Origin of the sequence: Tsukamurella soli (assembly GCF_039541155.1) — a bacterium.
Taxonomy (GTDB): domain Bacteria; phylum Actinomycetota; class Actinomycetes; order Mycobacteriales; family Mycobacteriaceae; genus Tsukamurella; species Tsukamurella soli.
Genome location: NZ_BAABFR010000041.1, coordinates 1 through 42,004, shown reverse-complemented (window position 1 = coordinate 42,004; position 42,004 = coordinate 1). Strand labels below are relative to the sequence as shown.

Annotated in this window: 35 protein-coding genes and 1 pseudogene; 19 read left to right on the top strand and 17 right to left on the bottom strand. The window is 70.1% G+C overall.

What is annotated here, in order from left to right:
• On the top strand, window positions 1-2,300 hold a 2,300-nt coding region (locus ABD908_RS14155), incomplete at its 5' end, for a DEAD/DEAH box helicase (protein ID WP_344996862.1).
• On the top strand, window positions 2,297-3,169 hold the full coding sequence (locus tag ABD908_RS14150) for an SWIM zinc finger family protein (protein ID WP_344996859.1): 873 nt from the start codon (window positions 2,297-2,299) through the stop codon (window positions 3,167-3,169). The genes ABD908_RS14155 and ABD908_RS14150, both read left to right, overlap by 4 nt.
• Here ABD908_RS14150 and ABD908_RS14145 read toward each other — a convergent pair.
• Window positions 3,155-4,735 carry a succinic semialdehyde dehydrogenase gene (locus ABD908_RS14145; RefSeq protein WP_344996856.1) on the bottom strand — a complete coding sequence of 527 codons (1,581 nt, stop codon included), beginning with the start codon at window positions 4,733-4,735 and terminating at the stop codon, window positions 3,155-3,157. The genes ABD908_RS14150 and ABD908_RS14145 overlap by 15 nt on opposite strands.
• Before the next feature lie 87 nt (window positions 4,736-4,822).
• Here ABD908_RS14145 and ABD908_RS14140 point away from each other — a divergent pair, with 87 nt between their 5' ends.
• Window positions 4,823-5,842: an LLM class F420-dependent oxidoreductase gene (locus ABD908_RS14140; RefSeq protein WP_344996852.1), complete on the top strand. Its 1,020-nt coding sequence runs from the start codon at window positions 4,823-4,825 to the stop codon at window positions 5,840-5,842.
• A 211-nt stretch (window positions 5,843-6,053) separates the two neighbouring features.
• Here the strand turns inward: ABD908_RS14140 and ABD908_RS14135 are convergent, their stop codons facing one another.
• Complete coding sequence (locus tag ABD908_RS14135; protein ID WP_344996849.1) at window positions 6,054-6,932, bottom strand: MurR/RpiR family transcriptional regulator; 879 nt, start codon at window positions 6,930-6,932, stop codon at window positions 6,054-6,056.
• A 5-nt stretch (window positions 6,933-6,937) separates the two neighbouring features.
• Entirely contained in the window at window positions 6,938-7,765 is an 828-nt protein-coding gene (locus ABD908_RS14130; RefSeq protein ID WP_344996846.1) for a class II glutamine amidotransferase, read from the bottom strand.
• A gap of 121 nt (window positions 7,766-7,886) precedes the next feature.
• Between ABD908_RS14130 and ABD908_RS14125 the strand changes: the two genes are divergently transcribed.
• From ABD908_RS14125 to ABD908_RS14110, 4 genes are read left to right on the top strand one after another with little or no spacing between them, the layout of a single operon-like run.
• Entirely contained in the window at window positions 7,887-9,230 is a 1,344-nt protein-coding gene (locus tag ABD908_RS14125) for a type I glutamate--ammonia ligase (RefSeq protein WP_344996843.1), read from the top strand.
• Between the two features lie 54 nt (window positions 9,231-9,284).
• Complete coding sequence (locus ABD908_RS14120; RefSeq protein WP_344996840.1) at window positions 9,285-10,826, top strand: APC family permease; 1,542 nt, start codon at window positions 9,285-9,287, stop codon at window positions 10,824-10,826.
• Window positions 10,823-12,160, top strand: a complete 1,338-nt coding sequence (locus tag ABD908_RS14115; RefSeq protein WP_344996837.1) for an aspartate aminotransferase family protein — start codon at window positions 10,823-10,825, stop codon at window positions 12,158-12,160. The genes ABD908_RS14120 and ABD908_RS14115 overlap by 4 nt, the downstream gene beginning before the upstream one ends.
• Entirely contained in the window at window positions 12,147-13,331 is a 1,185-nt protein-coding gene (locus ABD908_RS14110; protein WP_344996835.1) for an amidohydrolase family protein, read from the top strand. Before ABD908_RS14115 ends, ABD908_RS14110 begins: the two co-directional genes overlap by 14 nt.
• 74 nt (window positions 13,332-13,405) lie before the next feature.
• Here the strand turns inward: ABD908_RS14110 and ABD908_RS14105 are convergent, their stop codons facing one another.
• Genes ABD908_RS14105 through ABD908_RS14095 form a run of 3 tightly spaced genes read right to left on the bottom strand, consistent with a single transcriptional unit; the run spans window position 13,406 to window position 19,611 of the window.
• Window positions 13,406-15,232 (bottom strand): S9 family peptidase, encoded by a 1,827-nt coding sequence (locus tag ABD908_RS14105; RefSeq protein WP_344996832.1) that lies wholly within the window; start codon window positions 15,230-15,232, stop codon window positions 13,406-13,408.
• Window positions 15,233-15,236: 4 nt separating this feature from the next.
• On the bottom strand, window positions 15,237-17,018 hold the full coding sequence (locus ABD908_RS14100; RefSeq protein ID WP_344996829.1) for an N-acetylglutaminylglutamine amidotransferase: 1,782 nt from the start codon (window positions 17,016-17,018) through the stop codon (window positions 15,237-15,239).
• A 7-nt stretch (window positions 17,019-17,025) separates the two neighbouring features.
• Window positions 17,026-19,611: a glutamate--cysteine ligase gene (locus tag ABD908_RS14095; protein ID WP_344996826.1), complete on the bottom strand. Its 2,586-nt coding sequence runs from the start codon at window positions 19,609-19,611 to the stop codon at window positions 17,026-17,028.
• 127 nt (window positions 19,612-19,738) lie between these two features.
• Between ABD908_RS14095 and ABD908_RS14090 the strand changes: the two genes are divergently transcribed.
• Window positions 19,739-20,539 (top strand): GntR family transcriptional regulator, encoded by an 801-nt coding sequence (locus ABD908_RS14090; protein WP_344996823.1) that lies wholly within the window; start codon window positions 19,739-19,741, stop codon window positions 20,537-20,539.
• Window positions 20,536-21,297 carry a sulfite exporter TauE/SafE family protein gene (locus ABD908_RS14085; RefSeq protein ID WP_344996820.1) on the top strand — a complete coding sequence of 254 codons (762 nt, stop codon included), beginning with the start codon at window positions 20,536-20,538 and terminating at the stop codon, window positions 21,295-21,297. The genes ABD908_RS14090 and ABD908_RS14085 overlap by 4 nt, the downstream gene beginning before the upstream one ends.
• Here ABD908_RS14085 and ABD908_RS14080 read toward each other — a convergent pair.
• The 3 genes from ABD908_RS14080 to ABD908_RS14070 form a co-directional block, all read right to left on the bottom strand.
• Window positions 21,260-22,720 carry an FAD-dependent oxidoreductase gene (locus tag ABD908_RS14080; protein WP_344996817.1) on the bottom strand — a complete coding sequence of 487 codons (1,461 nt, stop codon included), beginning with the start codon at window positions 22,718-22,720 and terminating at the stop codon, window positions 21,260-21,262. The genes ABD908_RS14085 and ABD908_RS14080 overlap by 38 nt on opposite strands.
• Before the next feature lie 34 nt (window positions 22,721-22,754).
• The gene (gene arr, locus ABD908_RS14075) at window positions 22,755-23,183 is read right to left on the bottom strand and encodes an NAD(+)--rifampin ADP-ribosyltransferase (RefSeq protein WP_344996814.1); all 429 of its coding nucleotides are present in this window, start codon (window positions 23,181-23,183) and stop codon (window positions 22,755-22,757) included.
• A gap of 155 nt (window positions 23,184-23,338) precedes the next feature.
• Entirely contained in the window at window positions 23,339-24,361 is a 1,023-nt protein-coding gene (locus ABD908_RS14070; protein ID WP_344996811.1) for a carbon-nitrogen hydrolase family protein, read from the bottom strand.
• 200 nt (window positions 24,362-24,561) lie between these two features.
• On the opposite strand from ABD908_RS14070, the gene ABD908_RS14065 reads away from it, so the two are divergent.
• Window positions 24,562-25,491, top strand: coding sequence for a helix-turn-helix domain-containing protein (locus tag ABD908_RS14065; protein WP_344996808.1), 930 nt, complete (start codon window positions 24,562-24,564; stop codon window positions 25,489-25,491).
• Here the strand turns inward: ABD908_RS14065 and ABD908_RS14060 are convergent.
• The gene (locus tag ABD908_RS14060) at window positions 25,474-26,676 is read right to left on the bottom strand and encodes a cytochrome P450 (RefSeq protein ID WP_344996805.1); all 1,203 of its coding nucleotides are present in this window, start codon (window positions 26,674-26,676) and stop codon (window positions 25,474-25,476) included. The genes ABD908_RS14065 and ABD908_RS14060 overlap by 18 nt on opposite strands.
• 134 nt (window positions 26,677-26,810) lie before the next feature.
• Window positions 26,811-27,755: a LysR substrate-binding domain-containing protein gene (locus ABD908_RS14055; RefSeq protein WP_344996802.1), complete on the bottom strand. Its 945-nt coding sequence runs from the start codon at window positions 27,753-27,755 to the stop codon at window positions 26,811-26,813.
• 123 nt (window positions 27,756-27,878) lie between these two features.
• Here ABD908_RS14055 and ABD908_RS14050 point away from each other — a divergent pair, with 123 nt between their 5' ends.
• Both ABD908_RS14050 and ABD908_RS14045 read left to right on the top strand, forming a co-directional pair.
• Window positions 27,879-28,196 (top strand): 2Fe-2S iron-sulfur cluster-binding protein, encoded by a 318-nt coding sequence (locus tag ABD908_RS14050; protein WP_344996799.1) that lies wholly within the window; start codon window positions 27,879-27,881, stop codon window positions 28,194-28,196.
• 2 nt (window positions 28,197-28,198) lie between these two features.
• Window positions 28,199-29,422 carry an NAD(P)/FAD-dependent oxidoreductase gene (locus ABD908_RS14045; protein WP_344996796.1) on the top strand — a complete coding sequence of 408 codons (1,224 nt, stop codon included), beginning with the start codon at window positions 28,199-28,201 and terminating at the stop codon, window positions 29,420-29,422.
• 9 nt (window positions 29,423-29,431) lie between these two features.
• Here ABD908_RS14045 and ABD908_RS14040 read toward each other — a convergent pair whose 3' ends face one another.
• The 3 genes from ABD908_RS14040 to ABD908_RS14030 are packed head-to-tail and all read right to left on the bottom strand — an operon-like array spanning window position 29,432 to window position 32,734.
• The gene (locus tag ABD908_RS14040; protein ID WP_344996793.1) at window positions 29,432-29,935 is read right to left on the bottom strand and encodes a pyridoxamine 5'-phosphate oxidase family protein; all 504 of its coding nucleotides are present in this window, start codon (window positions 29,933-29,935) and stop codon (window positions 29,432-29,434) included.
• A gap of 2 nt (window positions 29,936-29,937) precedes the next feature.
• Window positions 29,938-31,059, bottom strand: a complete 1,122-nt coding sequence (locus tag ABD908_RS14035; protein ID WP_344996790.1) for an NAD(P)H-dependent flavin oxidoreductase — start codon at window positions 31,057-31,059, stop codon at window positions 29,938-29,940.
• A 1-nt stretch (window position 31,060) separates the two neighbouring features.
• Window positions 31,061-32,734, bottom strand: coding sequence for an acyl-CoA synthetase (locus ABD908_RS14030; protein ID WP_344996787.1), 1,674 nt, complete (start codon window positions 32,732-32,734; stop codon window positions 31,061-31,063).
• 114 nt (window positions 32,735-32,848) lie between these two features.
• Between ABD908_RS14030 and ABD908_RS14025 the strand changes: the two genes are divergently transcribed.
• Window positions 32,849-33,679, top strand: coding sequence for a crotonase/enoyl-CoA hydratase family protein (locus ABD908_RS14025; protein ID WP_344996784.1), 831 nt, complete (start codon window positions 32,849-32,851; stop codon window positions 33,677-33,679).
• Between the two features lie 117 nt (window positions 33,680-33,796).
• Here the strand turns inward: ABD908_RS14025 and ABD908_RS14020 are convergent, their stop codons facing one another.
• Window positions 33,797-35,410, bottom strand: coding sequence for an AMP-binding protein (locus ABD908_RS14020; protein ID WP_344996781.1), 1,614 nt, complete (start codon window positions 35,408-35,410; stop codon window positions 33,797-33,799).
• A 104-nt stretch (window positions 35,411-35,514) separates the two neighbouring features.
• Here ABD908_RS14020 and ABD908_RS14015 point away from each other — a divergent pair, with 104 nt between their 5' ends.
• The 6 genes from ABD908_RS14015 (at window position 35,515) to ABD908_RS13990 (ending at window position 40,928) form a co-directional block, all read left to right on the top strand.
• Window positions 35,515-36,480: a Zn-ribbon domain-containing OB-fold protein gene (locus tag ABD908_RS14015; RefSeq protein ID WP_344996778.1), complete on the top strand. Its 966-nt coding sequence runs from the start codon at window positions 35,515-35,517 to the stop codon at window positions 36,478-36,480.
• On the top strand, window positions 36,480-37,544 hold the full coding sequence (locus ABD908_RS14010) for a thiolase domain-containing protein (RefSeq protein ID WP_344996775.1): 1,065 nt from the start codon (window positions 36,480-36,482) through the stop codon (window positions 37,542-37,544). Before ABD908_RS14015 ends, ABD908_RS14010 begins: the two co-directional genes overlap by 1 nt.
• Window positions 37,541-38,704, top strand: coding sequence for a thiolase domain-containing protein (locus ABD908_RS14005; protein ID WP_344996772.1), 1,164 nt, complete (start codon window positions 37,541-37,543; stop codon window positions 38,702-38,704). Before ABD908_RS14010 ends, ABD908_RS14005 begins: the two co-directional genes overlap by 4 nt.
• Before the next feature lie 65 nt (window positions 38,705-38,769).
• Complete coding sequence (locus ABD908_RS14000) at window positions 38,770-39,342, top strand: hypothetical protein (RefSeq protein WP_344996769.1); 573 nt, start codon at window positions 38,770-38,772, stop codon at window positions 39,340-39,342.
• Between the two features lie 533 nt (window positions 39,343-39,875).
• Window positions 39,876-40,367: a hypothetical protein gene (locus ABD908_RS13995; protein ID WP_344996766.1), complete on the top strand. Its 492-nt coding sequence runs from the start codon at window positions 39,876-39,878 to the stop codon at window positions 40,365-40,367.
• Window positions 40,368-40,928 carry a DUF6036 family nucleotidyltransferase gene (locus tag ABD908_RS13990; RefSeq protein WP_344996763.1) on the top strand — a complete coding sequence of 187 codons (561 nt, stop codon included), beginning with the start codon at window positions 40,368-40,370 and terminating at the stop codon, window positions 40,926-40,928. It begins immediately after the preceding gene.
• Between the two features lie 481 nt (window positions 40,929-41,409).
• Here the strand turns inward: ABD908_RS13990 and ABD908_RS13985 are convergent, their stop codons facing one another.
• Together ABD908_RS13985 and ABD908_RS13980 are read right to left on the bottom strand one after the other, a co-directional pair.
• Complete coding sequence (locus ABD908_RS13985) at window positions 41,410-41,595, bottom strand: hypothetical protein (protein ID WP_344996760.1); 186 nt, start codon at window positions 41,593-41,595, stop codon at window positions 41,410-41,412.
• A gap of 164 nt (window positions 41,596-41,759) precedes the next feature.
• Window positions 41,760-42,004, bottom strand: a pseudogene (locus tag ABD908_RS13980) (IS630 family transposase); the annotation flags it as partial.

The window sequence follows — 42,004 nt, the reverse complement described above, 5'->3', positions numbered from 1 at the left end:
CGCTCGCCGCTGCCCTGCGAGCCGGGGACGACGTCGGTGCGGGGTTCGTCGGGCCCGCCCGCGCGGTGTTCCGGCTCTCCGCCGCGGAGGACGAGGCCCCCGACGAGGCGGCGCCGTGGCGGCTGGACTTCCTGCTGCAGTCGACGGCGGACCTGAGCCTGCAGGTCCCCGCCGAGCAGGTCTGGGACGCCGACGGCGGGCTGCGACGGTGGCTGGCGTCGCCGCAGGAGTTGCTGCTCGGCGAGCTGGGCCGGGCGAGCCGCATCTATCCCGAGCTGGCCGCCGGCCTGCGCACGGCCCGGCCGAGCGGCATCGACCTCGACCTGGACGGTGCGTACCGGTTCCTGATCGAGGTGGCGCCCCTGCTCGACGATGCCGGTTTCGCGGTGCAGCTGCCCTCCTGGTGGAACAGACGCAGCCGGATCGGGCTGGCCGCCAAGGCATCCGGCGGGACGTCCGTGGACGGGGTGGTGCAGAGCGAGAGCCGGTTCGGGCGTGATCACCTCGTCGACTTCCAGTGGGGCCTCGCCGTGGGCGACGACACGTTGACCGATGAGGAGGTCGCGGCGCTGGCCGAGACCAAGGCGCCGCTGATCCGGTTGCGCGGGCAGTGGGTGGCCGTGGATCGGGAGCAATTGCGTCGCGGGCTCGAGTTCCTCGCCCGCACCCCGCCCGGGCGGCGCACCGTCGGCGAGGTGGCGGCCCTGGCTGCGGCCGCCGGCACCGACGCCGGCCTCGATTCGGGGCTCGACGTCACGACCGTCCAGGCCGACGGGGCTCTCGGCGACCTGCTGTCCGGCGCCGCGCCGCAGACCCTGGCCCTGCTGGACCCGCCCGCCGGATTCACCGCCACCCTGCGGCCCTATCAGCGCCGGGGCCTGTCCTGGCTGGTGTTCCTGTCGCAGCTCGGGCTCGGCAGCTGCCTCGCCGACGACATGGGCCTGGGGAAGACGGTGCAGTTGCTGGCGCTCGAGGCCACCGAACGCGCTCGCGAGCCGGCGGCCGGACCCACGCTGCTCGTGTGCCCGATGTCCCTGGTCGGCAACTGGCAGCGGGAGGCGGCCAGGTTCGCCCCCGGCCTGCGCGTGTACGCCCACCACGGGCCGGCTCGGCCGCGCGGCGACGCCCTGCGGGCCGTGATCGCCGAGTCGGACGTCGTGGTCACCACCTATTCCACCGCCACCCGCGACATCGCCGAATTCAGCGAGATCGACTGGAAGCGAGTGGTACTCGACGAGGCGCAGGCCATCAAGAACAGCCTGTCGAAGGCCGCGACGGCGATGCGCCGGCTGCGCGCGCACCATCGCGTGGCGCTCACCGGCACCCCGGTCGAGAACCGGCTCGCCGAGCTGTGGTCGATCATGGACTTCCTCAACCCGGGGATCCTCGGCTCGCGGGAGTTGTTCAAGGCCCGGTACTCCGTACCCATCGAGCGGCACGGTGCGGCGGAACCGGCGCAGCGCCTGGTGCGCGTGACCCGCCCGTACATCCTGCGCCGCCTCAAGACCGACCCCACCATCATCGACGACCTCCCGGAGAAGATCGAGACGGTGCAGCGGTGCCGGCTCACCGTGGAGCAGGCGTCCCTGTACCAGGCGGTGGTCGACGAGATGATGGCGCGCATCGAGGATTCCGACGGGATCGAGCGGCGCGGCAACGTCCTGGCGGCGATGGCCAAGCTCAAGCAGGTGTGCAATCACCCCGCACAGGTGCTGCACGACCGCTCGACGGTGGCGGGCCGATCCGGCAAGGTGACGCGGCTCGAGGAGATCCTGGAGGAGGTCCTCGCCGAGGGCGACAGGGTCCTGTGCTTCACGCAGTTCACCGAGTTCGCCGAGATGCTGGTGCCGCACCTGTCCGCGCGGTTCGGCGTCGACGTCGCCTATCTGCACGGCGGTACCGCGAAGAAGGCGCGCGACGAGATGGTCGCGCGGTTCCAGAGCGGCGAGGGGCCGCCGATCTTCCTGCTGTCGCTCAAGGCCGGCGGCACCGGCCTCACCCTGACCGCGGCGAATCATGTGGTGCACCTGGATCGCTGGTGGAACCCCGCGGTCGAGAACCAGGCGACGGACCGGGCGTTCCGTATCGGCCAACGCAAGACGGTCCAGGTGCACAAGTTCGTGTGCACCGGCACGCTCGAGGAGCGGATCGACGAGATGATCCGGGACAAGCAGGCGCTCGCCGATCTCGTAGTGGGGGACGGCGAGGGCTGGCTCACCGAACTGTCCACCGCCGACCTGCGGTCCGTGTTCGCACTCTCGACGGAGGCCGTCGACGACGCGCAGGAGGTGGCCCTGTGAGCCCGAGTCGAGGCGGCGGTTGGTATCCGCCGGCGTCGAAGCCGCGCGCGGTGCAGGGCGGGCTGGCGGCGCGGAGCAGACGCGGCGCCATCTCGCAGACCTGGTGGTCGGAGCGGTTCATCGCCGTGCTCGAGGGCATGGGAATGGGGTCCCGGCTGCAGCGCGGCAAGGCCTACGCACGCAAGGGCCAGGTGGTCTCGCTCGACATCGCGCCGGGCGCCGTCGATGCCGCGGTGCAGGGCAGCCGCGCCCGCCCGTATCGCGTCCGGATCGGCATCGCCGCGTTCGGCAAGGAGCAGTGGCGGCGGGTGGAGCAGCACCTCGCCGAGAACGCCTGGTACGCGGCCAAGCTCCTGGCCGGGGAGATGCCCGACGACATCGAGGAGCTGTTCGCCGCCGTGGGGCTGTCGCTGTTCCCCGCGCGGGCGAACGACCTGACGCTGGACTGCTCATGCCCCGACTTCGCGGTGCCGTGCAAGCACCTGGCCGCGGTGTTCTACCTGCTCGCCGAGGCGTTCGACGACGACCCGTTCGCGATCCTCGCCTGGCGCGGCCGCGAGCGGGAGGACCTGCTGGACAACGTCCGTGCCGCACGAGGCGGCGTCGACGAGGCGGAGGCCGCCGACCGAGCCACACCGCTGGAGGATCTGCTCGACCGCTTCTACGAGCGCGTGGCCCCGGTGCACCTGCCCGCGGCGTCGGTCGCCGTGCCCACCGCCCTGCTCGATCAGCTCCCGGGCGTCGACGTCACCGTCCGCGGCGCCTCGCTGGTCGATGTGCTGCGTCCCCTGTACCTGGCGCTCGGGGCCGCCGACGACCCGGCGGAGGCAGCAGACCCGGACGAGCCGGCCCCGTCAGCGGATCCGTAGCCTGCGCATCCAGCGCAGCGTCTGCACCGTCTGCGCGACGTGCTGCTCGTACCGCACGCCCGGGCGCGGCAGCAGCAGCTGCTTGCGCAGCACCGCGACGTTGGCGGTGTCGGTGTACTTGAGCAGCCCGGCGTCGCCGTGCCGGACGCCCACGCCGGACGCCTTCCAGCCGCCCGACGGTGTCCCCTTGCTCGAGAACGACGCGGCGAAGCCGTCGCCGATGTTGATGTTGCCGGCCTCGAGCCGATCGCCGATCCGCCTGCAGCGCTTCAGGTCCGACCCGAGGATGCTGGCGTTGAGCCCGTAGCCCGTGTCGTTGGCTGCGCGCACGGCCTCGTCGTCACCGTCGAACCGCAGCAGCGAGACCACCGGTCCGAACGTCTCCGCGGTGGCGTGCAGCATGTCCGGGGTGACCCCCGTCAGGACCGTCGGCGCGTAGAACGCGGGCCCGATCTCCGGCAGCGACCGCCCGCCGCACAGCACCGTCGCTCCCTTGGCGACCGCGTCGTCGACGTGCGCGGCCACCCGCGCCAGCTGCTGCGGCGATGCGAGCGAGCCCATCTCCGACCGGTAGTCGTAGCCGGCCGCCACCCGCAGCGACTCGGCGGCGGCGACGAACCTACGGGTGAACTCGTCGAACACCCTGTCCTGCACGTACATCCGCTCGATGTGCATGCACGCCTGCCCCGCGTTGGCGAACACCGAGAACATCGCCGTGGGGATGGCCTCGTCGAGGTCGACGTCGTCGAGGACGATCATCGGGTTCTTGCCGCCCAACTCGAGGCTGCAGCCGATCAGGTTGCGGCCGGCCCGCTCCCCCACGGTCCGGCCGGTGGCGGACGAGCCGGTGAACATCACGAAGTCGCTCGCGTCGATCAACGCCGGACCCACGTCGGGCCCGTCGCCGCACACCACCTGGAACAACCCGTCCGGCAGGCCGGCCCGCCGCAGCAGCTCGACGCCGTACAGCGCCGCGAGCGCGGTCTTGTTGTCCGGCTTGAGCACGACGCCGTTGCCCGCGATCAGGGCGGGCGTCGCGTCCGACAGTGCCATCGCGAAAGGGAAGTTCCAGGGCGCGATCACGCCGATCACGCCCTTGGGGCGGTGTACCTCGGTCGCACTGCTGAGCACCGGTACGGGCCCGCCCCGACGGACCGGTCGCAGCAGTCGGCGCGCGGTCTTGAGGTAGTGGCTGATCACCATCGGCACATCGCACGACTCCTCGAACGCCATCCGCCGGTTCTTGCCGGAGCCCACCTGGATCAGGTCGGCGATGAGGTCGTGCTCGGCGAGGATCGATGCGTGTGCGCGCTCGAACACCGCGAGTCGACGGTCGAGCGGCCAGGCGGCCCACTCCCGCTGCGCCTCGCGGGCGGTCGTGAACGCGCGCGCGACGTCGGTGGGCGTCGACTGGGGCAGCTCCCCGATGTCCGCGCCGGTGAACACCTCGAGCAGCCGGTGGGGGGCACGCGTGCCGTCCGTGACGACGGTGCCGGTCAGGCGGGAGATCAGCTCCGGGGTGATCGTGGCGGGCATGGTGGAGCGCGCGACGCTGGGTGATGCCATGCCTGAACAGTAACGCGTTCTAGCTCTTGACGTGCTGGATCCGCCGATCCCGTCACCTGCTGATAGAACGTGTTCTACCATGGGGGCATGGTGGACCGCCCCGCGATCGGACTCAACCTCGGGTACTGGACCCGCGGTCCCGAGGACCACACCGAGACCGTGCTCGCCGCCGAGCGGCTGGGCTACGACATCGTGTTCACCGCGGAGGCGTACGGCTCCGATGCGTTCGGGGCGTTGGCCTGGTACGGCGCCCGCACCAGCCGGATCAAGCTCGGCACCGCCGTCGCCCAGATCCCGGCCAGGTCGCCCGCCGCGACCGCGATGCACGCGCTCACGATCGACGGCCTCTCGGGCGGCCGGTTCGTGTTGGGGCTCGGCGCATCCGGCCCGCAGGTCGCGGAGGGCTGGTACGGTGCGCCGTTCCCCAAACCCCTCGCGCGCACGCGTGAGTACGTCGACATCGTCCGGAAGGTGATCGCCCGCGAGGCGCCGGTCACCAGCGCCGGCCCACACTATCCGCTCCCGTACCCGGGCGGCACCCGCCTCGGCAAGCCGCTCAAGTCGATCGTCACACCGATCCGTGACCGCATCCCGATCCTGCTCGGGGCGGAGGGGCCGAGGAACGTGGCGCTGGCCGCCGAGATCGCGGACGGCTGGCTGCCGCTGTTCGTCGACCCGGAGCGGCTGGACGAGACGTTCGGTGCGTCGCTCGCGGGTCGCCCCGCCGGCTTCGACATCGCGGCGACGGTGTCGGTGGTGGTCCGGGACGATCTGGCCGAGGCGATGACGGTGGCGAAGGTCCCACTCGCCTTCTACATCGGCGGGATGGGGGCGCGGGAGAAGAACTTCCACCTCGACCTGATCGGCCGGCTCGGCTACGCCGCCGACGCCGCCCAGGTGCAGGAGCTGTTTCTGGCCGGGCGCCGCGCGGAGGCGATCGCGGCCGTGCCCGACGAACTCGTCGACGCCATCGCCCTGATCGGCCCGCTCGACCGGATCGTCGAGCGGCTCGACCGCTGGCGCGACAGCCCGGTCACCACGCTGCTGTTCTCCGGGGTGCGGGACGAGCCGACGCTGGGCCGACTGGCTGAACGGCTGCGCGGCTAGAGCCGGTCACCTGTCCGCGGCGGATCCCTCCTCCACCGGCGGGCAGCGCGGTTACCCGCACCGATCCACCTGACACACCCGCGTGTCCCCGAACTCAGCGCGAGCAACCGCGACACCGATCCCCCAGCGACATCGACCCCGCGACAGGAAGCACACAGCCGACCCTGGCCCTCGAACACCAGAACACACGCTTGACCGCGCGGCGTTGCGTCTAGGGCAGGAGCTCGTGTTCGCGCAGGCGGTCCCACAGGGCCAGGCGGGTGTAGGCGGGCTCTCCGAGTCGCTCGAGAACCACGTTGAGCAGTTGCTCGGTCAGCATGAACGCCGCGGTGTCGCTCTGGAACGGATGGTCGGTCGCACTGGTCACGTCGAGCACGACGTCGGCCCGGGGCGCGACCGGGCAGTCGAGACTGTCCGTGACGAGCAGCAGAGTCGCGCCACGCCGCGTCGCGGCGGCGGCGAGTTCCTGGGCGCTGCGCTGATACCGGTGGAAGTCGAACAGTACGAGGACGTCTCGATGGGACAGTTCGATGACCGCACCGAGGTCGCGCCCGCCCGGGTCGTTGAACATCCGCACCCCGGGCCGCAGCTGTTCGAGGTGTAGGCCCAGGTGATACGCACCGAGGTAGGTGAATCGACCACCGGTGAGCACGATCCGCCGCCCCAGGTCCGTGAGAAGGTCGATGGCAGCCTCATACGACGAATCGGGGATTCGGGCGAGGGATTCGAGCGCGCGTTCGGCCTGTGCGGTGCCGTCGCGGACGATCAGCTGGCGCGCGGTGCCGTCTCCGGCCGGTGCACCGAGCCGGATGAGCGGGCCTGACGAGTGCCGCGTCAGCTCCTCACGGAGAGCGCGTTGCAACTCGGTGAAGCCGGCGAATCCCAGACTCTGTGCGAATCGCAGCACGGTAGGCGGGCTCACGCCGGCCTGCTGTGCGAGTGCGGCCGTCGTCGACAAGCCGGCGCTCGGATAGTCGGCCAACAGCACGCGGCCGACCTGACGCTCGGCCCGACTCAACGCCGGCAGCGCATCGGCGACGCGCTCGGAGACCACGTGCACGCTCTCCTCGGTCGGGGCAGTGTCGTCCATGGACGTCAGTGTGTCAGTTGTTGCCCCGGCATCGGGTGATCCGCGTCGAGCTGTTCCGTGTGCCACGTCCGGTCGTCGAGGCCGACGGTGGTCACCGACTCGGCCGGTAGCGCCTCCCAATCGGCGCTGGCCACCCCCGTGGAGCCGACCAACACCGTGCCGTCCGGCTCGTGCCGCCACCGCATCGCGAAGTAGTCGTCGTTGTGCTCCTCGGGGAGGCCGTCGATCTCGGCGATCGTCTCGAGGTCGTCGGCTGCCAGCGAGCTGCGCGCGCTGGCGTGCACGACGACCAGCCGTTCCCGGTCGAGCAGGACGGCGTTCAGGCTCGAAAGCGGGAACGCGGAGCGCAGGCGGCGCACGACCCGGAGCGTCGCCTCCGGCAGCGTGAGCCCCGCGGCGAGTTGCTCCCGGATGAGCGCGAAGTACATCTCGCTGTCGGTGTCCCCGGTCATCGACGCGAGCGTCTCGGGCGACAGCATCGAGCGGATCCGCTCGATCGGCTTCAGCGACCCGTTGTGTTCGAAGGCGACCTCGCCGACCCGGAACGGGTGGGCGTTGCAGGGTTGGACCGGCAGGCCCATGGTCGCCCAGCGCAGATGCACCATCGCGGCTCGGCCCGGCACGGCGAGCATCGCGCGGAACTCGGGGTCGACGGCCGCCGACCGGGACGATTTGCGTACGTCCGGTGCGTCGCCGAAGCGGTCCACACCGGCCCAGCCCCAACCGTCGCCATGCAAGCGGGCGAGCGAGAGCAGACTTTCGATGCCCGCCTCGCCGAGTTCGCGATCCGCGGCTGAGACGTCCGGTGCGACGTAGGCGAACAGTCGACACATGGTGACCCCCTGGCGTGGATGAAATATCTATAACAATATCGAAGAATTTGATACTGATGAAACATTCATACCGGATGATGGGGTCACACCGATGTGCAACACGACCGATAGGCAGACGCATATGGACGGGAAGCCCGGCGATCCGGATGGCCTCGAGGTCGCTGCGCGGGAGCTCGAGCGCGGAGGCGTCTCGCTCGTGGTCGGCACCGCGCTCGATTTCGCCGGGGTGATCCGCAGCAAGGCGGTGCCGACGCGACGCCTGCGCAGCTTCGCAGAGACGGGGATGGGTGCCTCACCCTCCTGGGTCGTGTTCTGCGTAGACAACGGCATCGCGTTCACCCCGGCGATCGGCGTGGTGGGCGACCTGAGGTTGCGGCTGGACGTGCGCGCGCTCCGGGTGATCGGTGACGGCATGGCGTGGGCGCCGACGAGTTATCACGAGCAGGACGGCACCCGTTCGGCACTCTGCGCCCGCGGGCGACTGATCGGTGTCGAGCGACGGGCAGTGGGCGCCGGTCTCGCGGCGCTGATGGGGGTGGAACTCGAATTCACCATCGTCGCTCCGGACGGCTCACGTCTCGACCAGGGCGCCTGGGCCGCCTACGGTATGCGGTCCGTCGTTGCACGACGCGCGTTCCTGGTCGACCTGGCTCGTACCCTCGAGGATGCCGGCGTCGGGGCCGAGCAGATCCACGCCGAGTACGGCACCGATCAGTTCGAGGTGTCGCTCGCTCCGCTGCCGCCCGTCGCGATGGCCGACACCGCGATCCTGGCCCGCGTCCTGATCGGGCTGGTGGCGGACCGGCACGGCGTGGCGGTGTCGTTCTCGCCGCTGCCGTTCGCCGGCGGCTCGGGGAACGGGATGCACCTGCACCTCTCGCTCGCGCGCGACGGTCACAACCTGTTCGCCACCGGTTCGGGCCCGTACGGCATCACCGCAGAGGGCGGAGCGGCCATCGCCGGCGTGCTCGACGCGCTGCCGGCCCTGCTCCCCGTGTACGCCGGCTCGGTCGTGTCGTCGCTTCGGCTGAAGCCGGGTTCCTGGTCGGGAGCCGCCGCGTGCTGGGGGTTGGAGAATCGTGAAGCAGCCCTCAGGTTCCTGGCAGCCACGTCGGGAAACCCGCACGGCGCCAACATCGAACTGAAGATCGTCGACCCCAGCGCGAACCTGTACCTCGCAGCGATCGGGTTGCTCGGCTCGGCGCTCGACGGCATCGAGCGCGCCCTCCCGCTTCCCGCCGAGGTCTCCGGCGACCCGGCACAGACCGCTGAGTCCGCCCGGCTCCGGCTCGGTGCCGAACCATCCGCGGCACTCGACCGCCTCGCCTCGTCCCCCCTGGCCGCGGCGCTGTTCGGGCCGGACATCGTCGCCGGCGCCGTCGCTGTCCGTCGCCATGAGCTCACGACGCTCGGCGACGTCGACCCCGAGGCCGTCACCGATGCTCTCCGGCTCGCTTGGAGCTGAATCCGCTCCGCTCTCTTCGTCACCACGGCCATCAGCCCATAAGGAGTCCTTCCGATGACCAGCAACGATCTGGCAGACAGTCCGCCCAGCGATCACGCCGCCGCCCCCAAGCGCAAACTTCCCCTGTGGGCGGCGCTCGCGCTGTCACTTGCGACGGTCGGCCCCACACTTGCCATGGCCGGTAACGGTCAGGGCCTGGCCGGCAGCGTCGGCAAGTCCATCCCGCTCGTCTTCGTGATCGGCGCCGTCGGTGTCGCGTTGGTCGGGTACGGCTTCATGCGACTCACCCGGCACCTCAATCACGCCGGCTCCGCGTACGGGCTGATCGGCGGAACGATCGGTCCGCGCGCCGGGTTCTTCTCCGGCTTCGCGATGCTCGGGGCGTACGTCGGCTTCTCCACCGGCACCTTGGCGCTGGCCGCGGCGTTCCTGAACGCGCTCCTCGCCGGGCTTCAGCCCGGGGTCGCGCACCCGTTCCAGTTGCCGTGGCCGGCCGTGATCGTGGTCGGCGGTGTCGTGTCGTTCCTCATGGCCGGTCGCGACGTGGCGTTGATCGCGAAGGTCCTCCTGGCGATCGAGGGCGTGGGCATCGTCGCCATGATCGTGCTCGTCGTCGCGATCTTCGTCCACGGCGGCGCGAAGCCCACCGGCTTCGACTTCTCGACGTTGAGCCTGTCCGGAGTGAACGTCTCGGCGGTGCTCTCGGGTGTGGTCGCGGCATTCCTGTCCTACGCGGGCTTCGAGGCGTGTGCCTCGCTCGGCGAGGAGACCAACGACCCGAAGCGGAACATCCCGCGTGCACTGTTCGGTACGCTGCTGCTCATCAGCGTGCTGTTCATCGTGGTGATGTTCGCGCAGACGATCGGTTTCGGCACGAACGCGGCGGGGCTGAAGGCGTTCGCGAATTCCAGTAACACCCTCGGCGACCTCGGCGACACCTACATCGGCACGTGGTTCGGTGTGATCGCGGTGTTCACGGCGACGTGCGCGGCGTTCGGGTGCCACATGGCGACGGCCGCGACGTCCGGCCGGATGTTGTACGCGTTCGCCCGCGACGGCTTCGGGCCCGCCGCACTCGGCGTGCTCGACGCGAAGGGCGGTCCCCGGCGCTCGACGCGGCTCGTGGTCGTGTTCACGATGCTCGCGCTTGTGGTCAGCGCCGCGACCGGCTGGCCGGTCCTCGGTACGGGTAGCGCAGCGATCGACGCCTACACCTACTTCGCCACGGCCGGGGCGGTGTCATTGATGATCGCCTACTTCATGGTCGAGGTCGCAGCCGTTCTCTTCGTCAACCACCAGCGCTTCCGCCCGATGCACGGCGGCGGCGGACGGGTCCTGGGCACGCTGCTACCGACGCTCGGCGGGATCGTCATCGCACTCGTGATCTGGTTCAACGTGAAGGACTCCACCGGTGCGGCGGCCGACGGGCTCGTCGGACTGTATTGGTGTCTGCTCGGCCTGGTGCTCGCGTTCGCAGCGTCGAAGATCGCGAGACGGGTGGGTGCGCAGCTCGCCCGCGAGCTCGATCTACCGGGGCTGGGAAAGGAACTCGACCCGGTCCATCACGTGCCGGCGGCTGAGGAAGGGACCCGATGACGTCGCTCCTCGAGCGCGACGCCCGGGCGATCGCCGGGATCGAGAAGCTCCGTTTCTTCCCACTGGAGGTCGTCTCCGGACGAGGGGCCGTCCTCTATGATCCCGCCGGACGCGAACTCGTCGACCTGTCCGCCACGTGGACCGCGTCCGGGCTGGGCCATGGCCACCCCGCGCTGGTCGAGGCGGTCGCGGCCGCCGTCCGCACCGCGCCCGGATCCGGTGGGCTGTCGGCGATCCACCCCGATTCGGTCGGGCTCGCCGAGGATCTGCTCGACCTGGTCCCCGGGGGCGGCGAGCGCAGGGTGTACTTGGGGCACGCCGGCTCGGATGCGAACGACGTCGCTCTGCGTGCCTGCCGGAACGCGAGCGGGCGGCGGACGGTGGTGGCGTTCGAACACGGGTACCACGGCGGTCTGGGCTCGGCCATGGGGGTGTCTGGTCAGCAGGTCGATGCCGGACACACCGCCGATCCGGACGTGGTGTTCGTCCCCTACCCCAATCCGTTCCGGCCTGGGCCGGGTGGGCTCATGGCCGATGTCACGGCATCACTGGCCGCCATCGAGGCCGCTCTGTCCGGGGGCTCCGGCGGCGGGGCCGCGTGCCTCATCGTCGAACCGATCCTGGCCGACGGCGGACTTGTCGTACCGCCAGACGGGTTCCTCCGGCGGGTACACGACCTGTGTGTCGCGGCGGGAGTGCCGCTCATCTGCGACGAGGTGAAGATGGGGCTCGCCCGGCCGGGCACCCTGCACGCCTTCGAGCACGACGGTGTCGTGCCCGAGATCGTCACATTCGGCAAGGCGATCGGCGGCGGGTTACCGCTCTCGGCGACCGTCGGGCCCGCGGCGATCCTGGATCACCCTGCGGGTTCCGCCCTGCTCACGACGGCCGGTAACCCGGTGTCGACCGCCGCCGGACGAGCCGTGCTGCGCACGCTCGTGACAGAGGATCTCGCGGCGCGCGCCGACACGGCCGGTCGCCGGTTCCGTTCGCTCCTGGGCCGCATCGCCGACGGCCACGGTGCAGACGGCGGCCGGTCCGCCGAGCGGATCGGCGATGTGCGCGGTCGCGGGCTCGCGATCGGTGTCGAACTGGTGCGGGACCGCGACAGCGGCACGCCCGACCCGACGCTGGCCCAGAAGGTCGTCTACCGGGCCTGGCAACTGGGCGCCGTGGTGTACTACGTGGGCGGCAACGTCCTGGAGATCACCCCGCCGCTCGTCATCGCCGATGCGGAGATCGATCGCGCGGCCGACATCCTCGACCACGCGATCAGCGATGCTATCGGCGGCCGCGTGAGCGATGAGGAGGTACGTCCCTATGCCGGTTGGTGACATCGATGTGCTCGCCGGTCTCGACGGGATCCCCGACGGGCTGGCCGAGGAGGCGACCGAACTCGCGCTCATCGACCATCACGTGCACGGTTGCTTCGCGGACCCGATCGATCGCGCGACGTTCGAGGAGGCGTTCAACGAGGGCTCCCCCGATCCGATCCCGTCGTTCATGACCCAGTTCGACTCGCAGCCGGGGTTCGCGTTCCGCCGCTGGTGCGCGCCGCTGCTCGGTCTGGAACGGCACGCGGCGGCCGACGACTACTGGGCGGCCCGCGCCGCCCTGTCCCCCGCGGAGCTCGACCGCCGGCTGCTCGCGCGCGCCGGAGTCGAACACTGGGTGATGGACACCGGATTCAACACCCGAGCGATCACCGGGCCGGCCGAGATGGCCGCTGAATCCGGCGGCGCGACGAGCGAGATCGTGCGCCTGGAGGCAGTCGCCGAGTCGCTCCTGGCCGCGCGGCCGGGAGCCGGAGCTGTCGCGTCCGACTTTCCGGAGGACTTCCGTGCGGCGGTCGCCGATGCGGCCGGCCGCGCCAAGGGCTTCAAGACGGTCGTCGCCTACCGCACGGGCTTCGACATCGACTGGACGCCGCCGAGCGACGCCGACGTGAGCGCCGCGGTCGCCCGGTGGCAGGCCTCGGAGGAGGCCGTCCCACGGCTCGTCGATCCGGTGCTCGAGTCGTTCGTCGTGCACACCGCGGTGGCGACCCGGCTGCCCCTTCAGGTGCACGTCGGTCTCGGCGATCGCGATCTCGATCTGCACCGCACGAACCCGATGCTCCTGCTGCCGCTGTTGCGTCGACCCGGTGTGCGCGGTACCGCGATCATGCTCCTGCACTGCTATCCGTACCACCGCGAGGCCGGATACCTAGCGCAGGCCTTCGACGACGTGTACTTCGATGTCGGGCTCGGTGTGAACTACGTCGGCGCGCAGAGCCGCCAGCTGATCGCCGAGTCGCTCGAGCTGGCCCCGTTCGCGAAGCAGTTGTACTCGTCCGACGGGTTCGGGCTGCCCGAACTCCATCTCCTCGGGGCCGTGCTCTGGCGCCGCGGTATGGCCGAGGTGATGGGTCGCTGGGTCGCCGCCGACGAGTGGAGCGAGGCCGACGCGCGCCGGATACTGCGGCTGATCGGCGTCGGCAACGCCCGCCGGGTATACGACCTCTGATACCGGGTCTCAGGCGCCGTCGTCCCTACCCCCTCGTCGAACTCGGCCGTCCACCACTGACCGCGGCGTCGGCGCTAACCGGCGAACGACACCTCGAGCCAGGCGATCATCTCCCGGGCCAACCGATCCTTGTTGCCGCGCTTGACGATGGCGTGGCCCTCGTCCTCGAACAGCACGGCCTTCGCGCTGCCGCCCTGCGCGGTCACGGCGTCGACGATCTGGAGCGACTCGGTGACAGGCACGTTGGTGTCGTGCACGCCGTGGACCACGAGCAGTGGCGCCACCAACCGGTCGATGTGATGGATCGGCGACAGCTCCCTGAGCAGCTCGCGATCGTGTTCGGGGTGACCGTATTTGGTGTACGCGGCGGCCGCGATCCACGGCTCGGTGTTGCGGTAGAAGCTCTCCAGGTCGCTCATCCCGCAGATCGCCACACCGGCCGCGTACCGGTCGGGGTGGAACGTCAGCGACGCCAGGGTCAGGTATCCGCCGTAGCTGCGGCCGCTGCACGCGATGCGGTCCGCGTCCGCGATCTCCGCGTCGACCAGGTAGTCGGCGCAGTCGGCGGCGTCGGCGATCGCGGCGAAGCGCCCGTATCGGTCGTCGGCGTGCGAGAAGGTGCGACCGAGTCCCCCGGATCCGCGTACGTTCGGCGCGAACACGTGGAAGCCGGCGGCGAGGAGTTTCTCGAACATCGAGTTGTAGCCGGGGACGGATTGCGCCTCGGGTCCGCCGTGGAAATACACCACCGTCGGACCGGGCTCCCCGCCGGGCACGTGCGGGCTCCGGTACAGCAGCCCCGACAGTTCGAGCCCATCGCGCGCGATGAAGCGCTCCAGGGAGGGGGCCGGGGCATCGCGCCCGACAGTCGGGGTGGGTTCGAGTGGAATGACCTCGGCGCGGCGCACGTCCACGAGCTGTACCTGGGGCGGCAGGCCGGGGCCCTCGACGGTCACCGTCAGCACGGAGCCCGCCGTGCTCATCGACAGTTCCCGGGCCACCAGGCCGGGCAGCCGCACCGGCGGGTTCACCGAACCGTCGGTGAGGTTGAGGATCTGGGTCTCGCTGTAGCCCTCGCGGTTCCACACGAGGGCGACGGTCGACATGTCGTTGGACACGGCGAACTCGTCGAGTGTCGCGGACTCGCGTTCGGCCAGCACCCGGTAGCGCACCCCGTCGTCGGCGACCTCGACGGCCAGCAGCCGGTGGTTCTCGCACTCGAAGTCGCTGCGCACCAGCATCTGCACGACACCGTCGTCCGCGCCCTGAGCGCCGAACAGGCTCGTCCGCCAGCCGTGCTCGAAGTCGAGGAGCACCCCGGCGTCGGTCGTCGAGCCCGGGTCGGCCGGTAGCAGCGGCTGCATCCGGCCGTCGCGGATCAGCAGTAGTTCGCGGTATCCGCGCGGGCCCACGCGCAGCAGGGCCGCGCCGTTCCAGGAGTCGACGAGCCGCGCGCCCATCCGGCGGTCCAGGACCGTCGTCTCCTGCGTCTGCGGATCGATCAACTGGGCCTCGGACACCCCGTCCGCCCCCGTGGCGGACACCCCGACGCGGTTCCCGTCCCAACACACCAGCTCCATCGTCCCGGCGCTGTCGCCCTCGCCGAGCCGGCGCGCAGCACGGTCCTCGGGATCGGTCGTGACGACCCACACCTGATGGTGCTCACCGCCGCCGGGCGAGACCTCGCACGCGAGCCAGTGACCGTCGGCCGAGTGCAGGATCTTCTCCACCGGCCCGTCCACCGGCAGCTCGACCCAGCGCGCCGAGCTCGTCTCCGTGAAGTGCAGGAAGCGTTGTGCCGCGCGCGGGTAGCCGCCCACGTCCACGATGTGGGCGAACGCCGATCCGTCCGGTGAGACCGAGCCGCCCCAGGTGCGGCGATACAGGAAACTCTCGGACACGCGGTCAGGCCTCCATGTCCTGCAGCCACATCTCGAGCAGGGCCATCTGCCACAGCGCGTTCGAGCCCAGGGTGGTCCGGATGCCGTTGGGGTCGCCCAGCAACCGGTCGACGGCCGCGACTTCGAACAGTCCCCGATCCTTCGCCGCCCGCGAGGTCAGCGCGTCGGTCACCATGTCCAGCATCTCCCCGTGGAGGTGACGGATCCCGGGGACGGGGAAATACCCCTTGGTGCGGTCGATGATCGCCGCCGGCAGCAGCGACCGGCTCGCCTCCTTGAGGACGCCCTTGCCGCCGCCCGACAGCTTGAGCCCCGGCGGGCAGGTGCCCGCAAGCTCGACGAACTCGTGGTCCAGGAACGGCACGCGCGCCTCGAGCCCCCACGCCATCGTCATCGTGTCGACCCGCTTGACCGGGTCGTCGACCAGCATGATGAGGGTGTCGGTGCGCAGCGCGGCGTCGACGGAGGTGTCGGCCCCGGCCGCGCTCTGATGCGCGGCGATCAGCTCGAACGACGGGTCGAAGGGCAGGTGGTACCGCGGTTGCAGCAGATCGAGTATGTCGGTGTGGCTGCGGTCGAAGAAGACCTTCGCGTATTCAGCCGTGGTGCGGTCGCGCGGGACTTCCGCCAGCGGCGGGTACCAGTCGTAGCCACCCAGGATCTCGTCGGCCCCCTGGCCCGACTGCACCACCTTGATGGATTTCGAGACCTCCTGGGACAGCAGGTAGAACGCGACGCAGTCGTGGCTGACCATCGGCTCGCCCATCGCCGCGATCGCCTCGGGTACCGCCGGCACGAGGCGGGAGGTCTCGATGTGGATCTTATGGTGGTTCGTGCCGAACTCGTCCGCCACCAGGTCCGAGTAGGCGTACTCGTCGCCGGATTCACCTCCGGCCGAATCGAATCCGATCGAGAACGTGGCCAGGTCCCGCTGACCGGCCCGCGCGAGCAGAGCGACGATCAGGGAGCTGTCCACGCCGCCGGACAGCAGCACGCCCACCGGTACGTCCGCGACCATGCGCCGCCGCACCGCGGCGTCGAGCGATGCGAGCAGGGCGTCCTGCCAGTCGCGCTCGGACCAGTCCGCTCGCTCCGGGGAACGACTGAACTCCGTGGTCCAGTAGTGGTGTTCCTGGATCGAACCGTCGGGTTCGATCCGCCGGACGGTGCCCGGCGCGAGCTTGCGGACACCGTCGTAGATCGTGTGGGGCGCGGGGACGACGGCGTGGAAGCTCAGGTAGTGGTGCAGGGCGATGCGGTCGATCGTGGTGTCGACGGGGCCACCGGCGAGCAGCGCCCGGATCGACGAGGCGAACCGCAGACCGCTCGGCCGATCGGCGTAGTACAGCGGCTTGATGCCCAGTCGGTCGCGGGCCATGGTCACCGCACCCGTGTCCGTGTCGACGATGACGAATGCGAACATGCCCTTGAAGTGCGAGACGCAGTCGGCGCCCCAGCGGTGGAACGCCTTGATGATCACTTCGCTGTCGGCGGTGGAGAAGAAGCGATAGCCGCTGCCCTGCAACTCCTTACGCAGCTCCGGATAGTTGTAGATGCAGCCGTTGAACACCAGCGACAGGCCGAGTTCCGTATCGACCATCGGCTGGCAGCCGCGGGCGGACAGGTCGATGATGCAGAGGCGACGGTGCCCGAACGCCACGCGCCCCTGCGACCACGTCCCCGCCGAGTCGGGCCCGCGCGCCGCCATGGCGTCGGTCATCCGGGCGACGGCCGAGACGTCCGGTGCCTGCCCGTCGAATCGGATCTCGCCGCAGATGCCGCACATATCTCTCCTACCTACTCACGATCCAGGTGTCCTTGCCGCCGCCGCCGCGCGAGGAGTTCACGATCAGGCTCCCCGCGGGAGCGACTCGGGTCAACGCTGCGGGCACCGGGTGCGCGGTCACCCCATCCGGTCCGCTACGCAGATGCACGAAGACCCGCAGGTCGACGTGGTGTGGGTACAGTCCGGAGCCGTCGAAGGTCGGATGGGTCGAGATGTTGAGGACCTCCTGGGCGATATAGCGTTCCGGCAGGCTGATCAGCTCCCGGCGGCGCGCGGCGAGCTCGTCCTCGGTCGCGTGCGGCCCGATGGTGATCCCGATCCCGCCGAAGCCGTCGATGGGTTTGACCACCAGCTCGTCCAGGTGGTCGAGCACGTAGTCGCGTTGACTCCGCTCGGCGCAGAGCCAGGTGGGGACCTGCGCGATGCCGGGCGTCTCACCCAGGTAGTACTCGATCATCGCGGGCACGAACGCGTAGACCGCCTTGTCGTCCCCCACACCGTTGCCCAGTGAGTTGGCGAAGGCCAGTGTGCCCTTGCGCATCGCCTGCGTCAGCCCCGAACGCAGCGTGTTGCCGTCGGCGCCGACCGACGACATCAGCATCTCCTCGTCGATGCGGGCGTAGACGACGTCGATGCGTTCGCGGTGCTCGCCGTCCACCCGATAGACGATCCCGTCGTGCACCAGCAGATCCGACGTCAGGAGCAGCGGGATCCCGGCACCGTCGGCGAGCATCTTGTGTTCGAAGTACGCGCTGTCGTCCCAACCGGACGTCAGTACCGCGCACGCCGGTACGCCGACGCACGCGGGCGGCGCCGCCGCGGCGAGGGTGTCGGCCAGCATTCCGACGGCCTCCGAGACGTCGAGCAGGCCCTCCGGCCTGGGGATCTCCGGAAAGAACTGCGTCATCAGGCGCCGGTTGGCGATGGCGTAGCTGACGCCGGACGGAACCCGCAGATTGTCCTCCAGGACGAGGAAGCGGCCGGGTTCGGTGGATACGAGGTCGACGCCGCAGACGTGCGCGCGCACCGCCGCCCACGCGGGCGCGCTGCCCACGGAGCGGAATCCCGGAGCGCGGTCGAGCACCTCGATCGGGATCACGCCGTCGGCCACGATCCGCTGCTCGCCGTATACGTCCCGCAGGAATGCGTTGAGCGCCAGGGCCCGCTGCGCGACGCCGGACGAGATCGTCTGCCACTCCGCGGCATTCAAGACGCGTGGCACCACATCGAGCGGAAAGACCTGCGCGCGATCGTGACCCGAGATGCGGAAGGTGACACCGTCGATCGACTGCTCGCGCTCGACCAGGCTCTGCCGCTTGCGCAACTCGACGGGGCCCAACTCGGCGGTGGCGGCGACGATCTCGCGATACGGACCCTGTACCCGCCCGTCCGCGGTGACCGCCTCGTCGTATGTCTTGGGCTCCCCCGGCTGGGTCCACGGCTGGTAGCCGTGCAGTAGTCCGGGGTCGGAATCGGCGACGGCGGGTGCCACGACGCGCCCCGCCGTCTCTGCGATGACGAGGTCGACCACATCGTTGAGCCGTCCCCGCCGTCGCAGCATCCGCCGCTGCCGGGACGCTGAGCTGCCGTCGTGGATCGCCTGCTCGCTCAGCCGGTACACGGTCTCCCAGTCGCCGAGCTGCTCGAGCTGCGGTCGCAGATCGGCGACCAGCGAGCGGACGATCTCCGCGGCGGGTCGCGGGGTCGCCGTCACCACGTCGACCAGGTCGCCCTCGAGGCCGGAGCGCGCCGCACGCCACAGCGCCGCCCGCTCGAGCGTCGGATGGCTGACGACGCCCGGCTCACCCGCGGCGATGGAGGCCGCCTCGCGGACGACCATCGCGCGGAAGAGCCCGGCGATCAGCGCGATGGTGTCGACGGACGGGCAGCTGTCGCACACCCGGAGCTCGAGGGTGTCGACCTTCGCCGAAGGACGGACGTCGAAGTACACCATGCCGGGGTCCGAGATGACGCCCGTCGAGATCAGGTCGTGGATCGCTGCGTCGTACTCGTCGGCGGTGTCGACGTGCGCCGAGATCCCCGTTGTCGGCCAGCGCTGCCACACCAGCGTCCGAACGCTGGCGTAGCCGGTGTCGGCGCCGTCCGACCAGAACGGGCTCGACACACTGAGCGCCAGGATGATCGGTACGTACGCGGCGACCCGTTTGGATACCTGCACCGCCTCGTCGCGGTCGACGACGTCGACGTGCACCTGGGTTCCGCAGATCAGCTGCTCGCGGGCGAGGAGTTGGTAGTCGGCCAGCATACGGCGGTACCTGGGAGTCTCGGTGACCTGCAGCTCCGTCGGGACCGCGAGCGGCACCGTCCCCGCTGCAGCCACCCCCATCCCGAGCTCCGCGGCTGCGGCCGAGAGCGTGGCGCGCGAGCGGGTCAGATCCGCCCGCAGTTCGTCGAGTCCGCGGTGGACGGCCGAGTTGGATTCGATCACGCACCGCTGCAGTTCCTCGACGTACACATCGTGCGGGAGCAGCTCGAGCAGCTCCGGGGCGCGCGGAGTCAGCCGGCGGGTTCGGAGGTCGATCAGGTGGAACTCCTCTTCCACCCCGAGGGCCCGCCTGCCGTCGTCCGCCATTCAGCCAGCGTATGCCCGTTCTTCCTGGAGTGCTGAGCAGCGCTTTTCGGTGCCGGTGGCGGCCGTGCGGGGAGCGGCGGCGGACGCGCGGAATGGGTGGCGTAAAAGTGGCGTAACATTGCGGCTCGTGCGCACTCCATCGACGGGCCCCGGGGCGGCGAACGAGAGCGGACGGCCGGAACGTCTCCGCTCGGAGCGGGCCCGCCGGCTCGCGGACCGCATCCGGCAGGATGTTCTAGGCGGGCGATTCGCTGCGGGGGCGTTGCCCGACGAGCACCACCTGGTGACGGAGTACGGCGCATCGCGGAACGCTGTTCGCGAGGCCCTGCGCCTGCTGGCGGCCGAAGGGCTGCTGGTCCGCAGGCCGGGGTTCGGGACCCGGGTCGCCGCGCAGAAGTTCGCCCACAGCCTCGATCGACTCGCCGGGCTGGCGGAGACACTGAACCACCGGGGCGGCATCACCAACGAGGTCCGAAGCCTGACGTGGCAGGCCGCCGCGCCGGATGTCGCGCGGCGGTTGGACGTCGATCCGGGAACCACTGTGCTGTACCTGGAGCGGCTGCGCACGCTCGACGGCGAGCCCCTCTCGGTCGACTGCTCGCACCTCACCGCCGACATCGGTGCCGAGCTGGTGACGATGGACCTGGGCTCCCGGGACGTGTTCGAGCTCATCGAGCTGATCGTGGGCATGCCGCTCGGCGTCTCCGAGGTCGCGGTACACGCGGTCAACGCGGAGTCGGACGTGGCCGACGTCCTCGGGTTGGCGGCGCGCGATGCGGTGTTCACCGTCGACCGCCTCACGCGCCTCGCAGACGGGCGCCCCGTCGACCTCGAGACCCTCCACATCCGCGGCGACCGGATGTCTTTCACCAGCGTCCTGCACCGCTCACCCGGTCCGGGTGCCCCGCCGTCGCACTCCGTCGGATGAGCGGCGTCGCGACGATGTTCGTGCTCGCCGGGTTCGGGCTGGCAGCCGGCATCGGGATCACGGCGGTGGGCCCGGGCGGGGTCCTCGCCACCGTCGCCCTGTTCCTGCTCGGCGGTCTGTCGCCAGCCGGGGTCGCCGGGACCGCGATCGTCACCCACGTGGCCACGGGCGCCGTCGGCAGCCTCGCGTACCGTCGGTCCGGGCAGCTTCACAATGCCGAGACACGCCGAACTGCAAGGCTTCTCGCGGTCTTCGCGGTGGTCGGCACGCCGATCGGCATCGCGGTCAACCAGGTCGCGCCGCACTGGCTGTTCGGGGTCCTGCTCGCGGTCTTCGCCGTCGTCGTCGCCTTCCTCTCCTGGTTCCGCTCGCGGCGCGAGGCGGAGGCGGAGCACGAGCGCCGACACCCGCTCGGCCTGCTGCTCGCGATCGGTCTGGGCGTCGCGATCGCGGGCGGGATGTTCGGCGTCGGCGGCCCGTTGCTGACGGTGCCGCTGCTGGTCGCCGCCGGGAGTCCGGTCCTCAGCGCCCTGGCCGCCGCGCAGGTGCAGTCGATCGCGATCGCCGGCATCGGCGCCGTCGGCTACGCGGCCCGCGGCGACATCGACTGGCGGCTGGCCCTCGTCGTGGGCGTGCCGGAGCTGCTCGGTGCGGTCGTCGGCTGGCGGATCGCCCACGCCGCCGCCCCCCGCCAGCTCCGTGGCGCGATGATCGCCGCCCTCATCGCCGCCGCGGGGATGACCCTCGCGCACATGTGATCCGGGGCGCGCCGAACCACCGTTCGAGTCGCCCGTCCAACTCGCGCTGCGCGTCGCCGACCCAGGCCACATGGCCGTCGGGTCGCAGTAGCAGCGCCGGATGCCCGAGCGCGTCGACGTGGGCGGCGACGGTGTCGACCCGCCCGGTCCACCGCGCGGCCGAGAGCCGCCCCGTGGTGTCTACGAGCAGCCCGCGTCCGGTGCGCATCCGCTCGTAGAGGCGCCCGTGGCCGAGCGCGACGTCGGGCATGTGGCGCCCGACGCGGTCGTTGTCGTCACCGAGGTCGTACCGCACGCTCAGGGCGGCGATCTTCTCGGTCAGGTAGCGACCGACACCGGGCAGCGTCATCAACTCGGTGACCAGGCGGCGCGCCGCCTGGGCGCCCGGCTCGACCGACGCCAGCTCCATATGCGCCCGAGTGGTGTCGAGCACGGCGACGGCCACCGGCCGTCGCTCCGCCTGGTAGCTGTCCAGCAGGGCGGCGGGGGCCCACCCGGCGACCTCGGCCGCCAACTTCCACCCGAGGTTGAACGCGTCCTGGACACCCAGGTTGAGCCCCTGCCCGCCGATCGGCGGATGGACGTGCGCCGCGTCTCCGGCCAGCAGCACACGCCCCACCCGGTAGCGTTCGGCGAGGCGCGTCGAGTTCCCGAAGCGCGACAGCCAACGCGGCGAGTGCGCGCCGAAGTCGGTACCCGCGGTGGCGATCAGCCGATGCCGCAACTCGTCCAGCGTCGGCGCGACCGTCCGGTCGTCGGTGACGGCGGCCGCGGGCACCACGACCCGGAACAGCCCGTCGCCCAACGACCCCACGCCGAACCGCACCTGGGTCTTGCGGACCTCGGCCGTCACGGCGGTGATCTCGTCCGGCGGCGCGGCGAGCTCGATCTCCGCCAGCAGGGTGTCCGCGGTGCTCGGCTCGCCCGGGAACCCGACGCCCAGGAGCTTGCGCACCGTGGACCGGCCACCGTCGGCCCCGACCAGGTAGCGCGACCGCAGCCGCGTGCCGTCGCCGAGTTCGACGGTGACCCCGTCCGCGTCCTGCGCCAGTCCGACGACCTCCGTGCCACGGCGGATCTCGGCACCCTGCTCGACCGCGTGCGCAGCGAGGATGCGGTCCGTGACGGGCTGCGGCAGCCCCAGCACGAATCCGTGTGCGGTGTCGAGCTCGGCGGGCTCCGGTCCCGAGCCCGCCGCGAAGAACCCCATCGGTGGGTACTTTCGCCCCTCCGCGAGGCAGCGCGCGAGGAGCCCGCGCGAGTCCATGATCTCGATGCTGCGCGCATGCATGCCGAGCGAGCGCACCACGGGTGTCGGCACCGGATCGCGCTCGAGCACAGTCACTTCCACACCCTGCAGACGCAGCTCCGCGGCCAGCATCAACCCGGTCGGTCCCGCTCCCACGATGATCACGTCGTTCATCGCCGCACCCCCAGTCGTATACCGGTCGTCGAGTTCAGTCGTAGATGACGGCCAGGCCCCGGCGGGTGAGGTCGGCCAGCCGGTCTCGCATGGCCTGCTGCTGCTCGGGCGTATGCCCCACCCAGTGCGTGAGTTCGCCGACGATCCGCACCGGCTCGCGGGTGCGGTACGAGCGGGTCGGGTTGCCGGGGAACTTCTTGTCGGTGACGTTCGGGTCGTCCTCGAGCGGGCCCTCCGGTTGCACCATGTAGATGCGGCCCGGGCCGTCGCCCAGAGCCAGCTCGGCACCCCACGCCGCCGCGTCCAGTGTCCGCGTGACGTAGACGTGGTTCGCGACACGCCCACTCTCGTAGTTCGATCCGTGCCCGGGCACCAGCAGATCACCCACCGACAGGTCTGCCTTCGTGCCGTGCAGGAACTCGCCCGAGTCGTGCACTTCGAAGGGCTTCGGCGTACTCGTCACAGCATCTTCCGTCCGTCGGAGAACATGGCCGGACGATTGTGCGCCGCACCCCGGGCCTTGCCGCAAGCCCCGGGGTCGGCTATAGATTGAAGTGGGGTCGGGGTGGGACGCACCTGGTCGAGCCGACCCCACGTCGTTCCGATCTCGTCGTTCGATCACATATCCCGTGCGTTCGCAATCGACAGGTCGGTTTCCCTCTGCTCGTCCTCCTCGCCGAACGGTTCATCGACCGCACGAGGGGTGACCACCGGTGCCTGTGGGGTCCTGTCGAATACGAGTCGGGTGACGTCGGGGCGAGCGTAGTGGCCGACCGGATCGACGATGTTCTTGGCGAGATCGATCGCAGACAGGTCGATATCGGCGTACACGATTCCCTCGGTCGTCGGATCGAGCGGTCCGGTGAGGAGCGAGGTGTCGGGCCCGAAGATGCGCGCGATTCCTCCGCCGCCCGTGTAGATGGGCGTGGGTCCGCCGTCTGCCGACGGGAAGACACGAGCACCATCGTCCGACATGATCTGCGAGGCGAGCAGGACGAAACAGCTCCCCTCCAGCGCATAGGTCTGCGTGGCGGCGATCAACGGCTCGGCGCTCAGCATCGGTACGAAGCCGAGGATGCCGAAGCAGGGCCACGCTGCGACATGCACCTGCTCGTGCTGGGCGTACATCGCGTATTTCGTGAGCGGCTGGATGTGCTCGAAACAGTTGAGTGCGCCGAGCCGCCCGACGGTGCTGTCGACCACGGCGATGTCGCTACCGTCGCCCTCCCCGAAGAGGGTGCGCTCCGCATGGGTCGGCTTGAGCTTGCGTCGATGAAGCAGGACCTCACCGTTCGGATCGATGATCAGTTGGGCCATGTAGAGGGAACCGGCGGACTTCTCGGAGATTCCGACGACGACGGTGATGTCGTTGCGGCGCGCGGCATCACGAATGCGCGCGACGTGCGGGCCGTCGACCGTCGGCGAGTTGGCGTGGTATCGGGCGACGAACGGCACCTGGTCGAGCACCGTGTACGACCAGAGGAACACGGGGTATCCAGGGATCCACGTCTCCGGAAAGGCGACGAGCGCAGCCCCCTGGGCCGCAGCCTCTTCGATGAGTCGAACCGTCTTGTCAGTCGTGCCGTCGATGTCGAGCCAGACCGGCTCGGCCTGTATCGCGGCCACACGGTGCGTTGTCATGAGTCTCTCCCGATCTCCGCCGATGTCGTTCGCAATCACGCTAGGAGGGGGCCACTCCTGCTGTCTTGACCGTCTCTGTCGCACCCTGTGCCTTGTCTGCACAGCGCTGTGCCGGTCGACCGCTCCCGCGGCACCCGACCGGGAACGGGCGAGCCGAGTAGAGTCGTCGGCATTGATCGGGCCCCCGAGAGGCTGTCGAGATGCTGCATCCAGATGTCGTGGTCGATTCCATCGCGGAGTGGGAGGATGCGTCCGCCGCCACTTTCGTACCCCTCCGCTGCCACGGCCGACAGCACGGGTTCCACGCCGAGATGAGCACCGTCGTCACCGGGAGCAGTGCGCTGAGTTGGATGGTCTCGGCCCCGGTCACCGTCGAGCGCACCGAATACGCCTCTCGGCAGTACGTGGGCGACGATCTCTTGCTCACTCTGCAGCTACGCGCGGCGAGCACGGTCATGCAGGACGGTCGGACGAGCAGGATCTCACGGGGCCGGGCGGCGGCGTACGACCCGCGCCGGCCCTACGTGCTCGATTTCCCCGAGCGTGGACAGGAACTGATCGTCGTGCGGGTCGACCGGCGCGAACTGGGACTGCGCCCCAACGAGATCGATCGCGCAATGGCCTGCCCACTCGATCAGCGCACCCCCGGGGTCCCCGCGCTGTTCGGACTGGCCGGGGGTCTCGCACGCGAGTCTCGGCCTACTCCAGCACCGGTCGCGAATGCGCTCGCCCACCTCATAGGTGTAGCGCTGCGGACCGCGGCGGACGCACCACTCGACTGGGATGACGACACGTTGTTGCGCGGTATCCGAGCTCATGCACTCGGGCGGCTGCAGGAGCCCACTCTCGACGTATCCGCGCTTGCGCGCGCTCATTTCGTCTCCGAACGCAAGGTGCACGCGCTGTTCGCGGCGGTGGGTGACACTCCGGCCGGTTGGATCCGACGCCAACGCGTCGCGAAGGCGACGCACCTGTTGCAGTCGACCACGCAGTCGATCGCACAGGTCGGCGCCGCGTGTGGCTATCCCGACCCGAGCGTCTTCGCGCGCGCGTTCCGCCGCGAATCCGGCGTCTCGCCGACCTTCTGCCGAGCGGCCGCGAAGTCCTGCGCCTCACCACGTGACGGGTAGCGAGACCAGACCGCGGAATACCCAGCCGTTCCAGTCGGCCGCACGAGCCGGATCCACTCGAAGAGTCGGGATCCGTTCGTACAACCTGGGCAGCGCGATCTCGCCCACAGCACTTTTCGCCGCCCAGCGACCGGCGCACATGTGCACCCCGCTGCCGAAACCGAGGTGCCCCCGCGCAGTACGCCGGACCTCGTACCGCCCGGCGTCGTCGAATACCGACTCGTCGCGGTTGGCGGAACCCAGCAGCAGTCCCACATTCGCACCCAGTGGGATCCTCGTACCGAACCAGTCGAGCTCCTGAGTCGTCTCCCGAGGGACCATGCCGATGGGCGACAGCCACCGCGCGGTCTCTTCGAACGCCGCACCCCACTCCACCTCCCCAGAGCGAACGACGGCCAGTTGTCCGGGGTGGGTACCAAGGGCCCAGACCATGTTCGTGATCATGTGCGCAGGCTCGTTCACTCCACCCGAGATCGCCAAATGCACGTTTGCGCGGACGATCTCGTCGGGAAGACCGCAATGGAGCAGATGTGATGTGATCGACGAGTCGGGCGCGCGGCGCAGGCGTGGGAGTATCTCGTCCAGCACCGCGCCGACTTCCGCCTGGCTCTGCTCGCAGCGCCGCCAGACCTCCGGCGCGTCGAGGATGTTGCCGATACCATCGATGAAATCCGTGGACCAGCGGCGCATGTCGCCGACACCGACACATCCCGAGAGACCGAGGAGATCGATGAGGTTGCTGCTCGCGACCGGGGCGGCGAAGTCCCGCTCGAGGTCGGCATCCGCGGGCCCCATCTCGAGCAGGTGATCGATCCAACGGTCGACGGTGTGGGAGAACCCCGGGGACCACGTGTCACGGACCGTCCGTGGTCGAAGAGTCGCATTGATCGAGCTGCGCTCGGCGCAGTGGTCGGGATCGTTCTTGCGGAGCATCGGTCGCCCACCGAGCGCCCGCACCATCGTCAGATTCGTCTCGGAGTAGGCCGAGAAGAGCTCGGGGCGGCGCTCTGCGGCGCTCACCGAGGCGTGGCTCGTCAGTAGGTACCGACCGATGGCGGGAGCGTGCACGACCGAACCCAGCGCGCGCAGTCGTTCGTACGTCGGGTACGGGTCGCGGGCCATCCCACTGGGGTCGAGCCAGTCGGCGACCGGCGGGGCGGGCGGAGTGGTGGTGGTGGTCGACATCGCTGGTCCTCGCTTCGGTGGGGTCCCCGGCCTGTGACGAGACCCACATCGGGCAGTATGCCGCCGCTTGTGGCACCGGCCAAAGCGGAACTTTCCACGTTACTTCCCCTGCTCAACCGGGGAAGCGTCGGTGTTCATCGCGGAGGCGGCGAACCCCCGACCGAAACTGCGACGTCGATGATCGCCGCGAGTCGTGCGGGCACGTCACCAGAGACCCACACGGCCAGCGCGTCCACTGTGCGCGGCGCGGGCTCGATCGGCACGAAGACGACGCGCCCGCCATCCCAGGTCATGGGATCGATGTCCCGACGCATAAGGAGGGTGTAGCCGAGCCCACGGCCCACCAGCGACCGACAGAGCTCGTAGTTGTGCGTGCGGAGCGCGATGCGCGGTGTGATGGATCTACTCGACATCAGCTCGAGGGTGTGGACGCGGCTTGCGAGGATGTCGAGCAGGATCATCGGTTCATCAGCGATCTCCTCGAGCCGGGCGGCGCGGCGCCCTGCGATCGGGTGGGACTCGGCGACGACGATGCAGGCCTCCGTCGAGAAGAGCCTGCGCCGCTCCAACTCCGGCGGGACGTCGATGTCGAACGCCAACACGACGTCGAGGTCGGCGTTGGCGAGAGCGTCGAGCAACGCCGGCTGCTCCCCGGTACGGAACTGCACGCGCAGCGCCGCGTGTCGTTCGCGGGCCTCGCCGATCAACGCCGGAAGTAGAACGGGCGCAAGCGTATCGACCGCTCCCACCCGGACGGGTCCGGTCAGCACCGACGACTCGCGCCCGACCGCTGCGCGGAGGTCCTCCGCCTCGGCCACCACACGATGCGCGATCGGCAGCACGGCCAGACCATCTGACGTGAGGTTCGCGCCCCGGGACCGACGCCGATGCAACAGGTTCGCCCCGAGCGCACGCTCGAGCGCCGTCAGCGCGTCGGAGACCGCGGAGTCCGATGCGTGCAGCACAGCGGCGGCGGCGGTGATCGACCCGGTCTCGGCGACCGCGAGGAAGCATTCGAGTTGGCGCAGCGTGAACGGTGACGAGGAGAGCGCTCCGACCAGCGCATCCGGCTTCGGCATCGGACCAGGCTAATCCTCCTCCGATAATTCCGTGGAAGCTACACGATAAGCTCCGCTTTTCCTTCTATAGCGGGCGCGGCAGGATGAGTTGTCAGTGACGACTACTACATCCAGGAGCGGATCATGCCGTGCATCACATACCTTCATCCCGATGGGCGCCGCGACGAGATCGCCGTCGATGCGGGCACGACCGTCATGCGCGCAGCGGTGGGCAACGGCATCGAAGGCATCGTCGGTGAATGTGGTGGGCAGGCGATGTGTGCAACCTGCCACGTCTACATCGACTCGGACATCGAGCTTCCCCGAGCATGCGAGGACGAGGAGGAGATGCTCGAGTGCACCGCTGCCGAGCGCTTGGCGAACAGCCGCCTCGGCTGTCAGCTGCGAGCGGGAGAGCACTTCGACGCACTCGTAGTACGTCTGCCCGAACGGCAGGTCTGAGCATGTCGACCGAGCGAGGCGCGGAGGGTCGGGCGGCGGTCGTCATCGGTGCCGGCCACGCCGGGGTCACCGCTGCGACAGCCCTCCGCGAGCGCGGATGGACTGGACACGTCGTGCTCCTCGGCGCAGAGGACCGGGCGCCGTACCAGCGCCCGCCGCTCTCGAAGGGCTACCTGTCGGGCAGGGAGAGCGAGCACGACTTCCAGCTGACGTCGACGACATCGCTCGAACGCAGAGGCATCGAGTACCGACAAGGGGTACAGGCGATCGATATCGATCGAGAGAGGCGTCGTGTCCTCGACTCCGAGGGCGGCGCGCTCGCCTACAGCGCGCTCATACTCGCCACCGGAGCGCGTGCCCGGCGCCTCGGCGTGCCGGGCGAAGAGCTCATCGGCGTGCACTCCCTGCGGTCGGCCGACGACGCCGTCGCTCTTCGTGCTCGCTTCGCGGCAGCCCGACGGATCGTGATCGTGGGCGGAGGGTATCTCGGACTCGAGGTGGCCGCCGCGGCGTCCGCTCACGGCGACGTGACCGTACTCGAGCGTACGTCGCAGCTGCTTCACCGCTCGGCCAGTGCGCCGATCGCGAGCCGACTCGCGGCCGGCCACCGTCACCGCGGTGTCCGCATCCTCTACAACGCCGCGATCGCGGCGTTCGAAGGCATTGATGGGCGGATAGCCCGCGCGGTGCTCGCCGACGGTCGCATCCTGCAGGCCGACCTGGTCGTCGTGGCGGTCGGCGCAGAGCCGGATTGTCGCCTCGCTGCGAGGGCCGGGCTCGCGGTCGACCGAGGTGTCGTGGTCGATGACCGACTTCGCGCCGCCGATCCGCACATCCGCGCCATCGGCGACTGCGCCCGGTGTCCGAACGCGCACGCCGCACGACCGATACTCCTTCAATCCGTACAGAACGCTGTCGATCACGCACGCTACGTCGCAAGCGATCTCGCCGACGGCGAGCGTGCTCCGTACGAGGCTCTCGCGTGGTTCTGGAGCCGTCAGTACGACCTGAATCTCCAGATCGCGGGCATCGCCGATCCCGACGACGGCGTGGTGCTCGTCGACTCACAGGAACACGACAAGACCGTCGCGGTCCGGGTGCGCGACGGCCTGATCACTGCCGTCGAAACCCTCAACAGCCCAGGCGTACATGTTCGTGCACGCCGCTTACTCGCACAGGGACCCGTCGCCCTGGACCGCGCCGCTACGTCGCGATTGAGCGCATGACCGGACGCATCAGCCCTCGTCGAACTCGGCCGTCGAGCCGCCGACGGGGATCGCGGGCAGGCCGAGCTTGCGGTGATCCCAGGTCCGGGTGCGAGCCGCCCGCACCCGCACGCAGACCCGCTTGTCCATCATCGCGTCGACGCCGGGACGCTGGTCGTCGGTGTATGGTCCGACGTACCGCTCCCACATCGCGATCCCCAGTCGCAGAACGGCCTGCGCCTCGTCGGTGAGCTCGGCGGATCCCTCGATCTCGACGCCCCGGAGTGAGTCGTACGTGCGTCCCGCCTCGACGAGCACCGAGACGCGCGGGTCGCGCCGCAGGTTGACGGCCTTCTGCGACTTGGCCTTCGTCTCGAACCACAGGTCACCGTCGAGCACGGCATACCACATGGCCACGAGGTGTGGCTGCCCGCCGAGCCCGACGGTGGCGAGCGTCGCCGTGCGGCTGCGTGCGAGGAACTCCCCCGCTTCGTCGGCGGTCATCGCGACCTGTGCGCGCCGGTTGATGCCCATCGTCACCGCGCCGGCTGCACGCGGGCGGCCTGCACCCGGTCGGCGGCCTCGTCGAAGCCCGATACCAGCTCGGCCATGATCTCGGCCACCGACCGCACCGAGTTCATGCGCCCCACGATCTGACCGACCGGCATCGCGACCACCGACGGATCGTGCGACGCGTGGATCCGCCGGTGCGCCTCGCCCACGAGGATGTTCTGCAGCGGCATCGGCAGGGGCGCAGGCGCACCCGGCTGGGCCCAGGCGTCGGTCCAGCGGGTACGCAGCAGCCGTGCCGGCTTGCCCGAATAGATCCGGGTGCGGACGGTGTCGGCGGACGTCGCCGCCACCAGCGCCTGCTGCATCGTCGCCGAGTTCGCGTGCGTCTGAAGGTATTCCGTGGTGGCGAGCCAGTACGATCCCATCCACACGCCCTGCGCGCCCAACGCCAGCGCGGCGGCGATCTGCCGCCCGGAACCGATGCCGCCGGCGGCGAGCACGGCGGCGTCGGAGCCGACGGTGTCCACGACCTCGGGGAGCAGCACCATCGACGCGATCTCGCCGGTGTGTCCCCCCGCCTCGTACCCCTGCGCCACGACGATGTCGACGCCGCCCTCGACGTGCGCCCGCGCGTGGGTGGCACGGCCGGCCAACGCGGCGACCTGCACTCCGCGGTCGTGCGCGGCGGCGATCACGTCCTGGGGTGGGGACCCGAGTGCGTTGGCCACCAGCGAGATCCGGTGGCTCAGCGCGACCTCCACATGCGCGCGGGCCACCGAGTGCAGCCAGCCGAGCACCCCGGCGGCACCGTCGTCGCCCGCGGGGAGCTCGGGCACGCCCAGCTCGGTGAGCGTCCGCTCGACGAAGGCACGGTGCTCCTCGGGGATGTAGCTCGACAGATCGGCGGCGGTGCCCTCGGTGGGCACCTTGTTGGGCATCACGATGTCGACGCCGTAGGGCCGGCCGTCGGTGGTCTCGTCCATCCAGTCGAGGACGCGGTCCAGCTCGTCCGCGTCGTTGAACCGGACGCAGCCGAGCACGCCCAGTCCGCCGGCGCGCGATACCGCCGCCGCGACGTGCTCGGACGGGGTGAAGGCGACGATCGGGTACTCGATGCCGAAGCGATCGCAGATCGGTGTGCGCACGTCAGCGCCCCTGGACCGACGGTACCGCGGGGATCGCGGTCTCGGGGGTCGAGGTGGTGTGCCGGGTAGCCCACGGGTAGTCGGGCTTGCCGCTGGGCTGCCTGTGCACCCGGTCGACCAGCCACACGCTGCGCGGGACCTTATAACCGGCGATCTTGGTGCGGGCCTGCCGCAGGACGGCGGGGATGTCGAGCTCGACACCGTCGCGGGCCTGGATGAGCGCACCCACCCGCTGCCCGAGGCGGTCGTCGGGCACGCCCACGACCAGCACGTCGAACACGTCGGGGTGCGACTTGATCGCGCCCTCGACCTCCTCGGGGAAGACCTTCTCGCCGCCGGTGTTGATGCAGCCCGAGCCGCGCCCGAGCAGCGTGAGGGTCCCGTCCTCCTCGTACCGCGCGTAGTCGCCGGGGATCACGTACCGCTTGCCGTCGATCTCGGCGAAGATCGTGGCGGACTTGACCGGGTCGTTGTAGTAGCCGATCGGCACGTGACCGGTGCGGGCCATCCGGCCGGTCGCGCCCGGCGCCATCGGGACCAGCGCACCGTCGTCGTCGATGAGCGCCGCCTGCGCGCTCGGGTTGACCCGTGGCCCCTGCGTGTAATCGACGCCGCGCGCCACGATGCCGATCCCCACGAAGCCGCTCTCGGAGGAGCCGATCGCGTCGGTGAGGAACAGGCTCGGGAACGTGTCGAGGTACTCCTCCTTGAGCGACTGCGAGAACAGCGCCGCGTGGGAGGTGAACGAGACGAGCGACGAGGCGTCATAGTGGCCGGCCTTGTACGCATCCATCAGCGGTCGGGCCATCGCGTCCCCGACCACGGTGAGGATCTGGACCCCGTTGTCCTGCACCGCCTGCCATACCACGTCGGGGTCGAAGTGCGGGACCAGCACGACGGTGCCGCCGCCGAACAGGTTCATCATCGCCGCCCACTGCGCCGCGCCGTGGATCAGCGGCGACGCCGGCATCGCCACCATCCCCGGCCCCTGCGCACCCATCTTCGAGGGTTGCCACTCGTCGGTCACGTATTCGCCGGTGATGAAGTTGATGCCGCCGCCCAGGGTGCGGTACACGTCCTCCTGGCGCCACATGACGCCCTTCGGCCGCCCAGTGGTGCCGCCGGTGTACAGGATGTACAGATCGTCCGGGCTGCGCTCGGCGAAACCTCGCTCGGCCGACTGCGCTGCGAGCGCCGACTCGTAGTCGGCGACGCTCACCGCTGCGCCGCCGGCGGCGCGCAGATCCTGGAGTGCGGTGTCGCCGTCGCCGTCGGTCCCGTCGTCCACCACGACGAGGGTCCGCAGCAGCGGCGCGTCCGGGAGCACCGCCGCGACCCGGCCGGCGTACGGTCGCTCGAAGACGAGCGCCTTCAGGTCGGCGTTGGTGAAGATGTGCCGCAGCTCGTCGGCGACGTACCGGTAGTTGACGTTGATCGGTATCGCCCGCAGCTTGAACGCCGCGAACATGGTCTCGACGGTCTCGATCGAGTTGCGGGAGTACACGCCCACGTGGTCCCCCGCACCGATCCCGCGTGCGGCGAGGTGATGCGCCAGCCGATTGGCGCGCTCGTCGAGCTCGCGGTAGGTGACCGTGCGGCGCCCGCAGACGAGGGCGGTGCGGTCGGGCATGGCGTCGACGGAGTGCTCGAGGAGATCGGCCACATTGAAGCTCATGGAATCAAAACTAGAACATGTTACTGTTCGGCGTGGTGGGTTTTCGGAACTCGCCGCAAACTCTTCTCCCGGGGAATTCCTCGGTCCCTGTCCCCGACCCGGAAGGCGGACGAGATGACCACCAGCCAGGCGAGCGCCGACGGGTCGGTCCCCGGCGGCGAGGTCCCGCACGCCCTCGTGGAGCAGCGCGGCCACACCCTGATCGTGACCATGAACCGGCCACACGCGCGCAACGCGCTCACCGGTGAGATGCTCTCGATCATGGTCGACGCGTGGGACCGCGTGGACCGGGATCCCCAGATCCGCAGCGCCGTCCTCACCGGAGCCGGCGGCGCGTTCTGTGCGGGCGCCGACCTCAAAGCCATGGCCCGCAGCGACCCGGGCGCCGCGATGTCCGGTGGTGGCTGGGACCCCGCCCGCATCCCCGGACTACTCAAGGGGCGCCGCCTGACGAAGCCGCTGATCGCCGCGGTCGAGGGCCCCGCGATTGCGGGCGGCACCGAGATCCTGCAGGGCACCGACATCCGGGTCGCGGGTGAGAGCGCGCGGTTCGGCGTCTCGGAGGCCCGCTGGAGCCTGTACCCGATGGGTGGCTCAGCGGTGCGGCTCCCCCGGCAGATCCCGTACACCGTCGCAGCCGAACTGCTGCTGACCGGCCGGCACATCACCGCCTCCGAGGCAAAGGACATCGGGCTGATCGGTCACGTCGTGCCCGACGGTGCCGCGCTCGACAAGGCGCTCGAGCTGGCTGCGCTGGTCGACGCGAACGGTCCGCTCGCCGTCGCCGCCATCCTGCGGGCGATGCGCGAGACCGAGGGGATGCCCGAGGAGGAGGCGTTCACCGTGGACGCCCGGCTGGGGCTGGAGGTGTTCCGCAGCGCGGACGCCAAGGAGGGGCCGCGTGCCTTCGCGGAGCGGCGGAAACCGAGGTTCACCGGCCACTGAGCGGGTTCGCCGGCCACCGAGCAACATGTGCACCGTTCCGTCGGCGCGCGGGCGCCGACGGAACGGTGCACATGTTGGTTCCGGGGGCAGCGGTCGCCGACGGAACGGCGCACATGTTTAGTGGTACCGCGCGCGGAGTGCCTTCTTGTCCGGCTTGCCGAGGGCGCTGACGGGGATGGCGTCGACGAAGTCGACGGACTTCGGCGCGTACACCGATCCCTTGCGGTCGCGGACGAGCGTGGTCAGCTCGGCGGCGTCGGCGGACCTGCCCTGCCGCAGCACGACCACCGCTTTCACCGCCTCGCCCCAGCGTTCGTCCGGCACCCCGATCACGGCGACCGCCGCGACGGCCGGGTGTGCCGACAGGACGTCCTCGACCTCGCGCGGGTACACGTTGAAGCCGCCCGTCACCACCATGTCCTTCTTGCGGTCGACGATGTACAGGAACCCGTCGTCGTCGAACCTGCCGACGTCGCCGGTGTGCAGCCATCCGCCCCGCAGCGCCTCGGCGGTCTGCTCGGGCTTGTTCAAGTAGCCCTGCATCACCAGCGAGCCGCGGACGCAGATCTCCCCCGACTGCCCCTTCGACACCGGCTCGCAGTCGTCGTCGAGCAGGGCGACGTGCAGCCACGGGACGGGGCGGCCGCAGCTGGTCAGCAGTTCGGGCCGGCCGAGGTCGTGGTCTCGCTTCCGGAGTACGGAGATCGTCATCGGGCATTCCGCCTGGCCGTAGAACTGGAAGAAGATCGGCCCGAAGCGCTCGATCGCCTCCGCCAGCCGCGTCGGTGAGATGGCCGATGCGCCGTAGTACACGGTCTGCAGGCTGGACAGGTCGTACTCGCTCAGCCGCGGGTGATCCAGCAGCGCGTACAGCATGGTCGGGACCAGCATCGTCGCAGTGATCCGGTGCCTCTCGATCGCCTCCAGCACACGCTCGGGATGGAAGCCGGGCAGCACCACCATCGAGCCGCCCTGCATGCTGATCGGGTTCCAGAACGCCCCACCGGCGTGGCTGAGCGGTGCGCAGGCGAGAAACCTTGTGTCCGCGGGCCACTCCCACTCCGTGCGCTGGATCCGCAGCAGCGCGGAACTGCCCGCGTATCCGAGCCGCACGCCCTTGGATCTGCCGGTGGTGCCTCCCGTGTAGGCCAGGCTGAGGGTCGCGTCGGGGGCGACGACGGGGGCCGTCAGCGGCGCGGGGTCGTATCGCGCTGCCTCGGCGACGAGGTCGGTCCCGGCCCGGGTGGGTCCGAACGCGAGGAGATTTCGCAGGCCCGGCACCCGTGCCTGCAGCTCGCCGGCCCGTTGGTCGTAGGTGTCGGGGTCGTAGATCAGCGTGTCGATACCCGCGTCCTCGAGGACGTACGCGTGGTCGTCGAGCGAGCCGATCGGGTGCAGCGCGGCGAACCGCACCCCCGTCACCAGGTTCGCGCCTTGGGCGAACAGGACTTCCGGGCGGTTCGCGGACAGGATGGCGACGGGGCTGCCCACGCCGAGCCCGTGCGCCCGGTACGCCTGCGCGTAGCGGCTGACGGCGTCTCGCATCTGCGCGTACGTCAGCTCGGCGCATCCTCCGTCGGCTCGCTCGCCCGGGTCGTCGCCCCCGTCGCTTCGCTCGCCCGGGAGGTAGACGGCGGTCCGATCGGCGTAGGTCTCGAGCGACCGGATCATGATCTCGACGGGCATCGGATCGCGGTACAGGGTGTCGGCCGCGGCCGGTGAATCGGGCATGGGTGGCCTTTCGACGAGGAATCGACACTCCCGACGATAGGCGATGCGGACCGGTCGGAATACCGCCTTGCGGCGAAAAACAAGAACGTGTTTCACTTGCAGGTGTGACGGTAGAGAACGCGACGCTCGCTGCGCCGCTCGACATCGGATTCGACTACACCCGGTCCCTCGGCCCGGTGTTGGGCGCCTTCATGACCGGCCTCGCTCGGCGCCGGATCGTCGGCGGCCGCGATTCCGCGGGCCGCGTGCACGTGCCGCCGCTCGAGTTCGACCCCGTCACGGCCGCGCCGCTCGACGAGTTCGTGCCCGTGTCCGACACCGGCACCGTCGTCACCTGGTCGTGGTGTGCGCAGCCCGTCGCCGGCCAGCCGTTCGACCGGCCCTTCGCGTGGGCGCTGGTCCGCCTCGACGGTGCCGACACCGCGCTGCTGCACGCCGTCGACGTCGCGGGCCCCGCCGAGATGCGCACCGGGATGCGGGTACACGCCCGCTGGGCGGCGAGCCCGGTCGGGCACATCCGCGACATCGAGGCCTTCGTGCCCGGCGAGGGGGTGGGCGTGCCGGACGGGCCCGACGCTGACACCTTCGCGCCCGTGACGATGATCATCACCCCCGTCGATGTACACCTCGAGCACTCGGCATCGCCGGAGGAGACGCGGTACCTGCGCGCCATCGCGGAGGGCCGGTTGATCGGACAACGCTGTCCCGTCTGTCGTCAGGTCTACTTCCCCCCGCGCAGCGCCTGCCCCATCGACGGCGTGCCGACCACGGCAGAGGTCGAGCTGCCGGACACCGGGGTGGTGACCACCTTCTGCGTTGTCAACGTGCCGTTCCTGGGGCAGCGCATCGCGCCGCCGTACGTGGCCGCGTACATCCTGCTCGACGGTGCCGACATCCCCTTCCTCCACCTCGTCCTGGGCTGCGACCCCGCCGAGGTGCGGATGGGCATGCGCGTCCGCGCGGTATGGCGGCCGCGCGAGGAGTGGGGTGTGACCCCGGCCAACGTCGCCCACTTCGAGCCGACCGGCGAGCCGGACGCGCCCTATGAGACCTTCGAACGGCACCTGTGATGAGCGACTTCTCCCCCGCCGACGTGGCCGTGGTCGCGTTCGCCCAGACCCCGTCGCTGCGGCGGGCGCAGACCACCACCAACGGCGTCGAGATGCTGATCCCCCTGTTCGCGGACGTGTTCGCGCAGACGGGACTGACGAAGTCGGACATCGGCTTCTGGTGCAGCGGCTCGTCGGACTATCTCGCCGGCCGGGCGTTCTCGTTCATCGCCGCGGTCGACGCCATCGGCGCCGTCCCGCCGATCAACGAGTCGCACGTCGAGATGGACGCCGCGTGGGCCCTGTACGAGGCGTGGGTGAAGATCCGCACCGGTGAGGTCGAGACGGCGCTGGTGTACGGCTTCGGGAAGTCGTCGGCCGGCACGCTGCGTCGCGTGCTCGCCCTGCAGACCGACCCCTACTCGGTGGCGCCACTGTGGCCGGACTCGGTGTCGATCGCCGGCCTGCAGGCCCGCGCGGGGCTCGATGCCGGCCGCTGGACCGAGACGGATATGGCCGCGGTCGCGGCGCGCAGTCTCGGCACCCGGAATCCCGCGGCCCAGCGGAGCGCAGATGTGAACGCCGCCGAACTACTCGCCGAACCGTACGTCGCGGATCCGCTGCGCCGGTACGACATCGCGCCGGTCACCGACGGCGCCGCCGTGGTGGTGCTGGCCGCGGTCGACCGTGCCCGCGACCTGGTGGAGCGGCCCGCGGTGATCACCGGAATCGAGCATCGGATCGACTCCCCCGCGCTGGGCGGGCGCGACCTCACCGAGTCGCCGTCGACGGTGGCAGCCGCCCGCGCCGCCGAGGCCGACGGCGTGGAGGTGGCCGAGCTGCACGCGCCGTTCAGCCATCAGGAGCTGATCCTCCGGGAGGCGATCGGGCTCGGCGACGGGGTGCGGATCAACCCGTCGGGCGGCGCCCTGGTGGGGAACCCGATGTTCTCGGCGGGGCTGGCCCGGATCGGCGAGGCGGCGGGCGCCATCCTGCGCGGTGAGGCGCGGCGGTCGCTGGGACACGCCACCAGCGGTCCAGCGCTGCAACAGAATCTGATCGCTGTGATGGAGGCGGGCGCATGAGCGGCAAACCGGCTGCGGTGCTGGGTACGGGCCAGACGCACCACCGCGCGAAGCGCCTCGACGTCTCGATGGCCGGCCTCATCCGCGAGGCGGTCGGCCGTGCCCTCACCGATGCACAGGTGACCATCGACGAGATCGACGCCATCGTGATCGGTAAGGCCCCTGACCTGTTCGAGGGCGTCATGATGCCGGAGCTGTTCCTCGCCGATGCCCTCGGCGCGGTGGGTAAGCCGCTGCTGCGGGTCCACACCGCGGGTTCGGTGGGTGGTTCGACGGCGATCGTGGCCACGTCGCTCGTCCAGGCCGGCGTGCACCGCCGGGTGCTGACGGTGGCGTGGGAGAAACAGTCCGAGTCGAATGCCATGTGGGCCCTGTCGATCGGCGTGCCGTTCACGGTCCCCGTCGGCGCCGGGGCGGGTGGGTACTTCGCGCCCCATGTGCGCTCGTACATCCGGCGCTCGGGCGCACCGGCGCATATCGGTGCGATGGTCGCGGTCAAGGACCGCCTGGCCGGCGCCCGAAACCCCTACGCGCACCTGCACCAGCCGGACATCACGCTCGAATCGGTGCAGGCGTCCCAGATGCTGTGGGACCCGATACGGTTCGACGAGACGTGCCCGTCCTCCGACGGTGCCTGCGCCATGGTGATCGGCGATGCAGACGCGGCGGAGGCGTCGAACGGGCCCGTCGCCTGGATCCATGCCACGGCCATGCGGACCGAGCCGCTCGCCTACGCCGGACGTGACCAGGTGAGCCCGCAGGCCGGGCGCGCCGCCGCCGCTGCGCTGTGGCGTGCCGCCGGCATCGTCGATCCGCTCGAGGAGGTCGACGTGGCCGAGATCTACGTCCCCTTCTCCTGGTTCGAGCCGATGTGGCTGGAGAACCTGGGGTTCGTCGAGGCGGGGCAGGGGTGGAAGCTGACCGAGGCCGGTGAGACGGCGGTCGGCGGACGGCTGCCGGTCAACCCCTCCGGCGGCGTGCTCTCGTCCAACCCGATCGGCGCGTCCGGCATGCTGCGGTTCGCCGAGGCGGCCAAGCAGGTGATGGGCGCCGCGGGGGCCTGTCAGGTCGACGGCGCCCGTAAGGCCCTCGGGCATGCGTACGGCGGTGGGTCGCAGTACTTCTCGATGTGGCTGGTGTCGTCGGAGAAACCGTCCTGACGGGCCGGCCGCACCTCGGTCTCACCAGCATCGATTTGCGGACTCGATCAGGCTAGCCTTGGGCGGTGTCCGCGCCCCAGTTCATCTTCCTGATCCGTCACGCCGAGAAGCCGGTCGAGGTCGGTGGCACGACGTACGACGGGATCGACGTCACCGGCAGCCCGAACCCGCACTCCCTCATCCCCCGGGGATGGCAGCGGGCCGGTGGGCTGGCAACGCTGTTCGACACGGCCGTGGGCACGATGCGCACCGATCTGGCAGTACCCGGCAGGTTGTACTCGCCCGACTATTCCAAGCCGGGGAAGACGATCAACCACCGCACGTACGAGACGATCCTGCCGCTGAGCCGGCGTCTCGGGCTGGCCATCGACACCTCCCATCAGGAGGGGCAGGAGGCGCAGCTGGCGGCTGCGATCCTCGCGAGCGGTGCCGAGGTCTGCCTGGTGGCATGGGAGCACGGCCACATCCCCGCCATCGCGGCCGCCATCCCCGTGGTGGCCGGCACCGCGGTGCCGACCGCATGGCCCGTCGACCGCTTCGACGTCGTCTGGCGGTTCACTCTCGCCGGCGGCGACGGTGCCGCGTACCGGTTCGCCGCTCTGCCGCAGTCGCTGCTGGCGGGCGACGGCCCCGTATGATCCGCGACGCGGGCGGTTGGTGTCAATGCCGTGCAGTTAGCGGTTGGTGGTGCGGTCAAGGATCGATCACGAGGTGTGTCGTGATGCGTGTGTGGTGATTGCGTCGATCGATGGGGCCTCCGGCGCGGTGTTTGGAGATGGCGCGTTCGACCACCAGTACGCCGCCGGCGGGACGACGGACGTCGACAATCTTGCCTTCGTGTGGTCTGACAGCGATCCCGCACTGAAGAATCCGCTGGTCAGAGATCTGGGAATCGATGTGGTGTGCTCTACGGAAGGTTGGTTGGCTAGCACTCGTGTGCCCCCTCGCGACTGATCGTCGGGCCGAGCTTCCCGGGGATGGCGGTACCGCGATCGCGTCGCACGACGATCCTCTTCTGTGATCGACGCCACCCATGCCGCCCGAGGCAGTCCGCGCCGTCCGGCAGGCGATCCACGTCTCGACCGACCGGGGTCTCGGCCTGCAGCCGCAAGACTTCTCCGGGTACGTCTGAGAGAATAGAGGCGCGACAAGCCGGAGAGGAGGTGTGGTCGTGGTGTTCCAAGGCGAGGTCCTATCGATCGGCGCGATGCTGAATGCTGCCCGCTCCACGCCTGAGGTCGCACCGAACCCGAGCATCGGCGTGCGGCACACCGCCGCGCAGAACGCCGCCGCCTGCCGCGCTCTCATCGACAACGGCGACACCCTCGACGCGTGCTGGCGATTCGGCATCCTCCAGACCCTGGACGACTACACCTCCGCCCTCCGTCGGGGCGGCGCCCACCTTGCGGCCGGGATGTTCGCCGACCAGCCGCCCCGCACCGGCTCCCTCGAGGTCGATGCCGCATTCGCCGCTCTTGCCGACTACCTCGCCGTGCGTGACGGCTGGGGGCCGCCCGCCTGGGCGCTCGACCCCTCGCGCTCCACCACCGCCTGGTACCCGGCAGTCCCGGCGATCTTCCACGCCGACGCCGACCACGAGAGTCCCGAGGCGTTTCGGCGGCGCGGGATTCTCATCACCTCCCGCTCCCTGGCGAGGGCATGAGTGAGCGAAGGCGGGCAGCTCGACGCGGACGGGGTGCGCGCCCTGTTCCAAGAGCTGTCCGACCGACTCGCGGCAGTGGGGGTGGCGGCGCAGTTGTTCGTCGTCGGCGGAGCAGCGATGGCACTGGCCTATGACCGTGACCGGCTCACCCGTGACGTGGACGCGCTGTTCGTCCCCGCCCCCGAGGTACGACGCATCGCCGAGGAGATGAGCGGCCCGCACGGGCTGGAACCGGACTGGCTCAATGACGCCGCCAAAGGGTTCCTGCCCGGCACCGACGAGCACCCTCGCACCGTGTTCGAGTCCGAATCGTTGCTGGTGCAGGTGCCCTCGCCGGAGTATCTGCTGGCGATGAAACTGCACGCCTCCCGCGACGACCGCGACCTCGATGACGCCGCACTGCTGTTCAACCGCCTCGGGTACACATCCGCACAGGAGTGCATCGACCTGCTCACCGACACCTATCCGGCCGGCCGGCTCCTTCCGCGCCATCGCTACATCGCCGACGAAGTCGCCGCCCGCGCACACGCCCGCCGCGACAGGCCGGGACGCAGCCTGTAGCAGGAACACTCCCACCTGTCGGCGACCGCGGCACGTCAGAGCCGCAGAAACAGGCCGGTCAGGACAAGACCACTCTCGGGTTCCCAGGGGGTGCTGCTAAGAACTTGTCGGCAACCTTACCTTCGCCTGCTCTCACTACTGTCCAATTGGGAAGAACTTGCTGGTCAGAGAGCTGATCGCCGGTGGGGTGCGGTTTGGAGACTGTCAGTATCCGTGATGTTCGCGTGACTATGGCATCGGAGCGGCTATGACGGCGCCTTCCGCGGGCCGGTGCGCGCAGCTGCCCGCACTCGGTTGCCCCTCACCGCCCACGTCGAGTGATCGGGGCTGATCCTGCCGAGTACCCGCAGCATGAGTGCGACACGGTTGGCGTTTGTCGGCCGGTCCGGGCGCCGCACCCGATCGGCTGGCTGAGTTATCGGAAGCTGTCGGGGGGTCGGTGCTGCGACGCAGCCACCGGCCTGGGAATTACCGGCTTGCCCTATTTCGTCTCGTTTGGATGGCTGGTGTGTACCTGCTCCAGGTAGACCGTGCGGTCTTCGACGAAGAACCAGATGCGGGCAGAGCCCTTGAGTGTCGGCTTGTGTTGCCATCGCTGATGAACCTCCCCGCCGCGGGTGACCGTCGCGAGGTCGTCCCGCATCGGATAGTTCGTGGGGGTGCGCACGAGAGGCGTCCGTGTCAGGAAGTCCCAGGCATCGGACAGCGGGCCGCGGATCGTCGCCGCGAGATCCTGCCAACCCCTGCGTGCGCCAGCAGTCGCGAACCTGATCTCGTACTCGGTCTTCTTCGGAGGGCGGGGTACGAGTTCTCCACGTTTGCCGGCCGCTGCTAGTGTTCTGCGCCGTTAATTCGTTTCAGGTATCTGGCGATGGAGGCGAGAATGTCTTCGGCGGTCTTGGTCCAGATGAAGGGTTTCGGGTTGTCGTTCCACGCGCTGACCCAGCCGCGGAGGTCGTTCTCGAGGGCTTGCACGCTGCGATGGTCGGCGCGTTGCAGTAGCTCGCGGGTGACTTCCGCGAAGAGCCGTTCGACTTGGTTGATCCAGGACGAGTAGGTCGGCGTGAAGTGCATCT

What these genes read in the sequence shown, in the direction of transcription:
- ABD908_RS14145 (WP_344996856.1), bottom strand. Translation starts at nt 4,735, where the DNA reads ATGGCATCACCCAGCGTCGCGCGCTCCACCATGCCCGCCACGATCACC.
- ABD908_RS14140 (WP_344996852.1), top strand. Translation starts at nt 4,823, where the DNA reads ATGGTGGACCGCCCCGCGATCGGACTCAACCTCGGGTACTGGACCCGC.
- ABD908_RS14135 (WP_344996849.1), bottom strand. Translation starts at nt 6,932, where the DNA reads ATGGACGACACTGCCCCGACCGAGGAGAGCGTGCACGTGGTCTCCGAG.
- ABD908_RS14130 (WP_344996846.1), bottom strand. Translation starts at nt 7,765, where the DNA reads ATGTGTCGACTGTTCGCCTACGTCGCACCGGACGTCTCAGCCGCGGAT.
- ABD908_RS14125 (WP_344996843.1), top strand. Translation starts at nt 7,887, where the DNA reads ATGGACGGGAAGCCCGGCGATCCGGATGGCCTCGAGGTCGCTGCGCGG.
- ABD908_RS14120 (WP_344996840.1), top strand. Translation starts at nt 9,285, where the DNA reads ATGACCAGCAACGATCTGGCAGACAGTCCGCCCAGCGATCACGCCGCC.
- ABD908_RS14115 (WP_344996837.1), top strand. Translation starts at nt 10,823, where the DNA reads ATGACGTCGCTCCTCGAGCGCGACGCCCGGGCGATCGCCGGGATCGAG.
- ABD908_RS14110 (WP_344996835.1), top strand. Translation starts at nt 12,147, where the DNA reads ATGCCGGTTGGTGACATCGATGTGCTCGCCGGTCTCGACGGGATCCCC.
- ABD908_RS14100 (WP_344996829.1), bottom strand. Translation starts at nt 17,018, where the DNA reads ATGTGCGGCATCTGCGGCGAGATCCGATTCGACGGGCAGGCACCGGAC.
- ABD908_RS14095 (WP_344996826.1), bottom strand. Translation starts at nt 19,611, where the DNA reads ATGGCGGACGACGGCAGGCGGGCCCTCGGGGTGGAAGAGGAGTTCCAC.
- ABD908_RS14085 (WP_344996820.1), top strand. Translation starts at nt 20,536, where the DNA reads ATGAGCGGCGTCGCGACGATGTTCGTGCTCGCCGGGTTCGGGCTGGCA.
- ABD908_RS14080 (WP_344996817.1), bottom strand. Translation starts at nt 22,720, where the DNA reads ATGAACGACGTGATCATCGTGGGAGCGGGACCGACCGGGTTGATGCTG.
- ABD908_RS14070 (WP_344996811.1), bottom strand. Translation starts at nt 24,361, where the DNA reads ATGACAACGCACCGTGTGGCCGCGATACAGGCCGAGCCGGTCTGGCTC.
- ABD908_RS14065 (WP_344996808.1), top strand. Translation starts at nt 24,562, where the DNA reads ATGCTGCATCCAGATGTCGTGGTCGATTCCATCGCGGAGTGGGAGGAT.
- ABD908_RS14060 (WP_344996805.1), bottom strand. Translation starts at nt 26,676, where the DNA reads ATGTCGACCACCACCACCACTCCGCCCGCCCCGCCGGTCGCCGACTGG.
- ABD908_RS14055 (WP_344996802.1), bottom strand. Translation starts at nt 27,755, where the DNA reads ATGCCGAAGCCGGATGCGCTGGTCGGAGCGCTCTCCTCGTCACCGTTC.
- ABD908_RS14050 (WP_344996799.1), top strand. Translation starts at nt 27,879, where the DNA reads ATGCCGTGCATCACATACCTTCATCCCGATGGGCGCCGCGACGAGATC.
- ABD908_RS14045 (WP_344996796.1), top strand. Translation starts at nt 28,199, where the DNA reads ATGTCGACCGAGCGAGGCGCGGAGGGTCGGGCGGCGGTCGTCATCGGT.
- ABD908_RS14040 (WP_344996793.1), bottom strand. Translation starts at nt 29,935, where the DNA reads ATGGGCATCAACCGGCGCGCACAGGTCGCGATGACCGCCGACGAAGCG.
- ABD908_RS14030 (WP_344996787.1), bottom strand. Translation starts at nt 32,734, where the DNA reads ATGAGCTTCAATGTGGCCGATCTCCTCGAGCACTCCGTCGACGCCATG.
- ABD908_RS14025 (WP_344996784.1), top strand. Translation starts at nt 32,849, where the DNA reads ATGACCACCAGCCAGGCGAGCGCCGACGGGTCGGTCCCCGGCGGCGAG.
- ABD908_RS14020 (WP_344996781.1), bottom strand. Translation starts at nt 35,410, where the DNA reads ATGCCCGATTCACCGGCCGCGGCCGACACCCTGTACCGCGATCCGATG.
- ABD908_RS14010 (WP_344996775.1), top strand. Translation starts at nt 36,480, where the DNA reads ATGAGCGACTTCTCCCCCGCCGACGTGGCCGTGGTCGCGTTCGCCCAG.
- ABD908_RS14005 (WP_344996772.1), top strand. Translation starts at nt 37,541, where the DNA reads ATGAGCGGCAAACCGGCTGCGGTGCTGGGTACGGGCCAGACGCACCAC.